Raw genomic sequence first — 52,611 nt, 5'->3', positions numbered from 1 at the left:
GAGCCATCGTGAGCGTGTCCTTCCGGGAAGAATGAGCGCTTCCCTTCGACCGTCACACGATGGCTCACCTTCTGCCAGACCTCGGTGACTGATCGTCACGAACTACACCACTCGATGGGACGCCATCGACCACCCACCACCCGAACCCTCATCGGCGGCCCCGGCCGGTACGAGGCGCGGAAACAATTCTGGCCTTCTGCCAACCTTTTTCCGGCACCTCCGCGTTGAGGCCATGTGAGTGATCCAACGGAAGACGCCGCGTACGCCGCCTTCGCCGAGGCGGCCTGGAGCCAGCACATGGCTGTGGCCATCCTGCTCACCGGCGACCGTCACCGGGCCGAGGAACTGCTCCAGGACTGCCTGGTGCGGCTGTACGTGCGGTGGCGACGCGTAGGTCCCACCGACCCGCATGCCTATCTGCGCCGCATGCTGGTCAATGGGAACGTCAGCTGGTGGCGGCGACGTCAACGGGAACTGCCCACTGCCGACCCGCCTGATCACGCCGATCCTCGGTCCGGGCCGTACGAGCCGCACGAGGATTTACGCCGCGCGCTGCTCTCCCTGCCGCGCAGGCAGCGCGCCATCGTCGTGCTCCGGCACTACGAGGACCTGACGGAGAAAGCGGTCGCGGCGTCCCTCGGCTGCACGGTCGGCACAGTCAAGAGTCAGCACTCCAGAGCGATGGCGCGGCTGCGCACGGCTCTGCGGGACAACCAGGAGGCAACGCGATGAACGATCATGAAGAGTTCGCACGGGCGTTGCGGACTCTCGCTCAGCGTGAACCGATCACGCCCGCGCCGGTGTCGGCTCTGGTACGCCGGGGACGCCGGGCCAGGCGGACCCGTGCCGTGGTGGGGGCCATCGCCGGAACGGCCCTTGCCTCGGCAGCCGTCGTCGTGGTTCTGGGCAGCGGCGGAGTCGTCCCGGCCGGCCCGCCATCGATCGCCAGTGCGCCGCCCTCCGGGGACGGTTCACGGTCCTCGCATTCCCCCCGTACACAATCCCTGGACGCTCGGTCCGTCCTGCTGGCCGCAGCCGAGACCGCCGCCCGCGAGCCGGCCACGTCAGGCCCCTACTGGTACACCCGTCAACGCACCTCCCAGCCGCCGCATTATTACGGGAAGAAATTCAGAAAGCCGCAACGGCAGAAGATCCCCTTCTCGGCGACCGTGGCGAGTACCCAGGACAGCTGGTACGCGAGCGAAAAAGGCGCGCCCAGCCGAACCGTGACGGGTCAGGACCCGAAGGTCGCCTTCGCTTCCTCGGCGGACGAGGCGAAGTGGAAGCAACTGGGCTCGCCCGCCCTGGCCGAAGAGAAGCCGTCGACCAACGACTACGACATGGAGCTCCATTTTCAGATCGGCACACACAGGTTCACCGTCCGGCAACTGCTCAAGCTGCAGACCAGCGAGGACAGGCTGGAGAGCCAGTTGCGGCGGCTGTACGACGAGGAGCCCGCAAGCGACTGGTGGCCCGCCAAGCCAGAGTTCGCCGAGTACGTGTGGTCGGCGGCGCAGGACCTGCTGGCCGGTCCGATCAGCCCCGGGACCCGATCCGCCCTCTACCGGCTGCTTGCCGAACAGCCTGCGATCAAGTCGCTGGGAGAAGTCGCCGATTCGCTGGGGCGCACCGGGGTCGCCCTGGCGCGGGCCACGGCAGGGAATGGGGACGCCGCAGGCGAGGCTCGACTGATCGTGGACGACGACACGGCGGAGCTGCTCTCCTACGAGTTCCGCGCACAAGGGGCATCGGCGCCGACACTGCAGGTCACGTACGAGGACATGGGCTGGGCCGAGGCCCTGGGTGAGCGCCCGCAAAGCTGAGGCCAGGCCGAGCGAGGACTCTGCTACGGCGGCGAGTGACGGGACCTTGACGTTGCGATGGCGGGGCCTTCGGCGCCCCATCTGGTGAGTGTCGTCTGGTGCCCGACCTGGGCTCCCGTGCGGGGATCCATCTTGAAGGCGCCGAACAGGGTGGTGATCTCCAACGTCGTGGCGGCGGACCACAGCGCCTCACGGGCCGTGCTGCCGGCCTGCCGGGCGCAATGGGTCGCGATGACCGCGGCGGCGACGGCCTGTACGGCTGGATAGTCCGGGAGCGAACCGGTGCGCTCCCGGTAGGCGGCCAGGAAGTCGTCCTCGGCGATGGACGGCAGCTCGACGTGACCGCCTCCGCCGGGAAACCACTGCCCGACCCCATAGACGCCCAGAGGATCGTCGACGGCCTGGCCGAACTCGCGTACGCCCGCGGCCACAGCGCACACGGTCCGCGGGGGCGTCGGCAGGGATCTGGCGCGATTGACGGTCGCCACGTCCTCTTCGAACGAGCCGGCGCAGAAGAGGTCCCAACCCTCTTCGAATGAGCGGAGGTCCCAGGCTTCCGGTGGGCTCGGGTGGTGCCGGATGGGGTGCATCCCGAGGGCGCGCGCCAGGCGCTCGGCGCCGTCGGCGGCCTGACGGCCGAAGGCGCCCTTGCCGGAGAGGATCTGGAGCGGGCGGGGATCCTCGCGGGCGGCGAGGTGCCGGACGAAGGGCTCCGCGTAGCGGCCGGCCGGCGTCGGCACGGACACGATGTGGCCGGGGTGGGCGGTCTCCACGTCGTCGCCTGATCCGCCGTGGTTCCAGATCAGGCGATCCAGGGCCGCGGCTATGGCTCCCGCTCTCCGCATGAGCAGGGTGGAGTAGGGGCCGAGCAGGAGGTCGCACTCCGCCGAAACCCTGGGGAGGAGGGCTGCCAGCCGCTCGGGATCGCTGCCGTCGTCCTCGATGCGGAGGTCCGCCGCGCCGGTCGTGGACCGCCAGATGTCCAGGGCGAGCCCGGCCTGCCTGCCGAATCTGGCGTACTCGCCCGACAGGGACAGGCAGGCGCCGAGCCGAAGGCGGCTGCCGGACATCGTCCCCCTAATCGTCGTAAGCCCAGCCGCTCCACCGCGCGACGGTGATCGCGACCACCGGGCCGGCGGGGCGTCGCTCCACATATTGGTCGTAGCGGGCGGCCAGCCGGTCGAGCCACTGGCCGCGTGTGGTGTCGTCTTCGACGAGCGCGGCCGTGCCGTCGGCTCGCGCCCACCACAGGCGCCGCCAGTCGTCGGCGTAGTGGTCGACCAGGACGCAGACCTGGTTGTTGCTCGCGATGTTCCGAAGCCTGCGGAGGTCTGTCGTCCGTTTCGGTTTGTCGTCCACGGCGAAGGCGATCATGTCGTCCGCCACGGCGAAGACGACGGGCACGAGGTGCGGCGCCCCTTGCCCGTCCACGGTGGCCAGCCTGGCGCTGCGTGCTGCCAGGAACTTCGCTCGGGCAGTAGCCTCATCCATCCCATCGCACCAACCCTCAGACGACGTCGAACTCGTTGCCCTCCGGGTCCGCCATCGCCACCGCGTAGTGGTCCACCCCGGGCTCGGCGAGCACGCGTACGACGGAGGCGCCCGCGCGGACCAGCCGCGCCACCTCGGCGTCCACGCGCTCTCTGCGGATCGCCAGCGGGACCTCCTCCCGCTTGCCGCCCACCTTGATGTCGAGGTGGAAGCGGTTTTTCACCACCTTGCCCTCAGGCACCTGCTGGAACCAGATCCGCGGGCCCCCGCCCTCCGGATCGACGATGCTGTCGGAGCAGTCTCCGTCGTCGAGCTCCTCCTCCGGCACGCCGATGCTCTGCCAGTAGTCTCGCCAGGTGTCGAAGTGGCCCGGCGGCTCCTCCAGCTCATAACGCAAGCCGTCGGCCCAGAAGCGCGCCAGCCGTCCGGGGTCGGCGCAGTCGATCACCAGTTGAAAAGAGACCATGGAGGCATCCTGCCGGAGGGGTCCGACAATTCTTTTTCAGCGGGGCACCATCTCCAGGACCCGGGCGTGCAGGATCGAGCGCTGGTGCAGGGCCGCCCGGAGCGCCCGGTGCAACCCGTCCTCCAGGTAGAACTCACCCTGCCACTGCACCACGTGCGGGAAGAGGTCGCCGTAGAACGTGGAGTCGGCGGCGAGCAGGGAATGCAGGTCCAGCATGGCCTTCGTGGTGATCAACGAGTCGAGCCGGACCTGCCGTGGGGGGATCTGCGCCCACTCTCTGGGCGTCAGACCATGGTCGGGATAAGGACGTCCGTCACCGACAAGCTTAAAGATCACCCCAATGATTTTAGGAGAGAATCCGATTACTCGTGTTCTACGCGCCGTTAAACAAGATCGGCCTGCGCGCATTTTGCCGGTTCGCCGATCTTGTAACCGCGATTCAGGGCGTTGACGCGTTGCTCGGAGCTGCCGTGGGTGAACGACTCCGGGTCGATCCTGCCCTGCGTACGCTGCTGGATCCGGTCGTCGCCGACGGCCGCCGCCGCGTCGAGCGCCTCGGCCATCTCCGCGGTGGTGAACGGCTTGTCGTAGAAGCCGGTCTCGACGGCGTGCTTGGCCCACACGCCCGCGTAACAGTCGGCCTGCAACTCCGTCGCCACCGAGTTGCCCTGGGAGAGCTCGCCTTGGAGGTCCTGGGCGTGGTGTCCGTACTCGTGGGCAATTACATACGCCTGTGCGAATGGTCCGCCTTTTGCGCCAAATTGACTCTGCAACTGGTCGAAGAAGCTCAGGTCCAGGTAGACGCGCTGGTCGCCGGGGCAGTAGAAGGGGCCGACCGCCGAACTGGCCGCGCCGCAGGCGGTGCGCAGGCTGCCGGAGTACAAGACGGTCTTCGCCGGGCGATAGTCAGAAATCTGGGTCTTCCAGTAGTCCTGGATGCTGTTGACCACACCGACCACCCGGCATTTCTCCGACTGGTCGGCGTCCTTGCCGGTCCGGCACTGCTGCGACAGGTTCGAGGACGGCTGCCGCTGCTGCGCCGGCTGGTCGGTTCCGCCGCCCAGGTTGTTCACGACGAAGACTATGACGAGCACGATCAGGCTGACGATGCCGCCGCCGCCGATGACCATGCCACCTGGGAACCCACCGCCGCCGCCCCCACCTCCTCCACTACCGCCAACGTCCTCCACCTGTGAGGAATCGAGGTTGACGTCGTCCCTGAAGTCCATCGCTGAGGTCCCTTCTCGGGTGCTGCTCGGATGACAGCTTCCCGAAAGGGGCGTTTAGATGCCACCTGTGAACCTCTCATAGCGTCCGGTTACCCAGAGTATTCACAGATGCACGGACACAATGTCCGCTAATGTGCCCATATGACGGGTGGACTGCTGGGAATCGCGCTGGTGTCGCTGGGCATGGTTCTCACCCCAGGGCCGAACATGATCTATCTGGTGTCGCGCTCCATCACCCAGGGCCGCCGGGCCGGCCTGATCTCCCTCATCGGGGTGGCGCTCGGGTTCACCGTCTATCTGACGGCCACCTGCCTGGGCCTGACGGCGATCTTCGCGTACGTACCCGCCGCCTACACCGTGCTCAAGCTGGCCGGCGCCGCCTACCTGCTCTGGCTGGCCTGGAACGCCGTCAGGCCCGGCGGCACCTCCGCCTTCGAGCCGCGCGAGCTGGCGATCGAGCCGCCGCGCAAGCTCTTCGCCATGGGCCTGCTCACCTGCCTGCTGAACCCGAAGATCGCGATCCTGTACCTCTCGCTGCTGCCGCAGTTCATCGACCCGGCCATGGGACACGTGCTGCTGCAGAGCCTCGCGCTCGGCTCGGTGCAGATCCTCATCGGCACCCTGGTCAACGCCCTGATCGCGGTGTCGGCGGGCACACTGGCGGCCTTCCTGGCCGGCCGCCCGCTCTGGCTGCGGATCCAGCGGTACCTCATGGGGACCGTGCTCGCGGGCATCGCCGTCCACCTCATCGCCGACCGTTCCAAGGCCCTGGCACCGGCATAGGCGCGCGCCGATGGCCAGACGCCCTGATCAGGTGAGCGCGACGCGGACGGTCGAGGGGTCGGCTCCGGCGAGGGGGATGGAGAAGACGGCCGTCCGTTCGCGCGCCCCGTACACCACGAACCGCAGGCCGTCCTCGTCCCACACGTCCTGGACGTCCGAGGTGAGCTGCGCGGACGCCGAGCAGTAGGCGGGGCTGAGGTAGAGCAGGTGCAGCGAGACCTCCAGCGGGATCTCCGCCGGCGAGCGCACGGCCAGCGGCTGACGGAGTCGTACGAGGAGCTGGCGCAGTGGGCTCAGCCAGAGGCGGTCCAGCTCCGCCGAGAGGCCCAGCAGGGCGACGACCTCCACCAGGCCCAGCGCGACGAGCGGGGGATCCAGCGGGTACGGCCGCGCCCAGATCGCCGCGACGCCCGCGGCGCACAGCAGTCCGGCGCGGGCGAAGGCACGCCAGTCCACGGGATGGGAGTGCGCGCCCAGGCAGCCGCACGACGACGTGGGCGCGGCCGCGTACGCGTAGGCGAGATAGGCGAGGAACCCCGCCGAGAGCACGGCGGCGGCCGCGCCCTCCTCAGGGGTGACGGGCGGTAGCAGCAGTGCGGCCGCCACCGCGAGCTCCACCACCCCGACGAGGCGGAGCGTGGGGATCGCGCGCGCCGAGCCGACCAGCCGGGCCAGTGCGGTCCGTCCGGCTTCCGCCCGCATTCGACGGCTGAACAGTTTCATCAGGGCCGCCCAGACGAGGAAGAGGGCGATCACGTACGGCTGAAGCGCGGCGATCCCTTGCATGTGTCGCTCCTAGTGGGGGGAGAAGACGGTGGCGATGTCGACCTCGTTGGTGTCCGGCCGCCACGCGCCGAGAATCTGCACGTGCTGGCTCACCCGCAGCATCGACAGGTCCGCGGACGGCGGTGACTCGGAGTGGACGGCGACCGACTTGCCCGGCACGACGTGGCAGAGGACCTCTTGGCCGTTGTGGTCGAGGTGGATCTTGTCGCTGGTGATGTTCTTGATGTGGCCCTTGATGTTGACGATGTTGAGCCACACCGCCTCGGCGGCGAGCACCCCGTCGGGCATCCGCACGCCTCGGGCGTACAGGCCGTCACCCGGCTTGGCCTGCTCGAAGGGGACGGGCCCCAGCTTCCAGAGGCTCGTGCCGTCCACGACCCGGATGTTGTGGAAGACCATGTTCGAGCCCAGGACGAGGAGCGTGTTGTCCTTGATGGAGCGGATCCGGCCCTCGGCGAAGTTGGGGTCCACGGTGCCGGGCTCCACCTCGGGCGCCCCGGCCGTCGCGAACGCCGCCTCGGGGCCGAGCGAGCCCAGCGCGGTCGCGGCGACCACGCTGGCCCCGCCCCCGAGCAGGGCGGACTTGAGCATTTGGCGTCTGCTGGTCATCGTCAGCTCCCTAGGGGGTCGAGATCTCGCAGGGCCTCAGGCCGGCGGAGAGGCTGGCGATCTTGCTGTAGGCGGCCGGGGTGAGGTCGATCAGGCGGTTGCTGGCGCAGGTCGCGCCGCAGCAGCTCTTCTCACCACAGAACAGGTCCGTCTGGGGACCGCAGTCGGCGATGGCGGTGACGACGCTGGTGCCGCTGCACAGCGCCGTGATCCGGTGCTGGAACCCGCAGGTCCGCCGGGAGAGGTTGAAGCCGCAGGTGTCGGGGTGGGTGATCGCCCAGCAGGCGTCGGAGGTGTTGGGCCAGGCGTGCTGGAGGCTGCCCGAGTTGCAGGTGCCGCAGGCTCCCTTGCCGGTGGTGCTGCACGGTCCCCAGGCTGTGCCGCAGCAGAACCAGGAGACCTCTCCTTGGACGGAGGCGAGTAAGTCGATGGGTGGGGGATCAGTGGGCTGGCGGCGCACCATGCGCGTCCTCCTTGGGGTGGGCTCTGCAGGGTCCCCCGATGAGGTGGTGAAACTTTCCGACCTGATCCATCAAAACATGTAAGAATTTTCCGTCAATGCCCAATTTGTCCGGGAACGTCAGCTCGGACGCTTCTTCGGCAGGCGCGCCACATCAGATACCGGTCCGAGATGGCGAAGCTTGTCGGGATTGGACACCGAGTGGATCGTCTGGACCACGCCGTCGGCGATGTCGAGCTCGACCACGCTGGCCACGCGCCCTTCGGCGTCGTACATCACGGCGCCCGGCCGGTCGTTGACCCAGGCCGGCCGGAAGGAGACGCCGAGCATCTGGACCCGGCGGAACCCGCCGACGAGCAGTTGCGCGACGCGCTGTGGCTCGGTCGCCGGCTTCCCGATCGCCTGTGCCTTGCCGCCGCCGTCCCCAAGGAACACGACGTCGGGCGCGAGCATGCCGAGCAGCGCGTCCATGTCACCGCCCGCGGCGGCCTCGAAGAACCTGCGGGCGAGCTTCTCGCCTTCCGCCCGCCGCGCCGGGGGCGGCGGGCTGTCATGCCCCCGCCTCCCGGCGGCGATGCGCTGCCTGGCGCGTGTGAAGATCTGCCGGCAGTTCGCCTCGGTCTTGCCGGTGGTCCTGGCCACGTCCGGGTAGCCGTACCCGAACACCTCGCGCAGCATGAACACCGCCCGCTCCACCGGCGAAAGGGACTCCAGCAGCACGAGGAACGCCATCGACAGCGAGTCGGCCAGCTCGGCGTGCTCGACCGGCCCCGGCCCATCGGCCGACACGACGACCGGCTCGGGCAGCCATTCCCCCACGTACGTCTCCCGCCGCACCCGCGCCGACCGCAGGTAGTCGATGCCCAGCCGCGTCACCGTCGTCGTCAGGTACGCCTTCAGGTCGGCGATCGTGGTTCCGGCCTGGCGCGCCCGGGTCAGGCCGAGGAACGCGTCCTGCACGATGTCCTCAGCGTCTCCCACTGACCCGGTCATCCCGTAGGCGATGGAGAACAGCAACGGGCGGTACGCGATCGCGCCCGTCTCATCCGCTGGTCCAGGCACGGAACCCCTCCCACCGACTCGCGTACCGCGGCTCATCTCGTTCTTCGAGCAGGGTATCCGGGGCCCTCGGCCCGTCGATCACGGGTGCGCGGCGGTCACCAGGCGATGGGGCCGAGGCGATCGATGAAGATCCCGGTCGGCCCGTCGGCGCCGATCGTCGCGAGTCTCACGATCGAGTCGGTGCCTTCGGTGACCGTCAGCTGCCCGGTGTGATGGTTCATGTCGGTGGCGGCGAATTTGTGATTGACGACTTCTCCGGGAGTGGCCATGTTGAATTTGATCTCCGGGAGCGCCTGGGCGTACCGGACGGTGATCATGTTCAGCGCCGCTTTCGACGAGCTGTAGGCGAGCTCGTGGAATTTCGAGACGGGCTGTTCCGGGTCGGTCACGACCGCGAAGGAACCGACGGCGCTGGACACCATCACCACCCGCGGATGGTCGGCCGCCCGCAGCAAGGGAAGGAACGCCTGCGTGACCCTGATCGGTCCGTACACGTTGGTGTCGTAGACGGAGTGAATCTCGTCCACCGTCGCTTCAGCCGGCGCGATGGCCTTTCCCGGCGCGCCGGCGTTGTTGATCAGCACATCCAGCCGATCGGTGTGCTCCCGGACGAGCCGGACGGCGGCGGAGACGGATTCGTCCGAGGTCACGTCAAGCGGGACCATGATCACGTTCGCGCCACCGGCGGTCAGCTTGTCGGCGGCCGCCTGCCCGCGGCCTTCGTCACGCGAGCCGAGAAAGACCGTCCAACCCTGGTCGCCAAGCCGCCGGGCCGCTTCGAGGCCGAGCCCCTTGTTGGCTCCAGTGATCAATACCGAGGTCTGCTCCGAGTTTGTCATGGCCTCTAAGACGGCATGCCCTGCTCGGCTGTGACACGTTGTGAGCGAGCTCACAACGGGCCGGTGGTGGTGGCCGACGTTTGCCCGGCCGCTTCGGCGGGGCGGAAATCGGCGGGGCCGCCGATGCGCGACCCCGCCGGAGATCTTCGCTCAGCCGCAGGGGCTTGAGGTCCACTCGCTGTAGCGGGTGATCTTGCCCCAGCTCGAGACCTCACCGTCGCAGAATTCCGTCTTGGCTCCGACCAAATTGGTGTACGCGGAGTCGGAGTAGTACGCCGTGTTGCACTGGTAGCCGGCCGGGCAGCGGAAACCCTGCGTGCCGGCCTGCGCGGTGGTCGGTACGACAGTGAGCGCGGCGGCGGCCAAGGCCGCGACCCCGATTACGCGACGGATCATGAGTCGTCCTTCCTGATGACGAGAAAAACGGAAAGATGGAACGCGGCAGGGGTGTCGGAAACGAGCTGCCCAGCCTTACCGTTCCGCTCAGCAATGGCTTCGGTAGAGGTTCACATAGGCGGCGGGTTCGGCGGGGAAGGCGACGAGCGCAGTGGTGGCCGGGGCTGCGGCGACCAGTGCGCGACGGATCATGAATCGTCCTTCCTGAGCACGTAGCGGTGTGGACTCACCCCCTTGGGCGGCGGCACAACCCATGATCGAAATGATCCGTCCCGTCCGGGGGAAACGCAACGCTTACAAACATGGATGACGATCTGTAGAACGACAGGTGCATTCACACTCCGCGTCATGACGCGTGGTTATTATCGGACCATTGATGATGCGTATCGACACGCTCACCTGGTGTCATTTCCGCTGTTCATGATGTCGCACCTGCGCTTACCCGATAATTCGGACGCGCCCCATGTCGGGTTTTTGATTTACGCATCGAGCAAGGCCCTCGGCCGGCCGTTGCGCGCGAAAAGGGAATGGCGTGCGAAGCGCGAGTCTTGTCCCGCCGCGCCAACAGCTCAGCTCAGTCGTGGTCTGGCTGCGTCTGAAGCCGCCTGCGGCCGGCAGTCGGGTGCGAGTTCAGGAACCTGGCGGCGGGGCAGCAGCAGCGGGCTGGCGAGGATGAGCAGTCCCGCGATCGTGATGGCCGTGCGTGGGCTGGTGGCGTCGGCGAGCAGTCCACCGAGCGCGCTCAAGCCGGCGATGGCGGCGCTGCTGCTGATCGACCAGGCCGACAGGGTGCGGGCGGTGCGGTCTTGGGGAGTGTGTTCCAGTCGGTAGGTGGCGAGTACCGGGTTGTACAGGCTCATGCTGATGATGATCGCGAACTCGACCGCCATCACGATTGCCAGGCCGGCGACACCGGGACGGACAAAGGCGAGGCCGATCAGCCAGACCGCGCGCAGCGTGCCGACCGTACGGAGGATCTGGTGCTGGCCGTACCGTGCCACGACACGGCGGGCAAGACGTGAGCCGATGAGTCCGCCGACGCAGGGGGCGGCGAAGGCGAGGCCGTACTCCCAGGGGGAGAACCCGAGCTCGCGGAGCATGAGCACGGCCAGCAGCGGCTCGGTGGCCATGATCAGTCCGCTGACGATCAGGTTGTTGAGATAGAGCGCCCGCAGGCCGGGATGGGTCAGGATGTGCCGCCAGCCGTCGAGCAGCTCGCCGGCTCGGGCCCGGCTCTTGCCGGTTGTTCGCCGCGGAGGTACTTCTCGGCCGCGTACAGCGCTGATCCCCAGTGCGGACAACAGGTAGCTGAGCGCATCGGCCACCACGGTGGTCACCGGTCCGAACAGGCCCATCGCCGCCCCGCCCAGCGGCGGCCCGATCGCGATCGAACTCCACGTCGTCGACTCGAACCGGGAGTTGGCCACGAGCAGATCATCCGGCCGGACGAGGGTTCTGAGGTAGGCGCCACTGGCCGCGTTGAAGGCGATCTTGGCCGCCGCTATCACCGCCGAGACGACCAGCAACTGGACGAAACTGAGCCGGTTGACGGCGTACGCGACCGGGATCGTCATCATGGCCGCGAATCGCGCCAGGTCCATCGCGATCATGATCGGCCGCTTGCGGCGAAAATCCACCCACGGCCCGAGCGGCAACGCGATCAGCGCGCCCACTGCCGGCCCCACAGCGGACAGCGCGGATACCTGGGCCGGGCTGGAGTCCAGCACCAGCACGGCTATCAGCGGCAATGCCCCGAATCCGAGGCCAGAGCCGTAGGCGCTGACCGCGTACGCCGCCCACAGCCACCCGAACTGCCGGCCCAAGGAGCGTCTAGCCACGATTCTCCGCATCTCCCTGCTTCGAACAACTTGCTGTTGACCGCTCTGATCAAAGCAAGGCGGAGAAGGCGGATCAAACAACCGAATTGGCGGCGAGCCACAACCTCATGTTGTACGAGTAGCGTTTGGTGCGTGGATCTCAACGCCGTACGTACCTTCGTCGTCGTCGCGGACGCCGGCCAGTTCCAGGAAGCCGCCGCAGAGCTGTCGATCACCCAGCAGGCCGTCTCCAAGCGCATCGCCGCGCTGGAGAAAGGCCTCGGGGTGCGCCTGTTCACCCGTACGGCGCGCGGCGCCCAGCTCACTGTCGACGGCCAGGCGTTCCTGCCCCACGCCCGCGAACTGCTCCGGGTGGAAGAGCGGGCCGACGCGTCCGTACGTCCTGGCCGGCGTGCTCTACGCGTCGACGTCGTCAACCGGCGGGTCGCGGCCGGGGTGCTTCTGCAGGACTTCTACCGAACGCATCCGGAGATCGAGCTTGCCGTCGTGACCCTGAAGGCCGACGTCGATGCCGCGATCGCCGCTGTCGAGGCTGGGACGATCGACGCCACGTTCCACGCTGTCACCGTTCCCGCGCAGCAGCTGCCAGACTCGATCAGGACTGCCCGAGTGATCGACGAGCCGCACCAACTACTCGTCGGACCCCGCCACGCGCTCGCCAAAGCTCATGCCGTCACGCCCGCGCAACTCGCCGGGCACCGAATCTGGATGCCCGGCATGGCCCCCGAAACCGAATGGGCCGGCTACTACGAGGAACTCGCCGCCGCGTTCGGTCTCACGATCGACATGGTGGGGCCCAGCTTCGGCATCGAGGCTCTGCTGGCCGAGATCGCGGACTCCTCGGAACTGGCGACCCTTGTCGGCGAAGGCTCGCGGTATCTGTGGCCGGACAGCTACGACCTGCGGCGCATACCGGTACGTGACCCGGCACCGGTCTACCCGATGTCACTGATCTGGCGCGACGACAACCCGCATCCGGCGCTCGTCAAACTCCGCGACTACCTCGACTCCAGACGAGCGGACGCACCTGACACCGAGGTCTGGCTGCCGAAATGGGGACAGTGATCAGCTCGTTCAGTTCGCCCGTGCGGTGAAGGCCAGGAGGAGTGTGGCGGTCCGCAGCGGATCCTCGAGTATGGGTGAGTGTCCGAGACCGGGCAGCAACTCGACTGTCGCGCCCGGAACGGCGCGGTAGTCGGCGGCGGATGAGGATCGCCATCTCCGGTCGTCCTCACCGAAGATCACCAGCAGCGGCTTGCCGAGGGGCGTCAGCCGGTCCGGGAGCGCCTGCTGCTCCAGATACTCGCGGATGCCCTGCATCGTCGCGGTGAGGGTGTGGTAGGTCATCGCGCGTACTTCGTTCAGGAGCTCTGGGGGGATCTGATAGCCCGCGCGGCTGAAAGCGGTGCTCGCGAACTGGCGGAGTTGTCTGTCGGTCGGCGGCCACTGCGAGGGTGCGATCGCGGCGGACTCCGATGCGATGAAGGCGGCCAGGCTGGGTCCGGTGTTGACGAGCGCGAGCGCGGTCACCAGGTCGGGTCGCTGTTCGGCGAGGGCGGTGGCGACCGCGCCGCCGCTGGAGTGGCCGACGACGATGGCGTGCTCGACGCCGAGCCGGTCCAGCGCCGCGCCCACCCGGCGTCCCTGCTCAGGGGTCGCGTAGCTGCGGTCGGCCGGTTTGGCCGACCGGCCGTGCCCGAGAAGGTCGATCCGGATGACGCGATGGGACTTGGTCAGCAGCGGAACCAGCGCGTCCCATGAGCGGGTCGAGGATGCGGATCCGTGGATGAGCAGGAGCACGGGGGCGTCGTGGGGGCCGTCCTGGCACACGTAGATGTCATCGCCGTCCAGGGACAGGGCCTCGTCGTGGCCTTTCAGGCCGTCAGAAATGGTCATGAGGCCACTGTCGCCGCCGGCAGGCGCCGGTGGATTGGATAAATGTCCCCCTCAGCCGGTGCACATAGCATGGGACGGTGCGGACGTTCGTCCACGGTGCGGCCGTGTGGGAGGTCGCATCCCCGCAGCGGCCCAGCCGGGTGGCCGGTGTCACCATGGCCGGGTTCCGGGTCCGTGACCTCGACTCGCTCCGGATGGTCCCCCACCCGGCCGTGACGCTGCTGCTGGACTTCGGCGCCGGTTCGCCCGTCCTGAACGACGCCGCCGGGCGGCAGCAGCTGGGAAGTGTCGTCGCCGGGCCCGGGATCGGATCCGGCGGCGCGGTCTGGGCGCGGGGGGAGAACGTCGAGTGCGTACAGGTGCGCCTGTCCCCGGTGATCGCCCGCGCGGTTCTGGGCACTTCCCCCGCCGAACTCGACGGTGCCGTGGTGGCCCTCGACGATCTGTGGGGCCGGGAAGCGTCACGGATCCGTGAGCGACTGGGCGAGGTCTCGTCGTGGGAGGAACGCTTCGCGTTGACGGACGCCCTGCTCGCCCGCCGGTACGAGGCGGGGTCGCCGCCGGTGGACCCGGAGGTGGTCTGGGCCTGGGGCCAGATCGTCGGCAGCCGTGGCCTGGTCCGGGTCGACGGGCTGGCGGCCGAGGCCGGATGGAGCCGTAAGCGCTTGTGGTCCCGGTTCCGCTCGCAGCTCGGCCTGCCGCCCAAGCGCGCCGTGAAGCTGGTCCGCTTCGACCATGCCGCCCACCGCCTGGTCGCGGGCGAAGGCGCGGCCCGAGTCGCGGCCGACGCCGGCTACGCCGACCAGTCCCACCTGCATCGGGACGTCGTGGCGTTCACCGGGGTGACCCCCGCGACCGTGGCCGGCGAGCCGTTTCTGGCGGTTGACGACATCGCCTGGCCCAATCAAGCCTGACGTCCGCAGCAGGGTTCTCCGAGGTGTTGACCGGTTCGATGGGCCGGTCAGTCGCCCGATGTGGTGGCCGGGGTGCAGCAGGCTGAGTCGGTTTCCTTGGTCAGGGTGTCGGCGTCGCCCTTGACCACGTACACCTCCCACGGCTCGGCCCCCGGGCCGTGCACCCACACCTTGTCCTGGAGGGCGTAGCAGCAGGCAGTGTCGTTCTCCTCGAAGGTGGCCAGGCCGGCGTCCTTGAGCCGCTGGGTGGCGGCGTCGACCTGGGCGGTGTCCTCGACCTCGACGCCGAGGTGGTCCATGCGGGTCGCCTCTCCCTCTTCTCCCTCGATCAGCACCAGCTTGAGCGGAGGCTCGGCGATGGCGAAGTTGGCGTAGCCGGGACGAAGCTTGGCCGGCTCGGTGCCGAACAGCTTGGAGTAGAAGATGATCGAGCTCTCCAGGTCGGCGACGCGGAGGGCGAGCTGGACGCGTGACATGACGATCTCCCGTTTCCTTGTTTCGACGGATGTCTAAACAGTCTCGAGTTTGCGCTCCTGCTTAGAAGTCTGTCAAATTAGAGATATGTCGAAGCAGGAGCTGCCGGTGATCGCCTCCGGATGCTGCACGCCGCTGATCGCGGAGCCGATCACCGAAGACGAGGCCGCCGAGACGGCGCGCGTGTTCAAGGCGCTGGGCGACCCGATCCGGTTGCGGCTGCTGTCCCTGATCGGTGCCCACGAGAGTGGCCGCCAGGTGGGTGAGGGGGTGTGCGTGTGTGAGCTGACCGGGGTCTTCACGGTCACCGCGCCGACGATCTCGCACCATCTCAAGGTGCTGCGCGAGGCCGGTCTCATCGACAGCGAGCGGCGCGGCACCTGGGTCTACTACTGGATCGTCCCGGCCACGCTCAAGCGCCTGACCGGCGTACTGGCCATGCCCGAGACGCTTGCCGCGGACGTGCGGTGAACCTGGCGCGCCGGGCGCTGGCCGAGTTCGCCGGCGCCGCCGCCCTGGTGGCGGTGGTGGTCGGCTCCGGCATCATGGCGGCCGATCTGTCGCGTGACGTCGGCGTACAGCTGCTGGCCAACAGTCTGGCCACCGCAGCGGGCCTGGCGGTGCTCATCTTGATCCTCGGACCCGTGTCCGGCGCGCACTTCAATCCGGTCGTCTCCGTCGCGGCCTGGGTACTCACCCGCCGCGACGCTGTACCGGCGGTACGCGGCCGGGAGGTGGCGGCCTACATACCCGCCCAGGTCGCCGGAGCCGTCGCCGGGGCCGTCCTGGCGAACGCCATGTTCGCGCTCCCGGCCGTTCAGATCTCGGCCCATGACCGGTCGGCACCGCACCTGCTGCTGGGTGAGGTGGTGGCGACCGCCGGGCTCATCGTGGTCATCTTCGCGCTGGCCCGGCAAGGCCGCGCCGCCCTGGCCCCGGTCGCGGTCGGTGGCTACATCGGTGCCGCCTACTGGTTCACCAGCAGTACGAGCTTCGCCAACCCGGCCGTCACCCTGGGCCGGGCGTTCACCGACACCTTCGCCGGGATCGCCCCTGCTTCCGTGCCCGGTTTCATCGCCGCCCAACTGGCCGGTGCCGCACTGGGCGGCCTGCTGCTGGTCCTGCTCTACCCGAACAGCCCGCGGCCCGTCTCCGGTTCCACCCACCAAGCCGCCGCCGATCGGCCTCGATAGGAGAAACCCGTGCCCGACCAGCCTGACGTGCTGCCGCAGGTGTTGTTCGTGTGCGTGCACAACGCCGGCCGCTCCCAGATGGCCGCCGCCTTCCTGACCCACCTGGCCGGCGACCGGGTACGCGTGCGTTCGGCCGGTTCCGCACCCGCCGAGGACGTGAACGCGGCCGTGGTGGAGGCGATGGCAGAGCGTGGCATCGACATCTCCGCCGAGATCCCCAAGCTGCTCACGGTCGATGCCGTCCAGGCCAGCGACGTCGTGATCACCATGGGTTGCGGCGACGCCTGCCCGATCTTTCCCGGCAAGCGCTACGAGGACTGGGTGCTGGACGACCCGGCAGGGCAGGGCGTCGAAGCCGTATGTCCGATCCGGGACGCGATCGAGGCCCGCGTGCGCGCGCTGATCGCCGACCTCACCTCCGCTCCCGCGGACACGGCGATCAGGTGAGCGTCACCACGAACCTGGACGGGACGGCCCACGGGCCACTCATCAAGCCCTTGCGCGCCTCTCACGCCGATCAGGTGCTGGCCGTCTACCAGCTCGGCATCGACGAAGGTCAGGCCACCTTCGAGACCACCGCCCCCACCTGGCCCCAGTTCGACGCGTCCAAGCTGGCCGGCCACCGCCACGTCGCCCTCGACGGCACGACCGGCCGGGTACTCGGCTGGACCGCCGCATCGGCCGTTTCGGCCCGCAGTGCCTACGCCGGAGTGGTCGAGCATTCGGTCTACGTGCACCCTGGTGCCCGCCGCCGTGGCGTCGGCCTGGCGCTGCTTCGGGCACTGATCGCCTCCACCGAGGCCGCGGGCGTATGGACGATCCAGTCCGGCATCTTCCCGGAGAACACCGCCAGCCTGGCCCTGCACGCCCGCGCCGGGTTCCGGGTGATCGGCACCCGCGAACGCATCGGCCGCCACCACGGCATCTGGCGGGACGTCGTGCTGATCGAGCGTCGTAGTCCCATCGTCATCTGAACTCTCTGCTGAGTCCGGCCGCTCTCATTCCTGCAGGGAATGGCGTCCTCTGGGGCTTCCGCAGCCTTTCTTCATCGTCTATCGTCGATTAACGATGAATGGAGAGAAGGGGCCGCTCGATCGGCCTACCGCCGCCGAGTACGCCTCCTGGTTCAAGGCCCTGGCCGACGCCACCCGCGTGCAGATCGTCTCGCTGCTGGCCCGGCGGGGCGCGCCGATGAGCGTGGGCGAGATCGTCGAGGCCGTCGATGTGGGTCAGTCCACCGTCTCGGCGCACCTCAGGATTCTGTCCGAGGTGCGGTTCGTGCTGGTTGAACGTGTCGGCACCTCGGCCTTCTACCGGATCAACACCGTGTGCGTGGAGTGCTTTCCCAGCGCAGCCGACCTCGTCATGGGCCGTCCCGCTCCCAAGCCGCCCATCTGTACGCCCGCGTCAGGAGATACCGATGAGTGAACCCCCCGACAGGCGTGAGGCCACCGTCCAGCGCTACTCCGCGCTGGCCCAGCTGGCCGCGTCCGGCGGCACGCCACTGGACTGCGCGGCCGGCGCCTTCACCGACGGCTGTTTCGGCTCCGCCGCCTACAGCGACGCATCTGAGGTGCCAGAGGCAGCCCTGCGCGCCAGTCTCGGTTGTGGCAATCCGCTCGCCGTCGCCGACCTTCGCCCTGGCGAAACGGTGCTGGACCTCGGCTCCGGCGGCGGTCTGGACGTACTTCTGTCCGCCCGCCGCGTCGGCCCCACCGGCCGCGCCTACGGCCTGGACGCCAGCTCCGACATGCTCGCCCTGGCCCGCACCAACGCCGAACAGGCCGAAGCGAAGAACGTCGAGTTCCTGCACGGCCACATCGAGCACATCCCGCTGCCGGCGGCCGCCGTGGACGTGGTCATCTCCAACTGCGTCGTCAACCTCTCCACTGACAAGCCCGCGGTGCTGGCCGAGGCCTTCCGCGTCCTGGTACCCGGGGGCCGCCTGGGCATCAGTGACGTGATCGCCGACGACGACTTGAACCCCGACCAGCGCATCGCCGCCGAGCAGGACGTCGGTTGCGCCAACGGCACCCTCACCGCCCGCGAGTACGAGCGACTACTACGAGAGGTGGGCTTCACCAGCGTCCGCGTCACGCTCACCACCGACACCGGCGGCGGACTCCACTCCGCCATCGTCCAGGCCCTCAAGCCGAACGAAGGCTGACACGAGGGCGTACGGATGCTTGCAATACCGGGATGTTGCCCCGGAGTGTTACAGCCGGTCTTCCGCGCCCAGCACGCGGCTAAGTGCAGCGCAAGATCTGGCTGTAACACCGGGGCCCGCCGTTACCTGTATCGGTAGAGGATTCGGCCGCGGGTGAGGTCGTAGGGGCTGAGCTCCACGAGCACCCGGTCATACGGCAAGATCTTTATGTAGTTCTTCCGTATCTTCCCGCTGATGTGCGCCAGCACCTTGTGCCCGTTCTCGAGCTCTACCTTGAAGGTGGCGTTGCGTAGGCACTCGACGACGGTGCCCTCCACTTCGATGCCGCCTGCTTTTCTTGCCATGATTTCTCCGGAGTGGCTGTGAGGTCGGTGCGGAAACGGATTCTGTTGCCGCGACCGTGATCGAGGCGCCTCGGCAGGCGCGGTTGTCGCGGACGGCGGCTGTGACCCGACCGTCCCGCGTGATGGGTGGAGCGTCAGCGGAGCACCAGCTCCAGGTTGCTGCCCGCACGTCGGGCGCCGACGCCCTCGAAGAGCGCCATGGCCGCCCGGTTGGATTCGTTCACCTCGGCCGATGCCGTTTCGATCCCGCAGCGGTGCAGCGAACCCAGCACATGGGCGAGCAGCGCCCGGGCGATACCGCGGCGGTGCTGGTCGGACCGGACTGCGATCAGCCCGATCCGTGGCTGCCGGATGACCGGCGCCACCCGGAGCAGCCCCACATATCCATCCGATTGTGCGGCCACCGCGTACTTCGACGGGTCCAGCACGGTAACGCCGGCCGGGAGGGGCAACACCTCAGCCGGCATCTCCTGCCATCCGACGGCGGCCTCGACCTCGTCGCGGATCACCCGGTCCAACGTGCGCAAAGGGCCCTCCTGCGCTTCGCCGACGGCCACTATCCTCACGTCCGACGGCGGTAGCGCTGAGCCGAGTCCCGTGACCTGCGGGTCGGTGGGTACGAGGTACTCCCACTCGCGGCGTCTGGTCCTGAAGCCGGCTCGTTCCCATTGGGACGTCAGGTCGAGGTCGGTTTCGTCGACCACCGTGTACAGCGGCTTCGGCAGGTCCGCCAGCATGGCATCGGCGAGTTGGTCAAAGACCGCGCCGTGCCACGCGTCGATGCTGAGGAAGGTCCGTCCGTCGGGCCTGTGCGAGACGTCGCCGCGGCCGACCGTCAGGTCGTCCTCCACGGCGTGCCATTGCCTGTCCGCGACCCGCGTGATGACTACGGCATGCTCGTCCATGCCCGAAGTGAAATGCACAGGGTTCATAGGTTGTCACCTTTCGGGATTGCCTTGTCCAGGCGCTCCCGGCGACACCTACGTCAATCGCCCGACCGTGACGACGAAGGGGAGCACCCACATCGATACAGCGTTCATGGGTCTCACCTCCTCGTGGTCTGTCACGGTTTCCGCACGCTATCAACCCGAACGCGATCCCGTACAACCGTTTTCCGCCGACCGACTCGGCGGGCCGCCAGTGCGCCCATCAGCCGCGAGTCGCACGGCTCTCCCAAGGTCCAGGCGCCCGGGCGTCGCGTCGTTGATCCTTGAGGATCGCCAACTCTGACAAGACTGGTGTTGTTCCGGCGAGCCGCTCGGCCCGATCATCACTGACTCTCGACAGGCCCGCCGCCGAGCGCCACGGTGTGCTTCGCTACGGCGTAGTAGCCGAAGAACGCCTCTTCCCCATTGATCACGTACACCTTGAAGCGTGGCGGCAGGGCTGGTCACGGTAGCGTTGCGAGTGCGTCGGGGTCGCGGGCGGCGATCTGGGTGGCGGCTGCGACGAAGGCGGCTACGGCGCGGGAGCGGGAGCCTTCTGGCCAGGTGATGGCGACGATGCTGGGGCTGAGGTCGGTGACCGGCAGGTAGGCGATGTCGGTGCGTGGTGTTGTACGCGTGCTTGACCGCGCGGGCCGATGAGCTGTTCGAACTGACCGAAGCGGTGCTGTGCACCGACGAGCCGGTCAAGACGCTGGTGGACTTGGCGCCGGCCCCTGAGCATCGGCATGGTCACGGTGCCCTGTACGACGGGCTGAAACGGGGCCGCCTGGACGTGGCCCGGCTCCGGGCGGCGCTGGCCGCTGGGAACTGGGCGAGGAGGGTGACGAGCCCTCCGAAGAAGCCAAGACTGGACACAACGAAGGGGCCGACTTGGATGGGGTCGGCCCCTTCGCATTCACTGCCTCAACCAGGAGCGGAGGATAGGGGATTTGAACCCCTGAAAGGTTGCCCTTTACACGCTTTCCAAGCGTGCGCCCTCGGCCACTAGGCGAATCCTCCGCCGAGTAGCTTACCGGACTCCCGTACGTCACGAGACCATGATTTACGTCCGGCGAGACCACGATTTGGCTGCAGCGAGCACTGCTGGATGTGGCTAGACTGTCCAAGGACCCCTCGCGCGGCGTCATCCTGTGAACCTCCCCAGGGCCGGAAGGCAGCAAGGATAAGCGGGCTCTGGCGGGTGTGCGGGGGGTCTCTTCGTTGAGAGCCCCCTCGCAGGCGGGATGGTCGCATGAGCCTTGCGCTTTATCGCAGGTACCGACCTGGGACCTTCGCCGAGGTCAAGGGTCAGGAGCACGTCACAGATCCGCTCCGACAGGCGCTGCGCACGGGCCGTATCAACCACGCCTATCTCTTCAGCGGGCCGCGTGGCTGCGGCAAGACCTCCAGCGCCCGCATCCTGGCGCGTTCGCTCAACTGTGAGAAGGGCCCCACCCCCGACCCGTGCGGTGTCTGCGAGTCGTGTGTCGCGCTCGCCCCCACCGGGCCGGGCCACCTCGATGTCATCGAGATCGACGCCGCCTCCCACGGTGGCGTGGACGACGCGCGTGACCTGCGCGAGCGGGCCTTCTTCGCACCCGTCTCCGCGCGCTACAAGATCTACATCATCGACGAGGCGCACATGGTGACCCGCGAGGGTTTCAACGCGCTGCTCAAGCTCGTCGAGGAGCCTCCGCCGCACCTGAAGTTCATCTTCGCGACCACCGAGCCGGAAAAGGTCATCGGCACCATCAAGTCGCGGACCCACCACTATCCCTTCCGGCTGATGCCGCCGGCGACGCTGCGCGCGTTGCTCGAAGAGATCCTGCTCGCGGAGAACGTACCGTTCGAGCCGACCGCCCTGCCGCTCGTCGTACGCGCCGGAGCCGGATCCGCGCGTGACTCCCTGTCCATCCTCGACCAGCTGCTCGCCGGGGCCGAGGACGACGGCATCACCTACGCCAAGGCTGTGTCGCTGCTCGGCTACACCGATGGTGACCTGCTCGACGAGGTCGTCCAGGCGTTCGCCTCCCGTGACGGGGCGCAGGTCTTCCACACCGTCAACCGGGTGATCGAGGGCGGCCACGATCCTCGCCGCTTCGCCTCCGACCTGCTCGAACGCTTCCGCGACCTGGTGATCCTGGCGAACGTCCCCGAGGCCGCGAGCAGTGGCCTGCTCGATCGTCCGGCCGACGAGCTGGATCGCCTCGTCCAGCAGGCCGGCTCCATGGGCCCGGCCGAGCTCACGCGGGCCGCCGAGATCTTCAACGCCGGCCTGACCGAGATGCGCGGCGCGACCTCGCCGCGGCTCCTGCTCGAGTTGATGTGCGCCCGCGTTCTGCTGCCCGGCGCGTCGCAGGGCGAGGACGCCCTGCTCGCCCGCCTCGAACGCCTCGAACGCGGCGGCGCCGTCGCCCAGATGGCCGCCCGGGCCGCATCGCCTGTTGGTGGTGCTGCGTACGCGAGTGATCCCGCGCAGGGTGGCGGGCCTGCGTATGCCGGTGGTGCTGGCTACGCGAGCGGTGCCCCGCAGACTGGGGACGGCGCTCATGCTGGTGGAGGCGCGCAGGTCGACGCTCCGGCGGTGGGTGGTTCGGCGGGTGGTGTTTCCGCGAGCCTGGCGCCCCAGGTGGACAGTGCCGATGACTGGCCGGAGCCGGCTCGCCCCGGTCGGCCCGCGCAGTCAGCCCCCCAGGCAGCGTCGTCGCCCGGCGCCGGGTCCCACGGGCCGTCGTCGCATGCGGGCGCCCCTCAGGGGGCGTCGTCCTCCCAAGGCCAGGCGTCCCACGGCCAGGCGTCCCATGGGCAGGCATCGTCTCACCAGGGTGCGGCTCCTGGCGGAGCTGTGGCCGGGGGTGGTGCTGGGGCGGTCCAGCAGCAGTGGCCCGCCGTACTGGCCGCGCTCAAGCAGCGCAGCATCGTCGTCTGGGCCAATGTGAGCACCAACGCCCAGGTGGTGGGCATCGAGGGCAACCTGGTCACGCTCGGTTTCGGTCAGGTCGGCGCGATGAAGAACTTCACGGGCGGCGGCAAGGACGCGGTGGTGGCCAGCGCGCTGGGCGACGTGTTCGGCGGCACCTGGCGGGTTGAGGCGGTCGTAGGCGGCTCCCCGGTCCCCCAGGGTTCCGGGGGCTCGCGGCCGGGGCCTCAGTCGGGCTCCCACGCGGGTCCCCAGTCGGGACCGCACTCGGGCCCGCAGTCGGGCTCGCACCAAGGCTCGCACTCGGGTCCGCAGACGGATCCGTCGCAGTCGAGCGTTGCCCGGTACAACCAGCCGGGCTCTGCGACGGCTCCGCAGAGCGGTGCTCAGTCGGGGCACAGCCGTGCTCATTCGCATGGCTCGACGGACGACGACTCCGGCTCTCAGGAGGCGGGCCAACCACCCGGACCGGCCGACCACGCGTCCCCGAGCGGTGGCCGTCCGACGACGGACGAGTCCTGGCCGGACGCGCCTGACGATCCGAGTCCCGGCTCTCCGCCCACCCCGGACCCCACCGACTCGACCTCCGGTGTCCGGCCGCAAGGTGCGGGACGGGCCGTCAGCGTAGGCGTGGGTACGGGCTCGCCCGGTACGGGGCTGGCCGCCGCGAGGTCGGCCGCCAAGGCAGCCGCCCAAGCGGGTCCCAGGGCCCCCGCCACCAGGCAGCAGGCTGGCACGGCCGCCTGGCCCGAGGCTGTCCCCAATCGCCGGAAGGGCCCGGAGGCCGACGAGGTCGACCCGCTGAACGACGCCGACGCGGACGTCGACGCGCGCTCCGGGATGGCCCTCCTCCAGAGTGAGCTCGGCGCCCAGGTGATCGGCGAAATCTGAGGCTCGCCCGCCAGATGCCGGCGAGGAGGATCACCACCCCTGCCGGCTGCCCGCGACGCTTGACCACACCTGAGGCCATGCGTCCTCAGGGCCCGCGACGATAGACCACATCAGGCCACATCTCAGGCCATGTCTCAGGCCATGTGGTGAGCCGAGGGTCTCAGGCGCGCAGGCGGGCTCGGGCGGCGGCCGCGCGGTGGTCGGTGGCGGGGAGGGTGGTCGCGAGACGCTGCAGGATCTCGAAGTCCTCCCGCCCGCCGGATGTCTGCGCGTACGCCCACAGGTCGTCGGGTGAGCCGCGCAGCAGCAGGCACGTACGTACCTGGACCTCGAATTCGTCCCGTTCGCGGCGGATCTCGGGCGACTCCGAGCGCGGCAGCAGGGGTCCGGCGTAGACGCGGGCCAGTGAGGCGGGGTCCGAGCTCGCCAGCAGGCCCCGGAGCTCCAGGAAGTCGGCCTCGATGGGTGAGGTCAGCCGGTACGGCCGGGCGCCGATCGTGTTGCCGAGCTCGGCGCGGAGCCGGTGGATCTCAACCCGGATCGTCACCGGATTGCCGTCGTCACCGTACAGATGGAAAGAGAGCTGTTCGGCGTTGAGGCCGCTGGGGTGCAGGGCCAGGAGGGCGAGGATCTCGGCGTGCCGGAGGGAGAGCGGCAGGCGGTGCTCGCCCACCAGGGCGGTCGGCGATCCCTCTCCGAGGAAGCCGTGCAGGCGGAGGCGGGTGGGGGCGGGCGCTGGGACGGACGTGGGGGGTGCGGCGCGTAGGAGGTAGCCGTCGGAGAAGGGTTCGAGGAGGACGAAACGGCCGTCCCGGAGGATCATGCGCTCGCCGGGGGCGGGTAGCGGGAGCCGTTCGCCGAGCGTGCCCAGCGGGTCTCCAGAGAGGACACGGCCGGTGGGGGAGAGCAGGATGCCGGGGTGACCGCCCAGGGCCTCGTAGCGGCGGCGCAGGCGCTCGTCGCGTTCGTGCATGCGCAGGGCGAGTTGGGTCTCGGCGAGCTTGGCCGTGGCGCAGACCAGCGCGACCGTGGCCGGGTGCGGGGAGCGCGCGGTGCCGGTGATGTCGACACCGCTGATGTCGACGCAGCCGAGCACGCGGTCGGTGTCGGGGTCGATGATCGGGGCGGCGCTGCGTGACTGGACGTGCAGCACGCGCATGAGGGCCTCTTCCGAGTAGACGTGCACCTCCCGGCGGGTGGCCGCCTCCTGGCGGATGGCCCTGCCGTTGGCGTCGGTGCGGGACCCGGTTCGGTCGTGTTCGTCGGTTGGAGACCCGGTTCGTTCGGTTCTGTCCGCATGGGGCTCGGTTTGGTCGGGCCCGTTGGCGCGGGAATCGATCCGGTCATGTTCGTTGGTACGGGACTCGGTCCGGTCTGGTCCGTCCGTGTAGGGCTTGGTCCGGGTGGGTCCGTCCGTTCCGGGCGCGGTCCGGTCGGGTGCGTCCGTGTGGGGATTGGTTTGGTCGGGTTTGTGGGCGACACGCAGGATGTCAGGGTTGCCGTCGCGCCACAGGACCCTGCCGTCGGCGTCCGTCACGACCATCATGTGGGCTGATTCGTCGGCTATGTGGGCGAGCGACTGGGCGAGTAAGGGGAGCAGCGGCTGCAACGGGTGCACTTCGCGGAGGTCGTGGGTGTTCCCGATCCCGCCCGTGTTCTCCCAGCCGACGCTCATGTCCTGCGGGTCGACGCGCAGCCCTGTGGTGACCATCCCGTACGGTCCCTCCGACGCCGCCTCCCCCGTAACCGCCGCCGCTGCGCGCGCCCCGCGAGAGTGACGGGCGTGCGCGTCCGGATGTGTGTGACACATGGGCCACTCCAAGTAGTCAACCCCTTACGGTGAGCATCCGCTTCGCGCTTGGTGGCCGCAACCGGTTCGGGGGGATTGCAAGGGGTGATTGAACGATCGCAACGTGTGTGCAACGTTGCCAGGGCTACCGTGCGGCAACGCGTCGGCGTGGTGCGGCCGCTCCGGCCGACGTGTTGGCCGGGTCTCGGACACTGGAGGGGGGCCGGGATCCGGCCAAGGTGAAACGCGGGGGATGCCGCAGTACATGACGACGCCCAAACACCGTAGGCTCGTGGCAGTCAAGAACGCGGAGCCACGAGGAGCGCACGACGGTGAACCCAGGGGATGTCAACCTGCAGCAGCTGCTGGAGCAGGCACAGCTCATGCAGCAGCAGCTTGTGAGCGCCCAGCAGGAGCTCAACGACGCGCAGATCGAGGGCTCGGCCGGCGGCGGCATGGTCACAGCCGTGGTCAACGGCTCGGGAGAGCTGCTCGAGCTGAAGATCAACCCGAGCGTCATAGACGCCGACGACCCGCAGGACACGGCCGACACGATCGCCGACCTGGTGATCGCCGCCGTACGCGACGCCGTTCGCGCGGCGGCCGACCTGCAGCAGGAGAAACTGGGCCCGCTGGCCCAGGGACTCGGCGGCGGCGGTCTCGGACAGTTGCCAGGGTTCTAGGCCATGTACGAAGGGGTCGTCCAGAACCTGATCGACGAGCTCGGCATGCTGCCCGGCGTCGGTCCCAAGAGCGCGCAGCGGATCGCGTTCCACCTGCTGGCGGCCGACCCGGCCGACGTGAAGCGGCTGGCCCACGCCCTGCTGGAGGTCAAGGAGAAGGTCAGGTTCTGCCGGGTCTGCGGCAACGTGGCCGCCGAGGAGGAGTGCCGCATCTGCCGCGACCAGCGGCGCGACACTCATGTGATCTGCGTGGTCGAGGAGTCCAAGGACGTCGTCGCGATCGAGAAGACGCGCGAGTTCCGCGGGACCTATCACGTGCTCGGCGGCGCGATCAGCCCGATCGACGGCGTCGGCCCTGACGATCTGCGCATCCGTGAGCTCATGACGCGCCTGGCCGACGGCCGGGTCACGGAGCTCATCCTCGCCACGGACCCCAATCTCGAGGGGGAGGCGACGGCTACCTACCTTGCCCGTCTGGTCAAGCCGATGGGTCTGAAAGTGACACGACTGGCCAGCGGTCTGCCTGTGGGCGGTGACCTCGAGTACGCCGACGAGGTGACCTTGGGCCGCGCGTTCGAAGGACGGAGGCTGCTGGATGTCTGACCAGTGGAGCGCGCTGGCGGAGGAGATAGCCAATCACGCGCAGAACTATGTGGACGGCCTGACCAGGGTCGCCGGCGGCGAGGGCGGCGACGCCATCTGGTCGCTACTGCTGGTCGAAGTGGCGCAGGTGAGTCTCGCGGGCGCCAAGCTCGGCGCCAACGAGGATGTGATCCTCTCGGGCAACTACGAGCCGCCGCTGAGTGAGGATCCCGACATCGACGGCGTACGCACGGCGATGTCGGAGTTGCTGGAGGCGGTCGACGACTATGCCGAGGTGTTCGACCCGTACAAGGACACGGGTGTCACCCCCTACCGGCTCTCCGACGACCTGACGGCGGTCGCCGCCGACCTCATCCACGGGCTGCGGCATTTCCAGGCCGGGCGGCCGCACGAGGCGCTGTGGTGGTGGCAATACTCCTATTTCAATACGTGGGGCAACCACGCGGGCGCGGCCATGCGGGCACTTCAGGCACTCGCCGCCCACTCGCGGCTTGACGTGGCGGAGGAAGCCACGACGGTGTGATCATCCACATAGTGGTATGAACCATCAGGCTCATGAGAAGCCCCCAGTAGACTGGCAGCTCACAGTCCGAACCGGGAGACTCTCGTGGCGCTCGTTGTGCAAAAGTACGGTGGTTCGTCCGTCGCCGACGCGTCCTGCATCAAGCGGGTCGCGCAGCGGATCGTGGCGACGAAAAAAGCCGGCAACGACGTGGTCGTGATCGTCTCCGCGATGGGCGACACGACGGACGAGCTGCTCGACCTGGCCGAGCAGGTGTCGCCGCTGCCTCCGGGCCGCGAGCTCGACATGCTGCTGACCTCCGGCGAGCGCATCTCGATGGCCCTGCTGGCGATGGCGATCGCCAACCTGGGCCACGAGGCCCGCTCGTTCACCGGCTCGCAGGCGGGTGTGATCACCGACTCCACGCACGGCAAGGCGCGCATCATCGACGTGACGCCGAGCCGCATCCGCGAGGCGCTCGACCGGGGCCACATCGCGATCGTGGCCGGGTTCCAGGGCGTCTCGCAGGACACCAAGGACATCACCACGCTGGGCCGCGGCGGCTCCGACACGACCGCCGTGGCGCTGGCCGCCGCGCTGAGCGCGGATGTCTGCGAGATCTACACCGACGTCGACGGCATCTTCACCGCCGACCCCCGCATCGTGCGCGCGGCCCGGCAGATCCCCAAGATCTCCTACGACGAGATGATGGAGATGGCGGCCTGCGGTGCGAAGATCCTGCACCTGCGCTGTGTCGAGTACGCTCGGCGATTCAATCTGCCGATCCACGTACGCAGCTCGTTCAGCACCAAGGAAGGCACGTGGGTCGTTTCCGACCCTTACAGCGAAGGAACCGAGATGGAGCAGCCGATCATCTCCGGCGTCGCGCACGACCGGAGCGAGGCCAAGATCACCGTTGTCGGGGTCCCCGACAAGGTCGGCGAGGCTGCCGCGATCTTCAAAACTCTGGCGGACGCCGGGATCAACATTGACATGATCGTGCAGAACGTCTCGGCCGCGGCCACGGGCCGCACCGACATCTCCTTCACGCTGCCCACGGCCGACAGCTCGACCGCGCTGACGGCGCTGAAGAAGATCCAGGGTGACATCGCCTACGAGTCGCTGCTCTTCGACGACCAGATCGGGAAGGTGTCGCTGATCGGCGCGGGCATGCGCTCGCACCCGGGCGTCACGGCGACGTTCTTCGCGGCCCTCGCCGACGCGGGGGTCAACATCGAGATGATCTCCACGTCGGAGATCCGCATCTCGGTGGTCGTCGGGCAGGACGGTGTCGACGCGGCCGTGGCGGCCGCCCACCGGGCCTTCGATCTCGACGCGGACCAGGTCTCAGCAGTGGTGTACGGAGGTTCAGGACGATGAGCAGGCCCAATCTGGCGTTGATCGGCGCGACCGGGGCCGTGGGCACCGTCATGCGCGACCTCGTCTCCAACCGCGCCGACATCTGGGGCGAGGTACGCCTCGTCGCCTCCCCGCGTTCGGCCGGCAAGCTGCTCAAGGTGCGTGGCGAGGACGTCGTCGTGCAGGCCCTGGCGCTTGAGGTGTTCGACGGCATCGACATCGCCATCTTCGACGTGCCCGACGAGGTGTCGGCCGTGTGGGTGCCGATCGCGGCCGAGCGTGGCGCCATCGCGATCGACAAGTCGGGCACGTTCCGCATGGAGCCCGACGTCCCGCTGGTCGTGCCGGAGGTCAACCCGCTCGACGCCCGCCGGCGGCCGCGCAACATCATCTCGACCCCCAACTGCACCACGCTGTCGATGATGGCGGCCGTGGGCGCGCTGCACGCCGAATACGTGCTCAAGGAGCTCGTCGTCGCCTCCTACCAGGCGGTTTCCGGCGCGGGTGTGGCCGGTTCGGCGCGGCTGTACGACGAGGTCGAGGCGCTGGCCGGCGACCGGTCGATCGGCCAGGTGGCGGGTGACGTGCGCAAGGTGCTGGCCAACAAGCTGCCCGAGGAGTCGCCGTTCCCGGCGCCGATCGCGTTCAACGTGGTGCCGTGGGCGGGCTCGTACAAGGAGGGCGGCTGGGCCTCCGAGGAGCTCAAGCTGCGCAACGAGTCGCGCAAGATCCTCGGCATCCCCGACCTGAAGGTCTCCGCGACCTGTGTCCGGGTGCCGGTGATCACTACGCATTCGCTGGCGGTGCACGCGCGGTTCGAGCGCGACATCACGGTGGCGGACGCGCACCGGGTGCTCGAGGCCGCGCCGACGGTGGTGCTGATGGACGACCCGGCCAACGGGATCTACCCGACGCCGATCGACGTCGTGGGCACCGACCCGACGTATGTCGGGCGAGTCCGGCAGGCGGTGGACTTCCCCAACACGCTGGATCTGTTCGTGTGCGGTGACAACCTGCGCAAGGGGGCGGCGCTCAACGCCGCCGAGATCGCCGAGCTGGTGGCGGGCGAGCTGTAGTCGTCCCCTCCCGAGCTGGTGGGAGCGAGTTGTCGTCGCTCCTCCGGATCTTCCAGCAGGCGGCGCGTCGTGCGGGTTCGCACGGCGCGCCGCCTCTGTCATCTGGCCGTGTCGTCGCCAGGCCGTGTCACCGGAACAGGATGTCCCAGTGGTCCACCTCGTCGGCGAAGACCGTGCCCGAGGGTGATCGGTAGAGGGCGGCCCCGTCACCCCGGGTACCGGACTTCTCATGATTTTTGGTGATGTATCGGTCGATGCATGGGTTGTGCGTGATGTCGAGCTTGTAGCCGTTGCCGTGGCTGTACGGGCCCGGCGCGTGCCCTGCTTCGGTGCCGCCGGTGACCAGGACGGGGCAGCCGCTCTGGCGCTTGATGCCGATCACCCGCGTGATGGTCGAGGTGCGGACGTCTTCCAGAGACGTGCAGTGGTACACCTGCTTGTTCGTGCAGTGCCCCGACGAATGCGTACGCAGGCCCTCGTCACGGAGCCAGTCGGCGGCCAGCGCATGGGACATGTGCACGGTCGCGTACCTGGGCTTGACGCGGGCGAGGTCCACGTCGGCCTTCTGGGACTTGCCGGCCTTCTGGAGTTTGCCGGCGGTCCGTGTGGGGGCGGCGCCCGGCTTCCGCGGGGTGGCGGCGCCGGGTTTTCGCATGGTGCCGACTTCGAGCTTCCGCATGGTCGCGGTGGCCGGGTGACTCGCGGCCGACAGAGGGCGCGCCACGGTGGTGGACACCTCGACCGGTGAAGCCGGTGCGTCGGGTCGCAGGGCGACGAGCGCGGGGTTCTGTGACACCGTGGGCGGGTTGGCCGCCTCCCGGCCGCGTACGTCCCTCTCCGGGCCGTTGACGGGCGTCTCCGGCCCGCTCGCGTCCGTCTCCGGGTCCCGCACGAGCGCGTTCCGGTCCCGTACGAGCGCGCCCTGTACGAGCGCATCCGGGCGACGTACGACCGCAGCCGCCGTCTTCAGGCGGCCGGTCACCGTTCCAGGATCCCGCAGGAGCGCAGCCGGGCCGCTCTCGTTCGCGAGCGGGCCGAAGGTGATCGGTTCCGGATCGCGCACGTCGCGTACCGACGACTCCGGCGCGCCCGCGAGCATGTCAGGGTCGCGCCCGATCGACTTCTGGCCATGGGCGGAGGGGCCCCTGCGGTTCAGGGCGGGCTCCGGGCCGAAGTCGGCCGGATCCACCGACGGGTGCCAGCGGCGCGCCTCGATCGTCTCCCCGATGTGGTAGGACCGAGTGATCGGTGATGGTGTCTGCCGCGGCGCCCTGCCGGGTGCTTGGGAAGCGGCGGAAGCGGCCGACGCCAGCGCGATTATGGAGATCTCAATGTTGAGGAATACGACCGCTACCAGCCGTACTGTTCCACGTATCCACATGTCGATGCCTTTTCGCGGAATAGCCCTTCCGCCAGAAACATCAATCCCATCCTTCGCAGGAGCTAACCCCTACCTCACCGGGATTTTTGCCTTGTGGTGGCGATCACCGTGATCCTTCCTGACCTAACGCACGACTACCACGTAAAGTGACGAACGTGTCCGAAGCCCGAAACCGAGGACCGGAGAGCACCCGGGAAGTCATTGTCGAGACGGCTTTGCGGCTGTTCCGGGAGCGCGGCTTCGATGCGACGACGATGCGGGCCATCGCGGCCGAGGCCGGTGTATCCGTCGGTAACGCCTACTACTACTTCGAGAGCAAGGAGGCGTTGATCCAGGCGTACTACGACCGCGCCCAGGCCGAGCACGAGGCGGCCTGCCGTGAGCTGCTGGCCACGGAGTCGTCGTTCGCCGCCCGGTTGAGCGGGGTGCTGCGCGAGTGGGTACGGGTCTCGGAGCCCTATCACGAGTTCGCGGTGAAGTTCTTCAAGCACGCCGCCGAGCCCACGAACCCGCTGAGCCCCTTCAGCGCCCAGTCCTCGCCGGCCCGTGAGGCGTCGATCGCGATCTACCGGCAGGTGGTCGAGGGGGCGCGCGATCGCATGAACTCCGAGCTGCGCGAAGAGCTGCCGGAGCTGCTGTGGCTGCTGTCGATGGGCATGGTGCTGTTCTGGGTGCACGACACCTCGCCCGGCTGCGACCGTACGCATCGCCTGATCGACGTGACGGTCCCGCTGGTGGACCGGCTCGTCGGCCTGTCGCACCTGCCGGGGCTGCGCGGGATCACAAAGGACTTCATCGCGGCGGTCCACGAGCTGCGCGCCTGACCCGGCAAGCCCGGAGCGCTCAGGGGCGGCGACCGCATACCGCCCGGTTGGTATGGTCGCCCTACCTGACATTGACGCCCGACCCCCTGCGCGGGGCAAGCTGGAGGCCGCGATGACTCAGAACTGGGGCATGACGATCCCGTTCACCGACCGTTCCCTGGCGGACTCGCAGGAGCTGATCGCGGAGCTGCCCGCCCTCGGCTACACCGACGCGTGGTCGGCCGAGGTCAACGGCGTCGACGGGTTCGTGCCGCTGGCCATGGCCGCGCAGTGGGCGCCGGGGATCCGGCTCGGCAGCGCCATCGTGCCCGTCTTCACGCGCGGTCCGGCGCTGCTCGCGATGCAGGCCGCCACGCTGGCCGACCTGGCGCCCGGCCGGTTCCTGCTCGGCATCGGCTCCTCCTCCCCGGCGATCGTGGAGCGCTGGAACGCGGTCGAGTTCGCCAAGCCGTACGCGCGTACCCGCGACACCCTGCGCTTCCTCAAGGAGGCGCTGACCGGGGAGAAAGTGTCGGAGCGGTACGAGACGTTCGAGATCAAGGGGTTCAAGCTGGACCGGGCGCCGAAGATGCCGCCGAAGGTCGTGCTGGCGGCGCTGCGGCCCCGGATGCTGCGTCTGGCCGCCGAGGAGGCGGACGGCGCGATCACCAACTGGCTCTCGCCCGAGGACGTGCGGAAGGTGCGGGCGGAGATCGGTGACACCGAGCTCATCGCCCGCCTGTTCGTCTGCGTGAGCGAGGACACCGACAAGGTACGCGCGCTGGCCCGCTGGATGCTGGCCGCCTACCTCACCGTGCCGGCCTACGCCGCCTTCCACGATTGGCTCGGCCGGGGCGAGGTGCTGCGGCCCATGCACGAGGCGTGGGCGGCCGGCGACCGGCAGGCCGCGCTCAAGGCGATCCCGGACGAGGTGGTCGACGCGCTGGTCGTGCACGGCGACGCCGCGACCTGCCGGGCCAGGATCCAGGAGTACGTCGACAACGGCCTCGACACCCCCGTCCTCGCGCCCATCCCGGGTGGCGAGGTGACCATCACGCAGGCCGTCCGCGACCTGGCCCCCACGGCCTGACCGGGAGCAAGCGATGGACGACGTACTGAGGTCTGACGCCACCGAGCAGGCCAGGGCCGTCCGCGAGGGGCGGGTGTCGCCGCGCGAGCTGGTCGAGGCGGCGATCGCCCGGATCGAGGCGCACGACGGCGAGCTGAACGCGGTGATCCATCGGCGGTTCGAGCGGGCGCTGGCCGAGCTCGACGCCATACCCGCCGACGCGCCCTTCCGGGGCGTGCCGATCCTGCTGAAGGACCTGGGCTGGCCGCAGGCGGGCGAGCCGTACAACGCGGGTTCGCGGACGCTCGACGGCGTCGTGGTCAAGGAGGACGGATACGGTACGGCCCGGCTGCGGGCCGCGGGGTTCGTCGTGCTGGGCCGTACCAACACTCCCGAGTTCGGCAGCACGATCACCACCGAGCCCGTGGCGTACGGACCCACGCGCAACCCCTACGACCCGGCCTACTCGGCGGGCGGGTCGAGCGGCGGGTCGGCGGCCGCGGTCGCGGCCGGGATGGTGGCGCTGGCCACGGCCAGCGACGGCGGCGGCTCGATCCGCATCCCGGCGGCGCTGTGCGGGCTGGTGGGGCTCAAACCGACCCGTGGACGCTCCAGCGCGGGACCGGCGGCCGGCGAGGGGTGGAGCGGCTTCTCGTGCCCGGGATTCGTCAGCAGGAGCGTGCGCGACACCGCCGCGGCGCTCGACCTCGTGTCCGGTTACGTACCGGGCGACCCCTACGACGCCCCACGCCTGCCGCGGCCGCTCGCCGAGGAGGTCGGCGCGGATCCGGGCCGGCTGCGCGTCGGCTTCGTCGCCACCCACCCGAGAGGCGACGTGCCGGCGGTCGCCGAGCTGACCGAGGCGGTCGACGTGGCCGCCGCCCTGCTGGCGGCGCTGGGCCACGACGTGGTCCCCGGCTGCCCCGAGGCGCTCGGCGACCCGGACTTCCCTCCCCATTTCGGCGCCATCGTGTCGAACAACCTGGCCGCGGAGATCGAGAACATCGGCGTCTGGCGCGGCAAGCCGGTCGAGCTGGAGGAGCTGGAGCCGCGCAACGCCGCCATGGTCGGCGCCGGGCGCGGGCACGGCGCCGCCGCCCACATCCTGGCCACCCAGTGGATCGACGGGTTCCGCAGGCGGATGGCCGCGTGGTGGGCGTCGGGGTACGACCTGCTGCTGATGCCCTCTCTCGGCGTGGCGCCGTTCCCGCTCGGGTGGATCCCGCCGGACGACCTGAGCACCGCGTTCGGCAGGACCGCGCACGCCGTGGCCTTCACCGCGCCGATCAACGCGACGGGCCAGCCCTCGATCTCGCTGCCGCTGCACAGGACCGCGGCGAGCCTGCCGGTGGGCGTCCAGCTGGTGGCCGCGGCCGGGCGGGAGGACCTGCTGGTCAGGGTCGCGGCGCAGATCGAGGCCGCTCGGCCGTTCGAGCACAGTGCGCTGCGCTGATCATCGAGAGCCGGAAGCCCGGGAACTCGGCTCCGGCCGTGACGCGTTATGTCGTGAGAGGCCCGGGTAGGAGGAGCGACATGATGGCGAAGGCAGGACGGGCTGCGGCGGCCTGGCGTACATACCGTGAAGTGAGCAAGCCCGGCACGCCGGGCTTGATGGCCAGGTTACGAGCGATCCCGCGCATGATCGGCGCCGTGATGCGCGGTGAGTACGACGGCTTGGGCAAGAGCAAGCTGGCGCTGATGGGGTTCGGCGTGATCTACATGATCTCGCCGATCGACCTGGTGCCGGACTTCCTCGTGCTCATCGGTGTCGTGGACGACTTCGGGGTCTTCCTCTGGCTGCTCGCCTCGCTGCTCGGCGAGAGCGGACGCTACGTGGACTGGGAGCACGCGGCCCTCCAGGGAAGGGTTCAGGGCAAGCTCGACGGCCCTGGTCCGAAGCGACCTCGCCGGCGCTAGAACTCCTCCATCCGGAGCCAGGCCCGTGACGGCAGCGGGTGGCCGAACAACCGGGCGGCGTTGCCGTAGGCGACCCTGGCGATGTCGGCCGGCGGAAGCGTGCCGAGGTTTTGGGCCACCGACTGCTGGGTGTCGGGCCAGGTCGAGTCGGAGTGCGGGTAGCCGCTCTCCTGAAGCACGTGGTCGAGGCCGACGGCCAGGCGCACACCCGACAGGGAGTGGTCGTCCAGGGTGCCGAAGTAGAAGTTGCGGCGCAGCACCTCGCTGGGCTTGAGACCGCCGTCCCACTGCGCCTCGCCCGCCACGGGGTGATCCAGCGCGTAGTCGGCCCGCGCGGCCAGCATCGGCAGCCAGCCCACGCCGCCCTCCACGATGAGGATGCGCAGATTGGGGTAGCGCAGCGGGAGCCCCGACCAGAGCCAGTCGGCGCAGGCGAACATCGCGCTGGTCGGCATCAGCGTGGTGATCGCCTCGATGGGCGTGTCGGGCGACGGCACCGGCGACCAGCTGGAGCCCCCGGTGTGCAGGCAGACGACGGTCCCGGTCTCCTCGCAGGCGGCGAAGAACGGGTCCCAGTGGCCGCTGTGGATCGACGGCAGCCGCAGCCGGGTCGGGAACTCGGGGAAGACCACGGCCTTGAAGCCGCGGGCCGCGTTGGCCCTGATCTCCTTGGCGGCCACGTCGGGGTCGGGCAGCCAGGGCAGTTGCAGGCCGATGATGCGCTCGGGGTAGGTGCCCGCCCAGACGTCGATGTGCCAGTCGTTCCACGCCTTGACCAGGGCGAGGCCGAGCTCCTGGTCGCGGGTCCTGGCGAACGGCATGCCCGACTGGCCGGCCAGCATGCCGGGGAAGCAGAGCGCCGCCCAGATGCCGGCCAGGTCCATGTCCTCGATGCGGGCCTCGATGTCGTGGCAGCCGGGACGCATGTGCTCGAACCTGACCGGGTCGAGCGTCCACTGCTCCCGTGGCAGGCCGGCGCCCACGTCGAGCCCGGCACACGGGTATGTGGCGCCGCCGTAGCGCCAGACTTGGTGACCGCCCTCCGTCTCCACGACCTTTGGCGCGACCTCGGCGTATTTCTCCGCGAGCCGGCCTTCGAAAAGGTCTGGCGGCTCGATCAGGTGATCGTCGGCGGAGATGATCACATAGTCGCGCCGCCTCGGATCCGGATCGGGGAGCAGCGGCGTAGTCACGCAGGTAACCGTACGACGGCCGCATAACGTCGAACAAGCTGCGACGTCTCCGTTGGGTATCCACTATGCCCGAGGACCCGGGATCGCCGGGAGGGGGATGTGGCGACCCCGGGCCAGGAGGTCCGCTTTGCGAGGTTGCTGCTCTGCGAACCCCGATGCCGCCTACCCACCGGAGATCGGATCAGTCCGCGACAGAAGAGTATTCTGCAGCTCTTCGATCGTCCCCGCGTCGACCTGCAGGACGTCCGTACAGTACTTCGCGACCGAGCCGTGCCGGGCGGCCAGATCGGCGAGGAACAACCGCATCGCCTCGGCCGGAGCCACCCCGAAGCCGGGCCATCGGGTGGCGTTCGGATGCCGGCGCTGCCAGCTCGTGATGAAGCGCTCGGTGGCCAGGCTCGTTAACGCGTAGTCGTCGATGATGTCCTCGTCCGCCACGCCGATGAGACTCAGGATGAGCGCGGTGAGCAGCCCGGTGCGGTCCTTGCCCGCCGCGCAGTGCACGACCACGGGCGCGCTGCCGGACCGGGAGATCGTCTCGACGGCCGCGCGGAGGTTGTCGACCCCGTCCTCGGTCACCTCGAGGTAGCGGTCGGCGAGGTATCTGCCGACGCCCAGCCGGTCGTCGTAGGTGTTGACGTCCCAGCGGCGGCCCTCGATGGGCAGGTTGCGGTAGTCGAGCCCGTCGGACTCGGGCACCCGGCCGGTCCGCTCCACCTCGAAGGGATGGCGCAGGTCGATGACGGTCCGCACCTTGAGGGCCTGGAAAGTGATGAGATCGTCTCCCGCCAGCCAGCCGAGGGAATCGGCACGATAGAGCCGTTGCCACCGGACGGTGTGCCCGTCCCTTGCGACATATCCACCTACGTCACGAAAGTTGTAGATACTTGCGAACTCTATGTGGCGGATCACCCTATCCAGCTTAATTGCTGGGCGCCCCGACTTCCTGGGCCGGCGCGTTCTCCGCGGCCTTCCTGTCGGCCACCTCGCGCCGGATGAGCAGGATCCAGCCGCCCACGGCCACGCCGATGAACAGCCACCACTGCACGCCGTAGGCGAGGTTGAGGCCGCCCCCGGCGCCCACATCGGGCGCGGGCACCGGCGCGGGCGCGACCGCCGCCTCGGGCTGCTGCTTGGTCAGCTCCACATAACCGCCCATGAGCTGGTACGGCAGCGCCTTGCCGATCTTCGCGGTGTCGATGAGCAACACCTGACCGGGCGGCAGACCGGCGCGCTCCTTGACTCCGGCCGTCTCCTCGGTCTCGCTGAGACGTAGCCTCCCGGTGACAGTTACCTGACCTGTCGGCGGCGGCGGCACCTCAGGAGGCGCGTCGGCGCTCGCCCCGGCCTTCACCCATCCGCGGTTGACGAGCACGGCCCGACCCGGCCCGGTGACCAGCGGGGTCAGCACGTAGAAGCCCAGCTGTCCCTCCTGCGGCCGCCTGCGCACCACCAGCGCGTGGCTGGTGTCGTAGCTCCCCGACGCCGTGACCGTCCTGAACCGGTCGGTCTCCCGCGCCCCGTTGCCCATCAGGCTCTCTACGGGCACGGGCGCGGCCGCCAGGTTCGCGGTGACCTGCGTGCTGTTGGCGGAGCGCTCCTCGAAGCGCCCGAACTGCCACCGGCCCAGGAACACGAAGGCCGGGATCACCAGCAGCACCACGATGTGGAGCGCGATCCAGCGGGGCGTGAGAAGGAACCGGTACACCCCTCAAGGGTAGGCACCGGGGCCGGTGCTCCTTCACCTGGCTCGGTCTGCCGGAGCGTGACCTAATCGCAATCTGGTCGAAACACTTACCGAACGGCGCTTCATCGCGTACGGTCGGGATTCGTCCAATCAGCTCCCCCTCCAGAGAGCGCCTCCAAAGCCATATGACCGTGCTTGCCGCGCCTTCCGCGGCGCCCGCGTTCGAGCTGCCCCGGTTCGGCCGTCTGGTGCGCCACGCCGTGCCCCGCGTGTTCGAGGGCATGATCCTGCCCGTCGCCGTCTTCTACGCCGGGATGATCCTTTCCGGGATCACCGGCGGGATCGTGGTGGCCGTGGCCTGGGTGTACGCGGGGGTGGTCTGGCGGCTGGCCAGGCGCAGGGCGGTGCCGGGGGCGGTGCTGCTGGCCGCGGGCACCGTCACCGTCAGGGCCGTGCTGGCGCTGCTGTCCGGCAGTGCGGTGATCTTCTTCCTGCAGCCGACCCTGGGCGTCTTCTGCGCGAGCGCCGGGTTCCTGGCGACCGCCCGGCTGCGCCGGCCGCTGGCCCGGCGGGTGGCGGAGGACCTGGTGCCGCTGCCGGAGCACGTGATCGAGCGGCCGGTGATGCGGCGCTTCTTCGCCAGGCAGTCGCTGGTGTGGGGATGCGCGCAGTTCGGCAACGCCTCGCTCAGCCTCTGGCTGCTGCTCAGCCAGACGATCCAGACGTACCTGATCGTGCGCACGGCGGCCGTCGCGGCGCTGCTGTCGGGGGCGGCGCTGCTGACCCTGATCGACTTCCGCTGGTGCCTGCGCGCCCTCCAGCGCGACGCCTGAGCGCTGATCCCCGGAGTTCAGGCGGTCTTCAGTTCGGCGCCTGAGCCGGGGAGTGCCGTCACCTCGCGGGGTCCCGCGACCTCGTGGCCCTCGGCGCACCGGAAGTGCTGCTCGATGGGCGCCCCGCAGTCGCGGTGGGTCAGCAGCACGGGTGGCCCCTCGTCACCGGCCAGGTATTTGTCGCCCCAGTGCATGAGCGCCACGAGCAGGGGATAGAGGTCACGCCCTTTCTCGGTCAGGCGGTATTCGTCACGCTGGCGCTGGCCGGGCTCGCGATAGGGCTCCTTGCGCAGCAGGCCCTCGTCGACCAGCCGCGCCAGTCGCGCGCTGAGCACCTGCCGGGGCGCGCCGGTGATCGCCTGCATGTCGGCGAACCTGCGAACACCGCGGAACGCCTCGCGCAGCACCAGGAAGGTCCACTTCTCCCCAACGATGTCCAAGGTGCGCTCGATGGAGCAATTGTTCACCTGGAATGCCACGTTCATGCGCCATATCTTACCTGAGTTCAATTGACAGACCCAGGAAAAGGAGAGGAAGCTGAGTTCATGCTCGGAACTCAGATCCGGCCCGCCCGGACCGACGACGCCGAACGGCTGCGGCGCTTCCTCGCCCGGCTGTCCCTGCACACGCAGACCCTGCGCTTCTTCACCGGCATCGGCGCCCCGGCCGCCAGCATGGTGCGGGTGCTCATCGCGTTGGACGACCACAGGGACGCCCTGGTCGCCACCCTGGACGGCGAGATCGTCGGCCACGCCATGAGCTACCGGGGCGGGGCGGCCGACGTCGAGATCGCCGTCGTGGTCGCCGACGAATGGCAGGGCAAGGGGCTCGGGCCGCACCTGATCGACGTGCTGCTGTTCAGGGCCGCGGTGCGGGGCGCGAAGACCGTCGGCATGGATGTGATGGGGGAGAACAGGCGGGCGCTCCGGATGATCCGCAGGCTCTGGCCGGACGCTCAGATGAAGGTGGCTTCCGGGACGGTCGAGGTGACCGCTAGGATCCAACGGGCGGAGGTATTTGCGGAATAAGGTTCTGTTGCTCCACCATTGACAGTGTGAAGAGTGCCAAGAATGGACGCGACGGACGCACCCGCATCATCGACGGTGCCCTGCGCCGATTCAGCCAGGACGGGGTGTCGGCCACCACGCTGGCCAGCCTCCGTGAGGAGAGCGGCGTGAGCGTCGGCAGCTTCTACCACCACTTCGCCAGCAAGGAACACGTCTTCGGCGTCCTCTACGCGGAGATCCTCACCGCCTACCAGGCGGCCTTCCTCGCCGAGCTGGTCAGCCACGAGGAGGCCCGCGACGGCATCGAGGCCGTCGTGGCGCTGCACATGCGGTGGGCCGGTGAGCATCCGGAGCGCGCGAGGCTCCTGGTCAGCGAGCGCCCGCCACGCAAGAACGAGCCGGGCGGCGCCGAGGTGGCGGAGGCCAGGCGGGCCTTCTTCCGCCAGGTGTCCGACTGGTGGCGGCCGCACATGAAGAACGGCCGGCTTCAGGTCGTCCATCCGACCATGTGCTACGTGCTGTGGCTCGGACCGGCGCAGGAGATGTGCCGCCTGTGGTTCGCCGGCGCCCACACGCCGACGGAGGAGGAGATCAAAGGGCTCGGTGAGGCCGCCTGGCAGAGCCTGCGGCAGCGTTAGAGGCCGGCCTGATCCGCGACGGCACCCGCCAGCAGGCCGTGTCGAGGGAGATGTCCAGCCGCAGATCGCCACGCTGCCTGCGCAACCCCGGCACGCGCACCCGCGCGTGCACGTCGAACCGCCCTCGGCAGGGGTAGCCGAACCCCAGCTCGCCCGGCAGCACCCGCAGGTCGTCGCGGTTTCCGCAGCTGGGGCAGGTCCATGAGACCAGGTCCAGCCCGCGGTTGTAGTCGGAGCAGGCGCGGAAGTAGTCGTCGGGCCAGAAACGGGACTCGCAGGCCAGGCAAGGGATCTGCATTGATCCGCTCCTCTTCTAACGCCGAGCGTGGGTCTTCATAGAGATATCGTGGCCCGCTTGCAAAACGCTTGGACGTTTCGGTAACAGTATGATTACTGTGGGTATCGGATCATGCGCGGATTCTGCGGTGAAAGGATGGTCTCGTGGAACGACTGCGCGATCACCTCCTCGAGACCGGCTACTCGATTGACGGCGTCCGCGATCGGCTGGGCGCCATGGCGGCCTCGGCCCTGTCCCGCGAGGAGCTGGTCCCGGCTCTGCGCGCCACGGCCGGTGACGACCCGCTGGCCGCGCTGATCCGGCTCTGGTGGCTCGGCGCCGCCGTTCCGGCCGCGCGGTTCCCGGCGGGCGTTCTCGACGAGGCCCGCGCGTCGGGCCTGGTCGCCGTCGAGGGCGAGCACGTACGCGCCACCGTGCACCTCCAGCCCTGGGAGACCGGCGGCTACGTCGTCTCCGATCGCAAGGTACGGCCCGGCGACCCGGCTCTGCGCCCCGACCACGTCGTGGGCGCGGGCGGCGCCTCGGCCAACCTGGCTCAGCTCGTCACCCGCCGCCCGGTCCACCGGGCCCTCGACCTCGGCACGGGCTGCGGCGTACAGGTGCTGCACCTGGCCGACCGCGTCGAGGAGATCGTGGCCACCGACCTCAATCCCCGCGCGCTGGAGCTGGCCCGGCTGAGCTGGCGGCTGTCCGGGATCGACGGTGTGGACGCCCGCGTGGGCTCCCTGTTCGAGCCGGTCGAGGGGGAGCTGTTCGACCTCGTCGTCTCCAACCCGCCGTTCGTCATCTCGCCCGGCGGCGAGCTGACCTATCGCGAGACGGGCGCCGACGGCGACGCGTTCTGCCGCGATCTCGTACGACAGACCCCCCGCTTCCTCAATCCGGGCGGCCAGGCCCACTTCCTGGCCAATTGGCTGCACGTGGCGGACGAGGACTGGCGCGACCGGGTCGGCGGCTGGCTCGGCGAGACCGGCTGCGACGCCTGGGTGGTCCAGCGGGACGTCCAGGACCCGGCCGAATACGTCGAGCTGTGGCTGCGGGACGCCGCCGTGCAGGGCACCCCCGGCTACACCGAGCACTACGACCGCTGGCTGGCCTGGTTCGACGAGCACAAGGTGCGGGGCATCGGATTCGGCTGGATCACCATGCGCAACGCGGGCACGCTCGACCCGGTGGTCCGCGTGGAGCAGCTCACCCACCAGGTCACGCTGCCCGTCGGCGACTACGTCGACGGCGTGCTCGACTCGATCGCGACCGCCCACCGGGTGCGCTTCCTCGACTCGGCCCACCTGCGGACCGTGGCGGGCCTGCTGGACGAGCGCATCGGCCTGCCGGGGGCGGAAGACCCCATGCGCATCGTGCTGCGCCAGACGGATGGCCTGCGCCGCAGCAGGGAGGTCGGCACCGTCGAGGCGGCCCTGGCCGGCGTCTGCGACGGCGACCTCGCCCTCGGCCCGCTGCTCAACGTCATCGCAGAACTGGTCGGCGACGGGGAGATCCTGCACACCGACGCCATCCGGCCGCTCATCGCCGAGGGTTATTTCCTGCTTTGATCGGCCGTTGATCGGATGTTGACCCCCCGGGTGGAGGCTTCTCACCAAGACACGAGCCCGGGGGGTTCGAGGCTCGTGTCGGGTCCGGCCGGCCGTCGATGTGAGGCGGCTAGCCGTTACGCGGAGCATCCGGATAACCGGGCCCCCTAGCGACGCGTGACGGTCAGATGGCCGGCCGGGCTAGCAATCGCGCCACCCGCACGCATCACGGGGGATCCGTGACTCCCAAAGGGGCAGCCTTGATCAACCATGTGTGGATGACACGTCTGGACGACGAGCTGTACTCAGGGCTCGACGGGACTGGCGACCGGATCGACGACAGCACCGGCGACGGGCTTGACGATCGAGGCCTTGTCGAGGCGGACCTTGAGGTCCCCCGCCTCAGGAGCGCCGAGCAGCGAGAAGATCTCGAAGGCCTGCCGTAGGCAGTCGAGGCTCCTCGTGGCGCTGCCCAGCCCCTCGAGCGCCTCGCCGAGCACCATCAGCGAGAGCGCCTCACCATAGGGATGGCCGATCTCCCTCGACACCACCAGCGCCTGCTCCGCGTGCCGTACGGCATCGGGGTAGCGCTTGGCGGCGATGAACGTCTCGGCGAGCCGGGAACAGACCCGCTGCTCCCACACGCGCTGCTTGCTGGCCCGGAAGAAGGCCAGGCACTCGGCGTGGTGGTGGACGGCCTCGGCGATGCGGCCGACCCGCGACAGGACGATGCCCAGGTGGTAGCGGGCGCGGGCGGTGCCGGCGCCGCTGCCGATCTCGGTGAAGATGGCCAGGCCCTTCTCCGCCGCGGCGATGGCGTCCTCGGGGCGGCCGAGGCCGAGATGGTCGCGGGCCGAGTAGCTGAGCACGAGCGCCTCGCCGGCCGGCACGCCGTTCTCGCGATACCAGCGCATCGCCGACTCGAACCAGGTCAGCGCCTCGGCGTGGCGGCGCTGCCGGCCCACGACGACGGCCAGGGCGTTCATCACCTCGCCGGTGACGACCTTCTCCGCGCGCTCGACCGAGAGCTCGTGCACGATCCTGAACTGCTCCTCGGCCTCCTTGAGCCGGTTGCTCGCGAACAGCACCCGGCCGAGCACGTAGCGGGCCCGCAGCTCGCTGCCCGCGTCGGCGATGCGCTTGGCGGTGGCCAGCACGGCCCGCGTGCCCTGGTCGAACTCGCGGGTGTGGGTCCCGGACTCCAGCAGCGGCTCCATGGCCACCAGCAGGTCACCGGCGGGCAGCAGTGGCTCAGGCGCGTGGGCGGTGGCGGCGGCCTGGTTGATCGCGGCGAACAGCGAGTCGCCCTCGGCGACCAGCCAGGCGACGGCCTCGTTGACGCTGTTGAAGGAGAGCCCGCTGCCGTCCACCTGGAGGTTGTCGGCGATCATGCTGCCCTCGTAGGCCAGCCGGTGCGCCGACTGGGCGGAGGCCAGGTAGAACCCGAGCAGCCGCCGCAGCGCCATCGTGCGGGCCTGCGGCCGTTCGGTCTTCTCCAGCGTCCGCCGGGCGAACAGCTTGAGCAGGTCGTGGAAGCGGTAGCGGCCCGGCGCGGGCGCCTCCAGCAGGCTGGCGTCGACCAGCGACTCCAGCAGGTCCTCGCTGGCCAACGCGCTCATCGACAGCACCGCCGCCGCGGCGCCCACCGAGAAGTCGGGCCCGTTGGGCAGCGACAGCAGCCGGAACGCCCGGGCCTGGGCGATGTCCAGCTGCCCGTAGCCGAGGGCGAACGTCGCCTCGACCGCCAGGTTGCCCACCCGCATCTCGTCCAGGCGGCGCTGCTCGTCGGTCAGCCTGGGCACCAGCGAGGCGACCGTCCACGAGGGCCGCGCGGCCAGCCGGGCCGCCACGATCCGTACGGCCAGCGGCAGGAACCCGCAGGCGGCGACCACGTCCATGGCGGCGCCGTGCTCGGCCGCCACCCGCTCGGGCCCGGCCACCGAGGCGAACAGCGTCAGCGCCTCGTCCGGGTCCATCACGTCCAGGTCGAACAGCCGGGCCGAGGGCAGGTCGGCCAGCTTGTGGCGGCTGGTGACGATGGCGGCGCAGCCCGAGGAGCCGGGCAGCAGCGGGACGACCTGCTCGGCGTTGTGGGCGTTGTCGAGCAGCACGAGGATGCGCCGCTCGGCCAGCAGCGACCGATAGAGCGCGGACCGCTCGGCCAGGCGCTCCGGGATGACGTCGGACGGCACGCCCAGCGCGCGCAGGAACGCGCCCAGCGCCGACTCAGGACCGGTCGCCTCGTCGGTGTAGCCGCGCAGGTCGGCGTACAGCTGGCCGTCGGGGAACAGGTCGTCGGCCGCGTGCGCCACGTGCACGGCCAGGGTGGTCTTGCCCACCCCGCCGATCCCGCAGATCGCGGCCACCGGCACGCCCTCGGCGGGCTTCGACGACAGCAGCGCGCGCAGCCGTCCGGCGATGTCCATGCGCCCGGTGAAGTCGCTCACCGCGGCGGGCAGCTGGGCGGGGCGGGGCAGGTCGAGCGTCGGTGCCCGGTCCTCCGGCGCCTCCTCCTCGGCCACCTCGGCCGCGGCCAGCGTGGGGTCGGCGGACAGGATGCGCTGGTGCAGCGCGGTCAGCTCGTGGCCGGGCTCGATGCCCAGCTCTTCGATCAGCGCCTCACGCGTCTCGGTGAAGACGGCCAGCGCGTCGCCCTGCCGGCCGCACCGGTAGTAGGCCAGCATCAGCTGGGCACGCAGCCGCTCACGCAGCGGATGCTCGGCCGTCAGCGCGATCAGCTCGGACACGACCGCGGCGTGCTCGCCCAGCTCCAGATCCAGGTCCATGAGCGTCTCGACCGCACTGATCTGGCACTCGACCAGCCGGTCGCGCTGATGCTCCGCGTACGGCCCGACGGCCCCGGCCAGCGGCTCGCCCTCGAACAGCGCCAGCCCGGCCCGCAGACCCTCGGCGGCCTCCCGCGGCTTGCCGGCCCGGCGCGCGGCCTCGGCCTCGTGGATGCCGCGCTCGAACCGGGTCAGGTCCAGCGAGTCGTCGGGCAGCCGCAGGGCGTACCCCCGGCCGACGGAGGTCAGCAGCTCGGGCCGGGAGCGGGCGGCCCTGCCGGGCTCCAGGACCGTGCGCAACCTGGAGACGTACGTGCGCAGCGCACCGAGGGCCCGCGGCGGGGCGTCCTCGCCCCACACCGCGTCGATCATCTCGGTCGGAGTAACCGCACGGCCTTCCCGCAGGAGCAGCATGGCGAGAATGGAGCGCTGCAGCGGGGTGCCCAGGTCGAGTTCCTGGCCATCGCGCCACGCGCGGACGGGGCCGAGCACGGCGAACCTCAGCCCGCCTTCGCCGCTCTGACCAGTCATGTCGCCTGTCTCCAACGCAATGGAAAGATTTGTTACCAAATGATAGGTCCATCCTTGCGTAACAGATAGGCATCCGCCCATTCGTTAACCGAAGCGTTGATCGGCCTTTAATCGGGTGTTGAGCCACGCGGCGGATGCTGAGGGTCAACAGCGGCATGGCCCCGATAACGCGGGGGCGGCCATGACACTGGCATAAATGGGACAAGCAAGACACAGGCCCCGCCGTATGGCGGGGCCTTCACGGATGCTTCCTTATGCTGCCTCGGCCGCGAGGACAAGCCTCTGGGCCAGGCGTTCTCGAATCCCGGGCCATTCCGAGTTCAGGATCGAGTAGTACGCCGTATCTCGGACAGTGTCATCCGCGCCCCTGCATTCTGCCCGGCGTATCCCGTCGAAATGCGCGCCCAAGGCGGCTATCGCGGCCAGGGACCTGTTGTTGCGTACGTCTGACTTGAGCGTGATGCGGTGGACGTTCCACGTCTCGAAGGCGTGCGAGAGCATCAGGTACTTGCTTTCCCGGTTAGCACCCGTGCCCTGGGCGGACGCGCCCAGCCAGGTGTAACCGATGTCGGCCACGGACGGGACCTCGCCCACCGCGCCCCGCGTACCCGGCGGCCAGGGCATGGGGCCCTGCCAGTACTCCAGGTGCATGAGACGGGTGGCACCGACCACACGGTCGGTGTTCAGCCACCGGACGGCGAAGGGCAGCGTGCGGCCCTCCGCCTGCTCAGCCAGTGCGGCCTCCACATAGGAGACCATCTCGTCCCGGCCGGCCGGGACACGGGTGAAGGCATACGTGGAGCGGTCTTCACTCGCCGCGGCGACGAGGTCGTCGATCACCGCGAGGCTGAGAGGTTCCAGGCGCACGAGGCGCCCGGACAAGGTGACAAGAGCGGGCATGAGCACATGATGGAGGCTGCTCGGTATGGGAGAGAACAGCACTCGCCCACCATTCTTTGCAGCTTGTTGCAACCTGGGTATTCATGCAGGTCAACGGGCCGATTACGGGGTCTCCGCACCGGCCCGTGGACAAAGTTTCGCCTAACTGTGACATGGCGTCGGCACGAGCGCCGGGTGCCGTTCACGCACCGGGCTCCGCCGCGCCGGCGAGAGCTCCGTCAAGCCCATCGACAGCTGGTCGAGATTGGCCGCGATCCACGGCAGCTGGAGTGGATCCGAGCTGTTCAGCGCGGCCAGTCGCTCCTCCGTGGTGTCCCCGTAGAGCAGGCTCACCGCGACCCGTACCCGCGCGGCGGCGGGATCGTCGCCGAACGCGTGGCCGGGCAGCACGCCGATGCCGTGCTCCTCGAGCAGGAGCCGGGTGATCTCGGCCGAGCCGCCGAGTCGCAGGTGGCTCAGGTCCGGGTAGAGGTAGAACCCGCCCTGGGGAGTGGGCACCGACGCGCCGATCTCCGTGAACCTGTCGCGCACCGCGCGAGCGAGCGTTCCGTGCAGCCGCCGGCTCCGCAGGATGCGCTCGGCCAGCTCGGGCGGGTCGGTGAAGGCGTAGGCGGCGGCTTCCTGCACGGGAGCGGCCGGGGCGGACCAGATCTCGCTCGCCACCGCGAGCAGCTTGGCGCGCAGGTCGTACGCCTCGTCGGGCAGCCTGGCCACGCCGATCCGCCAGCCGCCCAGCGCCAGGCTCTTGCTGAGCCCGGTGGTGACGACCGTGCGCTCGGGCGCCAGGTCCGCGGGCGAGGTGAAGGGAAGCAGCGGGTCGTGCAGCAGGTCCCGGTAGATCTCGTCCGAGATGATGTACAGGTCGAGCTCGCGGGCGACCTCCACCAGGCGTTGGATGGTCTGCGGCGGCGCGAGGCGTCCGGTGGGGTTGTCGGGCAGCGTCACGAGCACCGAGCGGACGTTCCGGCCCTGGGCGCGAGCGTGCAACACGGCCGAGGCCACGCGCTCCGGATCCGGTACACCGCCTTCTCCCTGCGGGGGCGCGACCATGATCGGACGGGCGCCGACCAGGTCCGCCTGCGCCGCGTAGCTGACCCAGCTGGGCATGGGCAGGACGATGTCGCCGCCGATGGCCAGGAGCACTCCGTACAGCAGTGACTTGCTGCCGGGGCCGCAGACGACCAGTTCGGGGTCGGTGGGGAGTCCCCGTCGTGTCCAGTAGCCCGCCGCCGCGCTCCGCAGGTCGGCCGCTCCCGCGACCGGCCCGTAGCCGTTGCGCTCGGATGCGGCGACCAGCTTGTCGCGCAGCGCCGGGTGGACGGGCAGGCCGGCCTCGCCGAATGCGAGGTGCAGCACCCGTTCCCCGGCGCGCCGTCTTCGCTCGATGTCTTCGTTGGTCGCCAGAGTGGCGGAGAGGGTAACCGTCATGTTTGTCACGTTCCCAGCGTGGTTGGATGAAGGCATCACCACAAGCGAGGCTTTTTGTGGGTGGGCGGAAGGAAGTCCGATGCTCGAATTCCGGCGCTTGGTGCTGATCTGCGAATTTGCTCGTCGAGGCAGCATCTCGGCGACCGCCGAGTCGCTGGGGTACAGTCCTTCCGCCGTGTCCCAGCAGCTGGCGGCCCTCGAACGGGAGACCGGAACCGCGCTGATCGACCGGACCGCGCGCAGCGCCGAGTTGACGGACGCGGGCCGCCGCCTGGTGATCCATGGCGAACGCATTCTGTCCATGGTCGAAGAGGCCGAATCCGACCTTTCGGCCCACGCGGGCACGCCGTCCGGCCGGGTGGTGGTGACCGCCTTCCCCACGGCGGCGGTCGCGTTCGCGCCCGCCCTGGCGCGCTCGCTGCGCCGCTACACCGAGCTGACGCTCCGGCTCGGGCAGAGCCGGTCGGGGCGGGGCATGCGCGAGGTGCAGGCGGGCGAGGTGGACATCGCGCTCGTCGACGACTGGTACGGGCGGGTCGGCGACAGCGACAGCCTGCGGACGTTCCCGCTGCTGAACGACCCGCTGGTGCTGGTGGTGCCGCGCAAGCACCGGCTGGCCGACCCGGAGGTGCCCCTGGACCTGCGCGAGCTGCGTGACGAGCCGTGGATGGCCACTCCGGACGGGGAGCCGTCACGCCTCGCGGTCGACCGGCTCTTCGTGGACGTGGGCGGCACCAGGCCGACGCCGTGGGAGTTCGAGGGGCTGGGCACCATCCTGTCGCTGGTCGCCAAGGGCATCGGGATCGCCGCCGTGCCCGCGCTCGCGCTGGCCGCCGGCGTGCGCGGCATCGCCGTCCGCCAGTTCCCCGGCAATCCGGTGGGCCGCGAGGTGCGGGCCGTCGCGCGCGGCTCCAGCGTCCACCGGCCGTCGGTGTCGGTGACGCTACGGGCCATCCACGTCGCCGCGCGCTATCTCGCCGCCGATCTGGATCCGGTACGGCTCGCGGAGCGATAACGTCTGGTGCCCATGGCGCCCACCTATGACATCGAGCACCTGCTGCTCTCCCAGCGCAGCACGACCACGGTCGCGGGCCTCGACGAGGTGGGGCGGGGCGCGTGGGCCGGCCCGGTGACGGTGTGCGCCGTCATCACCGACCTGTCGGACCCGCCCGCCGGGCTGACGGACTCCAAGCAGCTGTCCGCCGCCAAGCGCAGGGCGGTGGCCGCCTCCCTGGAGTCCTGGGCGGCCGGCATCGGCTTCGGCGACGCCACCCATGCCGAGGTCGACGAGCTCGGCATGACGGAGGCCCTGCGCCGCGCCGCCCGCCGCGCCCTGGCCGCCCTCCCCGTGCGGCCCGACGCGCTGATCCTCGATGGCTCGCACGACTACATCGGGGCGCCGTGGCCGGTACGCCTGGAGGTCAAGGGCGACTCGGCCAGCATCTCGGTGGCGGCCGCCTCGGTCCTGGCCAAGGTACGGCGGGACGCGTACATGGGGACGATCGGATGCGACGAGTACGGCTTCGCGGACAACGCGGGCTATCCGTCACCGGTCCACCAGGAGGCGCTGGCCCGCCTGGGGCCTACGGAGCACCATCGGCTGTCGTGGTCGTACCTGGACGACCTGCCCCGCTGGCGTCACCTCAAGCGGCACCGGGACCCGGCCGTGGGCGAGGGCCAGGCGAGCCTCTTCGGTTAGCTCCTTCGGTTGATCTTTTCATGCGGGTCAGGATGACGCTCCGTAGCGGGTGGCGATCGCGGCGGCGCGGTTGCGCAGGGCGGTGCGTAACCACTGCGGGGCGAGGGCTTCCGCGTTCGTGCTGAGCTGCCACAGTGCCCATTCGGCGTGTCTCGAATCTTGGAAGGTCACCTCCATCCGCAGCCAGCCGTCCGCGCCGGCTTCTTCGGTTTCGGCTTCTTCGGCGAGGACGGCCAGGGCGGTTCCCAGCAGGTCCTCCCGCCGCGCCGGGTGGACTCGTACCAGCACGGTGACTTGGTCGCCGCCGGCCCGGAACCGCGTGCTGCGTTCCTGCCAGGCCCGGTCCAGATCGACCCGGTCTGGTCGCTGTGCGGGTTCGGCGAGTTCCTCGGCGGCCAAGATCCGGGACAGCCGGTAGGTGCGGTCCGCGCCCGACCTCGTGGCCAGCAAGTAACCCCGGTCACGTATGGTGACCAGGCCGATCGGGTCCACCGTGCGCCACTCCGGGGTCTGGTCCACAGCCTCGTAGTGGATCCGCAGCTTGTGCCCGGCGAACACCGCACGCAGGACCTCGGCCGCTATGGCGTCAGGCACCTCCTCAGCGACCAGCCGCCGCGAGAGGAGGTCGGTCTCCGGGTCGATGAGCAATCGCTCGGCCGCGCCGGCCGCGGTGTCCCGATAGCTTTCCGGGAGCGCGTCAACCACCTTGAGCATCGCCGAAGCGAGCGACGAGCCGAGGCCGAATGCCTGGGCGCCGCGCCGCGATCCGGCGACCAGCAGGGCAAGGGCCTCGTCGGGGTTCAGCCCGGTGAGCTCGGTCCGGAATCCCGGCAACAACGCGAAACCGCCGTGCCGGCCGCGTTCGGCGTAGACGGGGACACCGGCCGCGGACAGCGCCTCGATGTCGCGCAGCACGGTGCGGGTGGACACCTCCAGCTCGCGGGCCAGCGTGGCCGCGGACAGCCGCCCGTACTGCCGCAGCAGCAGCACCAGCGAAACCAACCGATCGGCGCGCATGCGAGAACGTTAGCGAAATACACGACACAGGATGTCGTGATTTGTTGGGAGGCTCATAAACGCGACCGGCTGTCGAGCCGATCGACGTACGTGATGTGAATGAATCGAATGGAGCTGACATGGCAATGGAGCGAACGGTCGTCAACCCGTGGGCGTGGTCGGTGGAGATGGGGTACAACCAGGGTGAGGTCGTCTCCGGGCACACCCGGACCCTCTACTGCTCCGGGCAGACTGCGATGAGCGGCGACGGCAAGCCCCAGCACGCCGATGACATGGCGGCGCAGGTGGCGCTGAGCCTCGACAACCTGGAGGCCGTGCTCGGCGAGGCCGGCATGTCCCTCGCGAACCTCGTCCGGCTCAACGTCTACACCACCGACGTCGATCTGCTCTTCCAGCACTACGGCGTGCTGGCGTCGCGGTTGGGCGCCGCCGGGGTGGCACCGCCCACCACGATGCTCGGGGTGACCCGGCTGGCGATCCCTGACCTGATGGTCGAGCTTGAGGGGACCGCCGTCGCGTGATGCGACCTCGCCGCCTCCGGCGGGCCGCCGGAGGCGGCGCGCCAGGGCCGCTGTCACCTTCGCCGAGCGCCGCGCGTCATGGGGGTGAACGCCACCATCTGAAGGGGGAGCTGACATGCGTGTCGTCGTCTTCGGCGCCAACGGGCCCACCGGCCGGCTGCTGACCGCCCAGGCACTGGCCCAGGGACACCAGGTCGTCGCTGTGACCCGTAACCCGGCCGCCGTCCGGCCGCGTGACGGCCTGGCCGTGGCGAGCGCGGACATCAGGGACCGGGACGCGGTCGAGGAGGCCGTCGCCGGCGGACAGGCCGTGGTGTCGGTGGCGGGTGTCTCATATAGCAGCAAGCCCATCAGCACCTATTCGACCGGCACGGCCAACCTCATCGCCGCCATGTCACGACATGGCCTGAAACGGCTGGTCGTGGCCAGCAGCGCGGCCATCGACCCCGCGTATCGTCCGAGCGACTCGTTCCTCTTCACCCGGATCGTGGAGCCGTACTTCATGCGCAAACCCGGACGGACCCTGTACGAGGACACGATCCGGATGGAGTCGCTGGTACGGGCGAGCGACGTGGACTGGACGATCGTCCGCTCGGCCTGGCTGTTCGACTCCGACACGGTGACGGACTACCGCGTGAGCGAGAACTTTCCGGGCGGCATGTACGCCGGTCGGAGCGACCTGGCGGCGAGCATGGTGGCGCAGCTCGCCGACGACCGGTACGTCCGCAGGACCGTGGGTGTCCACACCGTCGAGGGCACGCCGAGCCTGATCAGGCAGATCTGGCGCGAGGGCATCCGGAAACCACAGAAGCAGTAGCGGAAGAGGGATGGCGGCGGAGGGCGGAGGGCGGCCGGGCTTTCACGCGGCGGAAGGCGGAGGGCGGCCACTCGTCGCCGTGAGCGGTGACCTGAGTAGCGTCCCGAGTGGTGTCCCAAGCGCCAGAAATCAACCATCATCGATGGGATGCGAATCGGGATTTTTCTGATCGTGGCCCGATTTCCGGACCAGAGATCGGAGCAGGTGCTGGCGAACGCTCTCGACCTCATCGTGGCGGCCGAGGAGGCCGGGTTCGCCGATGCCTGGATCGCCGAGCACCATTTCATGTCCTACGGCGTCTGCCCCTCCGCCACCATGCTGGCGGCCGTGGCGATCGGCAGGACCAGCCGCATCGGCCTCGGCACCGCCGTGAGCGTCCTGTCCACCCAGCACCCGATCGCCCTGGCCGAACAGGCGGCCATGCTGCACCACCTGTCGAACGGCCGCTTCACGCTGGGCGTCGGGAGGGGCGGCCCGTGGGTGGACCTGGAGGTGTTCGGCACCGGGTTGGAGCGCTTCGAGCACGGCTTCGAGGAGTCGCTGGACGTACTGCTCGCCGCGCTCTCCGGCGAGCGGGTGTCGGCGGCGGGGGAGTTCTTCAGCTTCCGTGAAGTGCCACTGGTCCCACCGGCCAGGCTGCGCCCGGTCGTGGCCTGCACCTCACCGCCGACCGTGGCACTGGCCGCGAAGCGCGGCCTCCCGATGCTGCTCGGCATGCACATCGACGACCGGCAGAAGAGCTCGATGATCGCCATGTACGCCTCTCACGGGGGAACGCCTCAAGCCCACATGGCAGCGGCCGTCGCCCACGTGGCGAACTCCACCGCCGAAGCCCGAAACGAGCTGAAGGAGTCCCTGCCGCGCTGGCTGACGCCCGGCCTGGCCGGCTACGTACCGGTGGACCACAGCTTGGGTTCAAGGAGTCGTCGCAACACTGCTGTTCAGCAGTAAGTTTAGATGATCGCTGAAGGCTTCTGCCGGTGTCTTCCACCCGAGAGTTTTTCGGGGCCTGGTGTTGAGCGCGAATGCTACGGC

The 52,611-nt window shown here is 69.5% G+C and carries 57 protein-coding genes, 1 tRNA gene, 1 other RNA gene and 1 pseudogene; 32 read left to right on the top strand and 28 right to left on the bottom strand.

Translation table 11 applies throughout. From position 1 onward, the window contains the following. The first annotated feature begins 234 nt into the window (after window positions 1-234). Both LDL49_RS51360 and LDL49_RS51355 read left to right on the top strand, forming a co-directional pair. Window positions 235-732 (top strand): SigE family RNA polymerase sigma factor, encoded by a 498-nt coding sequence (locus LDL49_RS51360; protein ID WP_225302268.1) that lies wholly within the window; start codon window positions 235-237, stop codon window positions 730-732. After that, window positions 729-1,823 carry a CU044_5270 family protein gene (locus tag LDL49_RS51355; RefSeq protein ID WP_225302267.1) on the top strand — a complete coding sequence of 365 codons (1,095 nt, stop codon included), beginning with the start codon at window positions 729-731 and terminating at the stop codon, window positions 1,821-1,823. The genes LDL49_RS51360 and LDL49_RS51355 overlap by 4 nt, the downstream gene beginning before the upstream one ends. Before the next feature lie 23 nt (window positions 1,824-1,846). Here the strand turns inward: LDL49_RS51355 and LDL49_RS51350 are convergent, their stop codons facing one another. The 5 genes from LDL49_RS51350 to ypfJ are packed head-to-tail and all read right to left on the bottom strand — an operon-like array spanning window position 1,847 to window position 5,009. Beyond that, the gene (locus LDL49_RS51350; RefSeq protein ID WP_225302266.1) at window positions 1,847-2,893 is read right to left on the bottom strand and encodes an ABC transporter substrate-binding protein; all 1,047 of its coding nucleotides are present in this window, start codon (window positions 2,891-2,893) and stop codon (window positions 1,847-1,849) included. A 7-nt stretch (window positions 2,894-2,900) separates the two neighbouring features. After that, on the bottom strand, window positions 2,901-3,314 hold the full coding sequence (locus LDL49_RS51345; RefSeq protein WP_225302265.1) for a TIGR03668 family PPOX class F420-dependent oxidoreductase: 414 nt from the start codon (window positions 3,312-3,314) through the stop codon (window positions 2,901-2,903). A 16-nt stretch (window positions 3,315-3,330) separates the two neighbouring features. Further along, window positions 3,331-3,780, bottom strand: a complete 450-nt coding sequence (locus tag LDL49_RS51340; RefSeq protein WP_225302264.1) for a VOC family protein — start codon at window positions 3,778-3,780, stop codon at window positions 3,331-3,333. 36 nt (window positions 3,781-3,816) lie between these two features. After that, a complete protein-coding gene (locus LDL49_RS51335) occupies window positions 3,817-4,116 on the bottom strand; it encodes a type II toxin-antitoxin system VapB family antitoxin (RefSeq protein WP_225302263.1) in 300 nt (99 codons plus the stop codon). A 47-nt stretch (window positions 4,117-4,163) separates the two neighbouring features. Then, on the bottom strand, window positions 4,164-5,009 hold the full coding sequence (gene ypfJ, locus LDL49_RS51330) for a KPN_02809 family neutral zinc metallopeptidase (protein WP_225302262.1): 846 nt from the start codon (window positions 5,007-5,009) through the stop codon (window positions 4,164-4,166). Window positions 5,010-5,150: 141 nt separating this feature from the next. Here ypfJ and LDL49_RS51325 point away from each other — a divergent pair, with 141 nt between their 5' ends. Then, window positions 5,151-5,792, top strand: coding sequence for a LysE family translocator (locus tag LDL49_RS51325; RefSeq protein WP_225302261.1), 642 nt, complete (start codon window positions 5,151-5,153; stop codon window positions 5,790-5,792). Between the two features lie 27 nt (window positions 5,793-5,819). Here the strand turns inward: LDL49_RS51325 and LDL49_RS51320 are convergent, their stop codons facing one another. The 7 genes from LDL49_RS51320 to LDL49_RS51290 form a co-directional block, all read right to left on the bottom strand. After that, entirely contained in the window at window positions 5,820-6,578 is a 759-nt protein-coding gene (locus tag LDL49_RS51320; protein ID WP_225302260.1) for a MauE/DoxX family redox-associated membrane protein, read from the bottom strand. A gap of 9 nt (window positions 6,579-6,587) precedes the next feature. After that, window positions 6,588-7,187: a cell wall protein gene (locus LDL49_RS51315; protein WP_225302259.1), complete on the bottom strand. Its 600-nt coding sequence runs from the start codon at window positions 7,185-7,187 to the stop codon at window positions 6,588-6,590. A gap of 10 nt (window positions 7,188-7,197) precedes the next feature. Next, window positions 7,198-7,650, bottom strand: a complete 453-nt coding sequence (locus LDL49_RS51310) for an RlpA-like double-psi beta-barrel domain-containing protein (protein WP_225302258.1) — start codon at window positions 7,648-7,650, stop codon at window positions 7,198-7,200. 117 nt (window positions 7,651-7,767) lie between these two features. Then, a complete protein-coding gene (gene sigJ, locus LDL49_RS51305) occupies window positions 7,768-8,709 on the bottom strand; it encodes an RNA polymerase sigma factor SigJ (RefSeq protein WP_225302257.1) in 942 nt (313 codons plus the stop codon). Window positions 8,710-8,804: 95 nt separating this feature from the next. Next, window positions 8,805-9,548: an SDR family oxidoreductase gene (locus LDL49_RS51300; RefSeq protein ID WP_225302256.1), complete on the bottom strand. Its 744-nt coding sequence runs from the start codon at window positions 9,546-9,548 to the stop codon at window positions 8,805-8,807. A gap of 150 nt (window positions 9,549-9,698) precedes the next feature. Next, complete coding sequence (locus LDL49_RS51295) at window positions 9,699-9,944, bottom strand: DUF6289 family protein (protein WP_225302255.1); 246 nt, start codon at window positions 9,942-9,944, stop codon at window positions 9,699-9,701. 569 nt (window positions 9,945-10,513) lie between these two features. After that, window positions 10,514-11,782, bottom strand: coding sequence for an MFS transporter (locus LDL49_RS51290; protein ID WP_225302254.1), 1,269 nt, complete (start codon window positions 11,780-11,782; stop codon window positions 10,514-10,516). A gap of 132 nt (window positions 11,783-11,914) precedes the next feature. Here LDL49_RS51290 and LDL49_RS51285 point away from each other — a divergent pair, with 132 nt between their 5' ends. Further along, complete coding sequence (locus tag LDL49_RS51285; protein WP_225302253.1) at window positions 11,915-12,847, top strand: LysR family transcriptional regulator; 933 nt, start codon at window positions 11,915-11,917, stop codon at window positions 12,845-12,847. A 9-nt stretch (window positions 12,848-12,856) separates the two neighbouring features. On the opposite strand, the gene LDL49_RS51280 is transcribed toward LDL49_RS51285, so the two are convergent. Next, a complete protein-coding gene (locus LDL49_RS51280; RefSeq protein WP_225302252.1) occupies window positions 12,857-13,678 on the bottom strand; it encodes an alpha/beta fold hydrolase in 822 nt (273 codons plus the stop codon). Window positions 13,679-13,755: 77 nt separating this feature from the next. Here LDL49_RS51280 and LDL49_RS51275 point away from each other — a divergent pair, with 77 nt between their 5' ends. Further along, window positions 13,756-14,592, top strand: a complete 837-nt coding sequence (locus LDL49_RS51275) for an AraC family transcriptional regulator (RefSeq protein ID WP_225302251.1) — start codon at window positions 13,756-13,758, stop codon at window positions 14,590-14,592. Between the two features lie 47 nt (window positions 14,593-14,639). On the opposite strand, the gene LDL49_RS51270 is transcribed toward LDL49_RS51275, so the two are convergent. Further along, on the bottom strand, window positions 14,640-15,068 hold the full coding sequence (locus LDL49_RS51270; protein ID WP_225302250.1) for an ArsI/CadI family heavy metal resistance metalloenzyme: 429 nt from the start codon (window positions 15,066-15,068) through the stop codon (window positions 14,640-14,642). A gap of 85 nt (window positions 15,069-15,153) precedes the next feature. On the opposite strand from LDL49_RS51270, the gene LDL49_RS51265 reads away from it, so the two are divergent. The 6 genes from LDL49_RS51265 to LDL49_RS51240 all read left to right on the top strand — a co-directional run bounded on the left by LDL49_RS51265 (window position 15,154) and on the right by LDL49_RS51240 (window position 18,426). Continuing rightward, on the top strand, window positions 15,154-15,537 hold the full coding sequence (locus tag LDL49_RS51265) for an ArsR/SmtB family transcription factor (RefSeq protein ID WP_225302249.1): 384 nt from the start codon (window positions 15,154-15,156) through the stop codon (window positions 15,535-15,537). Then, window positions 15,534-16,259, top strand: coding sequence for an aquaporin (locus LDL49_RS51260; RefSeq protein WP_225302248.1), 726 nt, complete (start codon window positions 15,534-15,536; stop codon window positions 16,257-16,259). The genes LDL49_RS51265 and LDL49_RS51260 overlap by 4 nt, the downstream gene beginning before the upstream one ends. Window positions 16,260-16,268: 9 nt before the next feature. After that, a complete protein-coding gene (locus LDL49_RS51255; RefSeq protein ID WP_225302247.1) occupies window positions 16,269-16,706 on the top strand; it encodes an arsenate reductase ArsC in 438 nt (145 codons plus the stop codon). Continuing rightward, entirely contained in the window at window positions 16,703-17,233 is a 531-nt protein-coding gene (locus tag LDL49_RS51250; protein ID WP_225302246.1) for a GNAT family N-acetyltransferase, read from the top strand. The genes LDL49_RS51255 and LDL49_RS51250 overlap by 4 nt, the downstream gene beginning before the upstream one ends. Before the next feature lie 94 nt (window positions 17,234-17,327). Further along, on the top strand, window positions 17,328-17,687 hold the full coding sequence (locus LDL49_RS51245; protein ID WP_225302245.1) for an ArsR/SmtB family transcription factor: 360 nt from the start codon (window positions 17,328-17,330) through the stop codon (window positions 17,685-17,687). After that, on the top strand, window positions 17,680-18,426 hold the full coding sequence (locus LDL49_RS51240; protein ID WP_225302244.1) for a methyltransferase domain-containing protein: 747 nt from the start codon (window positions 17,680-17,682) through the stop codon (window positions 18,424-18,426). The genes LDL49_RS51245 and LDL49_RS51240 overlap by 8 nt, the downstream gene beginning before the upstream one ends. Window positions 18,427-18,548: 122 nt before the next feature. Here LDL49_RS51240 and infA read toward each other — a convergent pair whose 3' ends face one another. After that, window positions 18,549-18,770, bottom strand: coding sequence for a translation initiation factor IF-1 (gene infA / locus LDL49_RS51235; protein ID WP_225302243.1), 222 nt, complete (start codon window positions 18,768-18,770; stop codon window positions 18,549-18,551). 134 nt (window positions 18,771-18,904) lie between these two features. Beyond that, a complete protein-coding gene (locus LDL49_RS51230; RefSeq protein ID WP_225302242.1) occupies window positions 18,905-19,675 on the bottom strand; it encodes a GNAT family N-acetyltransferase in 771 nt (256 codons plus the stop codon). Between the two features lie 643 nt (window positions 19,676-20,318). On the opposite strand from LDL49_RS51230, the pseudogene LDL49_RS59550 reads away from it, so the two are divergent. Next, window positions 20,319-20,507: pseudogene (locus LDL49_RS59550) on the top strand (transposase); the annotation flags it as partial. A 124-nt stretch (window positions 20,508-20,631) separates the two neighbouring features. Here LDL49_RS59550 and LDL49_RS51220 read toward each other — a convergent pair. Further along, a tRNA-Ser gene (locus tag LDL49_RS51220) sits at window positions 20,632-20,716 on the bottom strand. A gap of 105 nt (window positions 20,717-20,821) precedes the next feature. Between LDL49_RS51220 and ffs the strand changes: the two genes are divergently transcribed. Together ffs and LDL49_RS51210 are read left to right on the top strand one after the other, a co-directional pair. Continuing rightward, window positions 20,822-20,917: signal recognition particle sRNA small type (gene ffs / locus LDL49_RS51215), an RNA gene on the top strand. A 31-nt stretch (window positions 20,918-20,948) separates the two neighbouring features. After that, window positions 20,949-23,507 (top strand): DNA polymerase III subunit gamma and tau, encoded by a 2,559-nt coding sequence (locus LDL49_RS51210; RefSeq protein ID WP_225302241.1) that lies wholly within the window; start codon window positions 20,949-20,951, stop codon window positions 23,505-23,507. A 160-nt stretch (window positions 23,508-23,667) separates the two neighbouring features. Here the strand turns inward: LDL49_RS51210 and LDL49_RS51205 are convergent, their stop codons facing one another. Further along, window positions 23,668-25,218 carry a helix-turn-helix domain-containing protein gene (locus tag LDL49_RS51205; protein ID WP_225302240.1) on the bottom strand — a complete coding sequence of 517 codons (1,551 nt, stop codon included), beginning with the start codon at window positions 25,216-25,218 and terminating at the stop codon, window positions 23,668-23,670. A 410-nt stretch (window positions 25,219-25,628) separates the two neighbouring features. Here LDL49_RS51205 and LDL49_RS51200 point away from each other — a divergent pair, with 410 nt between their 5' ends. The 5 genes from LDL49_RS51200 (at window position 25,629) to LDL49_RS51180 (ending at window position 29,519) form a co-directional block, all read left to right on the top strand. After that, window positions 25,629-25,979 carry a YbaB/EbfC family nucleoid-associated protein gene (locus tag LDL49_RS51200; RefSeq protein WP_225302239.1) on the top strand — a complete coding sequence of 117 codons (351 nt, stop codon included), beginning with the start codon at window positions 25,629-25,631 and terminating at the stop codon, window positions 25,977-25,979. Between the two features lie 3 nt (window positions 25,980-25,982). Continuing rightward, the gene (recR, locus tag LDL49_RS51195; RefSeq protein WP_225302238.1) at window positions 25,983-26,582 is read left to right on the top strand and encodes a recombination mediator RecR; all 600 of its coding nucleotides are present in this window, start codon (window positions 25,983-25,985) and stop codon (window positions 26,580-26,582) included. Beyond that, window positions 26,575-27,105 carry a DUF5063 domain-containing protein gene (locus LDL49_RS51190; protein WP_225302237.1) on the top strand — a complete coding sequence of 177 codons (531 nt, stop codon included), beginning with the start codon at window positions 26,575-26,577 and terminating at the stop codon, window positions 27,103-27,105. Before recR ends, LDL49_RS51190 begins: the two co-directional genes overlap by 8 nt. Window positions 27,106-27,189: 84 nt before the next feature. Then, window positions 27,190-28,464: an aspartate kinase gene (locus tag LDL49_RS51185; protein ID WP_225302236.1), complete on the top strand. Its 1,275-nt coding sequence runs from the start codon at window positions 27,190-27,192 to the stop codon at window positions 28,462-28,464. Beyond that, on the top strand, window positions 28,461-29,519 hold the full coding sequence (locus LDL49_RS51180) for an aspartate-semialdehyde dehydrogenase (RefSeq protein WP_225302235.1): 1,059 nt from the start codon (window positions 28,461-28,463) through the stop codon (window positions 29,517-29,519). The genes LDL49_RS51185 and LDL49_RS51180 overlap by 4 nt, the downstream gene beginning before the upstream one ends. A 127-nt stretch (window positions 29,520-29,646) precedes the next feature. Here the strand turns inward: LDL49_RS51180 and LDL49_RS51175 are convergent, their stop codons facing one another. Further along, entirely contained in the window at window positions 29,647-30,900 is a 1,254-nt protein-coding gene (locus LDL49_RS51175; RefSeq protein ID WP_225302234.1) for a hypothetical protein, read from the bottom strand. A 155-nt stretch (window positions 30,901-31,055) separates the two neighbouring features. Here LDL49_RS51175 and LDL49_RS51170 point away from each other — a divergent pair, with 155 nt between their 5' ends. The 4 genes from LDL49_RS51170 (at window position 31,056) to LDL49_RS51155 (ending at window position 34,689) form a co-directional block, all read left to right on the top strand. Next, window positions 31,056-31,724: a TetR/AcrR family transcriptional regulator gene (locus tag LDL49_RS51170; protein ID WP_225302233.1), complete on the top strand. Its 669-nt coding sequence runs from the start codon at window positions 31,056-31,058 to the stop codon at window positions 31,722-31,724. Window positions 31,725-31,836: 112 nt separating this feature from the next. Continuing rightward, window positions 31,837-32,793, top strand: a complete 957-nt coding sequence (locus LDL49_RS51165; RefSeq protein WP_225302232.1) for an LLM class F420-dependent oxidoreductase — start codon at window positions 31,837-31,839, stop codon at window positions 32,791-32,793. A gap of 13 nt (window positions 32,794-32,806) precedes the next feature. Next, on the top strand, window positions 32,807-34,225 hold the full coding sequence (locus LDL49_RS51160) for an amidase (protein WP_225302231.1): 1,419 nt from the start codon (window positions 32,807-32,809) through the stop codon (window positions 34,223-34,225). 158 nt (window positions 34,226-34,383) lie between these two features. Continuing rightward, window positions 34,384-34,689: a YkvA family protein gene (locus LDL49_RS51155; protein ID WP_225302230.1), complete on the top strand. Its 306-nt coding sequence runs from the start codon at window positions 34,384-34,386 to the stop codon at window positions 34,687-34,689. Here the strand turns inward: LDL49_RS51155 and LDL49_RS51150 are convergent. The 3 genes from LDL49_RS51150 to LDL49_RS51140 form a co-directional block, all read right to left on the bottom strand. Then, a complete protein-coding gene (locus tag LDL49_RS51150; RefSeq protein WP_225302229.1) occupies window positions 34,686-35,882 on the bottom strand; it encodes an amidohydrolase family protein in 1,197 nt (398 codons plus the stop codon). The genes LDL49_RS51155 and LDL49_RS51150 overlap by 4 nt on opposite strands. Before the next feature lie 162 nt (window positions 35,883-36,044). Next, complete coding sequence (locus LDL49_RS51145; protein ID WP_225302228.1) at window positions 36,045-36,794, bottom strand: tyrosine-protein phosphatase; 750 nt, start codon at window positions 36,792-36,794, stop codon at window positions 36,045-36,047. Window positions 36,795-36,804: 10 nt separating this feature from the next. After that, window positions 36,805-37,590: an SURF1 family cytochrome oxidase biogenesis protein gene (locus LDL49_RS51140; RefSeq protein WP_225302227.1), complete on the bottom strand. Its 786-nt coding sequence runs from the start codon at window positions 37,588-37,590 to the stop codon at window positions 36,805-36,807. Window positions 37,591-37,754: 164 nt separating this feature from the next. Here LDL49_RS51140 and LDL49_RS51135 point away from each other — a divergent pair, with 164 nt between their 5' ends. Next, window positions 37,755-38,402, top strand: a complete 648-nt coding sequence (locus tag LDL49_RS51135) for a VC0807 family protein (RefSeq protein ID WP_225302226.1) — start codon at window positions 37,755-37,757, stop codon at window positions 38,400-38,402. A gap of 17 nt (window positions 38,403-38,419) precedes the next feature. Here LDL49_RS51135 and LDL49_RS51130 read toward each other — a convergent pair whose 3' ends face one another. Further along, the gene (locus tag LDL49_RS51130; protein WP_225302225.1) at window positions 38,420-38,887 is read right to left on the bottom strand and encodes a winged helix-turn-helix transcriptional regulator; all 468 of its coding nucleotides are present in this window, start codon (window positions 38,885-38,887) and stop codon (window positions 38,420-38,422) included. A gap of 60 nt (window positions 38,888-38,947) precedes the next feature. Between LDL49_RS51130 and LDL49_RS51125 the strand changes: the two genes are divergently transcribed. Both LDL49_RS51125 and LDL49_RS51120 read left to right on the top strand, forming a co-directional pair. Further along, window positions 38,948-39,430: a GNAT family N-acetyltransferase gene (locus LDL49_RS51125; protein WP_225302224.1), complete on the top strand. Its 483-nt coding sequence runs from the start codon at window positions 38,948-38,950 to the stop codon at window positions 39,428-39,430. Window positions 39,431-39,456: 26 nt separating this feature from the next. Further along, the gene (locus LDL49_RS51120) at window positions 39,457-40,047 is read left to right on the top strand and encodes a TetR/AcrR family transcriptional regulator (RefSeq protein WP_225302223.1); all 591 of its coding nucleotides are present in this window, start codon (window positions 39,457-39,459) and stop codon (window positions 40,045-40,047) included. On the opposite strand, the gene LDL49_RS51115 is transcribed toward LDL49_RS51120, so the two are convergent. Beyond that, complete coding sequence (locus tag LDL49_RS51115; RefSeq protein ID WP_225302222.1) at window positions 40,001-40,345, bottom strand: hypothetical protein; 345 nt, start codon at window positions 40,343-40,345, stop codon at window positions 40,001-40,003. The genes LDL49_RS51120 and LDL49_RS51115 overlap by 47 nt on opposite strands. A gap of 143 nt (window positions 40,346-40,488) precedes the next feature. Here LDL49_RS51115 and LDL49_RS51110 point away from each other — a divergent pair, with 143 nt between their 5' ends. Beyond that, window positions 40,489-41,898: a DUF7059 domain-containing protein gene (locus LDL49_RS51110; protein ID WP_225302221.1), complete on the top strand. Its 1,410-nt coding sequence runs from the start codon at window positions 40,489-40,491 to the stop codon at window positions 41,896-41,898. Between the two features lie 284 nt (window positions 41,899-42,182). Here LDL49_RS51110 and LDL49_RS51105 read toward each other — a convergent pair whose 3' ends face one another. From LDL49_RS51105 to LDL49_RS51095, 3 genes are all read right to left on the bottom strand, one after another. Beyond that, a complete protein-coding gene (locus LDL49_RS51105) occupies window positions 42,183-45,194 on the bottom strand; it encodes an AfsR/SARP family transcriptional regulator (RefSeq protein ID WP_225302220.1) in 3,012 nt (1,003 codons plus the stop codon). A gap of 252 nt (window positions 45,195-45,446) precedes the next feature. Beyond that, a complete protein-coding gene (locus LDL49_RS51100) occupies window positions 45,447-46,094 on the bottom strand; it encodes a GNAT family N-acetyltransferase (protein ID WP_225302219.1) in 648 nt (215 codons plus the stop codon). 141 nt (window positions 46,095-46,235) lie between these two features. Beyond that, a complete protein-coding gene (locus LDL49_RS51095) occupies window positions 46,236-47,522 on the bottom strand; it encodes a pyridoxal phosphate-dependent aminotransferase (protein WP_225302218.1) in 1,287 nt (428 codons plus the stop codon). Between the two features lie 79 nt (window positions 47,523-47,601). On the opposite strand from LDL49_RS51095, the gene LDL49_RS51090 reads away from it, so the two are divergent. Continuing rightward, window positions 47,602-48,537, top strand: a complete 936-nt coding sequence (locus tag LDL49_RS51090) for a LysR family transcriptional regulator (protein ID WP_225302217.1) — start codon at window positions 47,602-47,604, stop codon at window positions 48,535-48,537. 12 nt (window positions 48,538-48,549) lie between these two features. Then, window positions 48,550-49,221 carry a ribonuclease HII gene (gene rnhB, locus LDL49_RS51085; protein WP_225302216.1) on the top strand — a complete coding sequence of 224 codons (672 nt, stop codon included), beginning with the start codon at window positions 48,550-48,552 and terminating at the stop codon, window positions 49,219-49,221. A gap of 27 nt (window positions 49,222-49,248) precedes the next feature. On the opposite strand, the gene LDL49_RS51080 is transcribed toward rnhB, so the two are convergent. Further along, a complete protein-coding gene (locus LDL49_RS51080) occupies window positions 49,249-50,238 on the bottom strand; it encodes a helix-turn-helix transcriptional regulator (RefSeq protein WP_225302215.1) in 990 nt (329 codons plus the stop codon). A 125-nt stretch (window positions 50,239-50,363) separates the two neighbouring features. Between LDL49_RS51080 and LDL49_RS51075 the strand changes: the two genes are divergently transcribed. The 3 genes from LDL49_RS51075 (at window position 50,364) to LDL49_RS51065 (ending at window position 52,527) form a co-directional block, all read left to right on the top strand. Next, window positions 50,364-50,759: a RidA family protein gene (locus LDL49_RS51075; RefSeq protein ID WP_225302269.1), complete on the top strand. Its 396-nt coding sequence runs from the start codon at window positions 50,364-50,366 to the stop codon at window positions 50,757-50,759. Between the two features lie 115 nt (window positions 50,760-50,874). Continuing rightward, a complete protein-coding gene (locus LDL49_RS51070) occupies window positions 50,875-51,576 on the top strand; it encodes an NAD(P)-dependent oxidoreductase (protein WP_225302214.1) in 702 nt (233 codons plus the stop codon). A gap of 147 nt (window positions 51,577-51,723) precedes the next feature. Continuing rightward, window positions 51,724-52,527: an LLM class flavin-dependent oxidoreductase gene (locus LDL49_RS51065; protein WP_225302213.1), complete on the top strand. Its 804-nt coding sequence runs from the start codon at window positions 51,724-51,726 to the stop codon at window positions 52,525-52,527. Window positions 52,528-52,611 lie beyond the last annotated feature (84 nt).

The sequence above is a fragment of the Nonomuraea aurantiaca genome (assembly GCF_020215705.1).
Taxonomy (GTDB): Bacteria; Actinomycetota; Actinomycetes; order Streptosporangiales; family Streptosporangiaceae; genus Nonomuraea; species Nonomuraea aurantiaca.
The sequence above is the reverse complement of the archived record's forward strand: the minus strand, read 5'-3'. Positions and strand labels throughout refer to the sequence as shown.

Excerpts from the sequence above, each read along its gene's own strand:
- LDL49_RS51080 (WP_225302215.1), bottom strand. The coding sequence starts at position 50,238 with ATGCGCGCCGATCGGTTGGTTTCGCTGGTGCTGCTGCTGCGGCAGTAC.
- LDL49_RS51160 (WP_225302231.1), top strand. The coding sequence starts at position 32,807 with ATGGACGACGTACTGAGGTCTGACGCCACCGAGCAGGCCAGGGCCGTC.
- LDL49_RS51180 (WP_225302235.1), top strand. The coding sequence starts at position 28,461 with ATGAGCAGGCCCAATCTGGCGTTGATCGGCGCGACCGGGGCCGTGGGC.
- LDL49_RS51355 (WP_225302267.1), top strand. The coding sequence starts at position 729 with ATGAACGATCATGAAGAGTTCGCACGGGCGTTGCGGACTCTCGCTCAG.
- LDL49_RS51310 (WP_225302258.1), bottom strand. The coding sequence starts at position 7,650 with ATGGTGCGCCGCCAGCCCACTGATCCCCCACCCATCGACTTACTCGCC.
- LDL49_RS51095 (WP_225302218.1), bottom strand. The coding sequence starts at position 47,522 with ATGACGGTTACCCTCTCCGCCACTCTGGCGACCAACGAAGACATCGAG.
- LDL49_RS51130 (WP_225302225.1), bottom strand. The coding sequence starts at position 38,887 with ATGAACGTGGCATTCCAGGTGAACAATTGCTCCATCGAGCGCACCTTG.
- LDL49_RS51245 (WP_225302245.1), top strand. The coding sequence starts at position 17,328 with ATGAATGGAGAGAAGGGGCCGCTCGATCGGCCTACCGCCGCCGAGTAC.
- LDL49_RS51325 (WP_225302261.1), top strand. The coding sequence starts at position 5,151 with ATGACGGGTGGACTGCTGGGAATCGCGCTGGTGTCGCTGGGCATGGTT.
- LDL49_RS51115 (WP_225302222.1), bottom strand. The coding sequence starts at position 40,345 with ATGCAGATCCCTTGCCTGGCCTGCGAGTCCCGTTTCTGGCCCGACGAC.
- LDL49_RS51230 (WP_225302242.1), bottom strand. The coding sequence starts at position 19,675 with ATGGACGAGCATGCCGTAGTCATCACGCGGGTCGCGGACAGGCAATGG.
- LDL49_RS51210 (WP_225302241.1), top strand. The coding sequence starts at position 20,949 with ATGAGCCTTGCGCTTTATCGCAGGTACCGACCTGGGACCTTCGCCGAG.
- LDL49_RS51295 (WP_225302255.1), bottom strand. The coding sequence starts at position 9,944 with ATGATCCGTCGCGTAATCGGGGTCGCGGCCTTGGCCGCCGCCGCGCTC.
- rnhB (WP_225302216.1), top strand. The coding sequence starts at position 48,550 with ATGGCGCCCACCTATGACATCGAGCACCTGCTGCTCTCCCAGCGCAGC.
- LDL49_RS51105 (WP_225302220.1), bottom strand. The coding sequence starts at position 45,194 with ATGACTGGTCAGAGCGGCGAAGGCGGGCTGAGGTTCGCCGTGCTCGGC.
- LDL49_RS51135 (WP_225302226.1), top strand. The coding sequence starts at position 37,755 with ATGACCGTGCTTGCCGCGCCTTCCGCGGCGCCCGCGTTCGAGCTGCCC.
- LDL49_RS51065 (WP_225302213.1), top strand. The coding sequence starts at position 51,724 with ATGCGAATCGGGATTTTTCTGATCGTGGCCCGATTTCCGGACCAGAGA.
- LDL49_RS51100 (WP_225302219.1), bottom strand. The coding sequence starts at position 46,094 with ATGCCCGCTCTTGTCACCTTGTCCGGGCGCCTCGTGCGCCTGGAACCT.
- LDL49_RS51240 (WP_225302244.1), top strand. The coding sequence starts at position 17,680 with ATGAGTGAACCCCCCGACAGGCGTGAGGCCACCGTCCAGCGCTACTCC.
- LDL49_RS51090 (WP_225302217.1), top strand. The coding sequence starts at position 47,602 with ATGCTCGAATTCCGGCGCTTGGTGCTGATCTGCGAATTTGCTCGTCGA.
- LDL49_RS51265 (WP_225302249.1), top strand. The coding sequence starts at position 15,154 with ATGTCGAAGCAGGAGCTGCCGGTGATCGCCTCCGGATGCTGCACGCCG.
- LDL49_RS51280 (WP_225302252.1), bottom strand. The coding sequence starts at position 13,678 with ATGACCATTTCTGACGGCCTGAAAGGCCACGACGAGGCCCTGTCCCTG.
- infA (WP_225302243.1), bottom strand. The coding sequence starts at position 18,770 with ATGGCAAGAAAAGCAGGCGGCATCGAAGTGGAGGGCACCGTCGTCGAG.
- recR (WP_225302238.1), top strand. The coding sequence starts at position 25,983 with ATGTACGAAGGGGTCGTCCAGAACCTGATCGACGAGCTCGGCATGCTG.
- ypfJ (WP_225302262.1), bottom strand. The coding sequence starts at position 5,009 with ATGGACTTCAGGGACGACGTCAACCTCGATTCCTCACAGGTGGAGGAC.
- LDL49_RS51345 (WP_225302265.1), bottom strand. The coding sequence starts at position 3,314 with ATGGATGAGGCTACTGCCCGAGCGAAGTTCCTGGCAGCACGCAGCGCC.
- LDL49_RS51270 (WP_225302250.1), bottom strand. The coding sequence starts at position 15,068 with ATGTCACGCGTCCAGCTCGCCCTCCGCGTCGCCGACCTGGAGAGCTCG.
- LDL49_RS51315 (WP_225302259.1), bottom strand. The coding sequence starts at position 7,187 with ATGACCAGCAGACGCCAAATGCTCAAGTCCGCCCTGCTCGGGGGCGGG.
- LDL49_RS51340 (WP_225302264.1), bottom strand. The coding sequence starts at position 3,780 with ATGGTCTCTTTTCAACTGGTGATCGACTGCGCCGACCCCGGACGGCTG.
- LDL49_RS51075 (WP_225302269.1), top strand. The coding sequence starts at position 50,364 with ATGGAGCGAACGGTCGTCAACCCGTGGGCGTGGTCGGTGGAGATGGGG.
- LDL49_RS51070 (WP_225302214.1), top strand. The coding sequence starts at position 50,875 with ATGCGTGTCGTCGTCTTCGGCGCCAACGGGCCCACCGGCCGGCTGCTG.
- LDL49_RS51320 (WP_225302260.1), bottom strand. The coding sequence starts at position 6,578 with ATGCAAGGGATCGCCGCGCTTCAGCCGTACGTGATCGCCCTCTTCCTC.
- LDL49_RS51190 (WP_225302237.1), top strand. The coding sequence starts at position 26,575 with ATGTCTGACCAGTGGAGCGCGCTGGCGGAGGAGATAGCCAATCACGCG.
- LDL49_RS51125 (WP_225302224.1), top strand. The coding sequence starts at position 38,948 with ATGCTCGGAACTCAGATCCGGCCCGCCCGGACCGACGACGCCGAACGG.
- LDL49_RS51155 (WP_225302230.1), top strand. The coding sequence starts at position 34,384 with ATGGCCAGGTTACGAGCGATCCCGCGCATGATCGGCGCCGTGATGCGC.
- LDL49_RS51165 (WP_225302232.1), top strand. The coding sequence starts at position 31,837 with ATGACTCAGAACTGGGGCATGACGATCCCGTTCACCGACCGTTCCCTG.
- LDL49_RS51300 (WP_225302256.1), bottom strand. The coding sequence starts at position 9,548 with ATGACAAACTCGGAGCAGACCTCGGTATTGATCACTGGAGCCAACAAG.
- LDL49_RS51175 (WP_225302234.1), bottom strand. The coding sequence starts at position 30,900 with ATGTGGATACGTGGAACAGTACGGCTGGTAGCGGTCGTATTCCTCAAC.
- LDL49_RS51350 (WP_225302266.1), bottom strand. The coding sequence starts at position 2,893 with ATGTCCGGCAGCCGCCTTCGGCTCGGCGCCTGCCTGTCCCTGTCGGGC.
- LDL49_RS51205 (WP_225302240.1), bottom strand. The coding sequence starts at position 25,218 with ATGGTCACCACAGGGCTGCGCGTCGACCCGCAGGACATGAGCGTCGGC.